The organism is uncultured Psychromonas sp., assembly GCF_947489755.1.
GTDB lineage: Bacteria > Pseudomonadota > Gammaproteobacteria > Enterobacterales > Psychromonadaceae > Psychromonas.
This window is the reverse complement of the sequence record NZ_CANLFB010000034.1, coordinates 1-41,715: the sequence shown is the minus strand read 5'-3', so window position 1 is coordinate 41,715 and position 41,715 is coordinate 1. Positions and strand designations below refer to the sequence as shown.

Genomic DNA, 41,715 nt, shown 5'->3' with positions numbered 1-41,715 from the left:
AAAGAAATGCAGCGCAATTTAAGTTAGAGGGAAGACGAGAACGAAGTTATCCGAGGTGTTTAAAATCATCTAAAAATCGATATCCTGTTGCAAAAAGTAAATATGCCGTTCACCTTAAGTGAACGGCATTAAGCATTGAGCTGGTTTTTTTATGCGTGCTGTTTTTACTTTTATTTTTAGTTAAAAATCATCAATAGCGGTGTTTTTCAAGACAGTGTGTTTGATTAAACTAATATTAAAAGGTCAGCATCTGTAATAACAAAGTAAATACAAACACGCTGACGGCGAATGCAAATCCATAGCAAATCACTTGTTGCCAATCTCGTCCACGTTTAATGCCAAGGTCATGTAACGAATGAAAGATACGGTGTAATGTGTGCCACAAAGGCAATGCGATTAGTACTAATACGATAGCCGCGCCATACCAATGGCTAACAAACGTATGTAATTTATCGTAGCTTAGATGGTCTGCATCAATTATTCCTAATGGAATCAATAGCCCTGTCACTAATACCATGACGGGGGTCAGAAAGGCCGTTAGCATGCCGCCTGCACCAAATAACCCCCAAAATACAGGTTCATGGCAACGAATATACTTTTTCTCTTGTGATTGAGTTGTTGTTTGTTGAACGTTCATGAAACCTCCTTTAAAGCATGATGATCACTAAGCAAAAGACAGTGGCGATAACGAATGTGATGTAATGGCCTGCAACAATTAACCTTCCATCTAATGGTTTGCCTTTGATGTAAAGGTCGACTGCTTTAGGGGCTAATGAGAACCAAGTAAGGGTGTGATATAAAGCAATCAATAGCACTAATAGATGAAAAATAATTGAAACAGGATGCTGTAAGGCGCTTAACCATGCATTGAATGCTTCTGCTCCTTGGCTTAAACGAAACACACCCCAAGCTAAAATAAGGCTGTAGAGTGTGATTAAAATACTGCTGCCTTCTCGAATCATGTATCGGCTATAGAATATGTTTTTTAACCACCAATCATTTTTCATTTCGCGTTGATAAGGTTTACGTTTACTCATTTTATTCACTCCAAAATAACGTCACGTTATGTTGTTTCAATAATGGGCATGTCTAATATTAGTCAGGTTTGAACATGCCAATTAAATAATCTTTGCTGCTTTCAACTTTTAACAGTTGAATTGCGGCGGCAGGGTCAACGCCCTTAGGGCAAACTACCGAGCAATAACCAACAAAAGTACATGACCAAACACCTTGTTCTTGGTTTACTATCTTCATTCGCTCCGCACTGCCTGCATCTCGACTATCACGGTTATATCGCGCTAGTAATGCTAAGGCGGCAGGGCCTGTGAAATTTTTATCTAACCCATACTGAGGACAAGCTGAATAGCAAAGGCCGCAATTAATACACATGGAAAATTTTGCGTATTTCTCCATTTGTTCAGGCGTTTGTTTATAGGTGCCTTCTGATAAGCATTTGTCATCACTCTCAGGAATAATATAAGGTTTGATTTCTTCTAGTTTTTTAATGAAATCATCCATTACCACAATAAGATCGCGCTCGATAGGGAAGTTGGCTAAAGCCTCAAGTTTTACTTTTTGTGGATAATAATCTCGTAAAAAAGCCTTACAACCTAGCTTAGGGATATTATTAACCATTAACCCGCAACTACCACAAATAGCCATTCTGCAAGACCATCTAAAGCTAACCGTGCTGTCTAAATGATCTTTAATATATTGTAGAGCCTCTAAGATCGACATATCAGGGTGGTAGGGCACTTCAAACTGTTGTGGAAACGGTTTTTCATCTTGCTCTGGACGATAACGAAGGATTTCAATTTCTATTGTTTTATCGGTCATGATTATTTCTCCTTCGTTTCAGAAGCTGCACCGTATACGCGTTCAGCGGGTTGGCTTTTGGTGATGGTGACATCGGAGTATTTTATAATGGGCGCTTTATCCGCTTGATAGTAAGCTAATGAGTGTTTTAAAAAATGCACATCATTGCGTGTATTAAATTCATCAATACGCTGATGAGAGCCGCGTGATTCTTGGCGTGCAATTGCACTATGAGCAATGGCTTCTGCGGTATCTAATAAATAACCTAACTCAATGGCATATAAGAATTCCGTATTAAAGACACTGGATTTATCGTTAATGTTAATATGCTTATAGCGTGCTTTTAATTCGGCTAACTTATCAATAGTTTTCTGCATTGAGGTTTGTGTTCGATAAATACCAACCCCTTCTTCCATACAATCGCCCATCTCTTGGCGTATATCGGCCATTTTCTCGTTGCCATTACTGTGTAATAAGGCTTCTGTCCTAGCGATTATCTTTTGTGCTTTTTCTTGCAGTGGTTTAATCGTATGATGTTCTGCTTGTTGTGCATATTCGGCAGCTTGTTGCCCTGCTAATTGACCAAAAACGGCAAGTTCTGACAACGAGTTTGAACCTAAGCGATTTGCGCCATGTAAACCGACTGAGGCACATTCACCAATCGCATATAATCCGGTTAAGCTAGTTTCAGTTTTAGCATTAGTGGTAATGCCGCCCATCGTATAATGCACGGTTGGTCGAACGGGAATGGGTTCATGGACAGGATCAACACCAACATACGCTTTAGCGAGTTCTCGGATAAAGGGTAAGCGTTCGTTGATTTTAGTTTCACCTAAGTGACGTAAATCGAGATAAACCACATCGCCTCGATCGCCAGTGATGACATTACCTTTTTGCTGTTCCTGCCAGAAGCATTGGCTTATTTTATCTCTTGGCCCTAATTCCATGTGTTTGTTTTTAGGCTGTCCAAGTGGTGTTTCTGGCCCTAGGCCGTAGTCTTGTAAATAGCGGTACCCATTTTTATTGATTAATACGCCACCTTCGCCACGGCAACCTTCGGTCATTAAAATACCTGAACCTGGTAAACCTGTTGGATGATATTGTATAAATTCCATATCTCGCAATGCGACACCATGACGATAAGCGAGTGACATGCCATCTCCCGTAACGATGCCGCCGTTCGTGTTATAGGTATATACTCGGCCTGCACCACCAGTGGCCATGATCACTGATTTTGCTTGAATGAGTTTTGCTTCACCTTCTGCAATATCAAGAATGACAACACCTTGAATCTTGTTATTTTCAACCACTAAATCAAGACAAAAGTGTTCATCAAAGCGTGTTATTTTAGGGTGTTTAAGCGAGGTTTGGAAAAGGGTGTGCAGAATATGGAAACCACTTTTATCAGCGGCAAACCAAGTGCGTTCTTTTTTCATGCCACCAAAAGCGCGAACATTAATATTGCCGTCTGCTTTACGGCTCCAAGGGCAACCCCAATGTTCTAATTGGGTTAATTGTTTCGCCGCATTTTCTACAAAATATTGCACTACATCTTGTTCACACAGCCAGTCACCGCCTGAGACAGTGTCATCAAAATGTTGATCTAACGAATCACTGTCTTGCACTACACCTGCAGCACCGCCTTCAGCTGCAACGGTATGGCTACGCATAGGGTAAACTTTGGATATAAGCGCGACGTCAAGCTGTGGATAATTTTCAGCGATTTCGATAGCGGCTCTTAAACCTGAACCGCCTGCACCGATAATCGCGACGTCTGTTTTGATTATTTGCATAATTTTCTCCAACAAAATGACAAACTGCTTAAGATTTAGTCTATCAGTTAGGAAGAGGAAAACTTTGATCGAAACAAGGTTAAAGCAAAACTTTAATGCACAATATAAATTAAGTGTTTTGCGAGTAAATAAAATACCTTAAACATGCTTAAGTTGAATCAGGATAGATTCCAGAAATCGTAAAGGTTAGGTAAACTAGACTTTTATAAAAGGAGTTCCAATGAACTGGTTACCAAGTGCTTCGCTGGCACAATTAAGTGCACGCGCGACGATGTTAAAAACAATTCGAGATTTTTTTAGCAACTTACAGGTCTTAGAAGTTGAAACGCCTTCTCTTAGCCAAGCAGCGGTAACAGATGTGCATTTGCAATGTTTTAAAACGCAGTTTGTTGGTCGTAATATTAGTGATAAGCCGTTAGTAGACGGTGGTGTGCCATTATATTTACAAACCTCTCCAGAATTTCAAATGAAGCGTTTATTAGCAGCTGGTAGCGGTTCAATTTATCAGATATCAAAAGTGTATCGAAATGAAGAGTCGGGGCGTTTTCATAACCCAGAGTTTTCTTTATTAGAGTGGTATAAAGTCGGTTTTGACCATCACCAATTAATGGACGAAATGGCTACGTTATTAATGTTGATTTTAAACTGTAATACGCCAACGCGTTGTAGTTACCAAGAGGCGTTTTTATCTATTTTGCAGGTTGACCCGTTAACCGCAAGTATCGAAGAGCTGAAGTTAGCAGGCGCACATTTACAGCTAGGTGACGTACTGGATAATGAAACAGATAAAGATACGATCTTACAACTGTTATTTTGTATCGCGATAGAATCTAAAATAGGTCAAGATGAACCTTGTTTTGTTTATGATTTTCCTGCCTCACAAGCGGCTCTAGCAAGAATTAATACAAAAGATGATCGTGTTGCTGATCGTTTTGAGGTGTATTATAAAAGTGTTGAGTTAGCGAACGGCTTTCATGAGCTCAATAACAGTGAAGAGCAGTTAAAGCGCTTCCAAGCAGACAATCAATTGCGAATCACAATGGGGCTGCCTGAAATGCCGATAGATTATAAATTTGTCGCCTGTTTAGATCATTTACCAGACTGCGCAGGTGTGGCGTTAGGATTAGATAGATTGTTAATGCTCTCTACTGAACAAAAGCACATTAATGATGTATTAAGCTTTAGTGTTGATAATGCGTAAACGTATGAGATTAACATCGTCGATAAGATAAGGGATTAAAATGGCAAGGTTATGGCTAACGGATAAAAGTTATCCTATTTGGAGCTATGTGTTACGTATTGCTTATTGGTTGATGGCGATTTATTTATCCAGTCAATTTTTGCAAGCTTATCAAGATCAAAGCTGGTTTAAAGTTGGCTTGATAGTGATCAGTATTTTGTTTGTGATCATCTTTTTAGTGTTCACTCGTTTTATCGATCGATTTTTAAAGGTCCCTGTAAAGGACTGATGCTACAATGAAAATAAGCAGTTAAGTGTTTATACCTTAACCATGTTTCGTATCACTATCTATTATTTAAAACTGAGGTGTGTATGCCAATCAAAAAAGTACAATCTGAATTTGAAAAATTATCTGATGTGTTATCTGAAGGTTTAGTTGCAGATGAATGTACCGCAGGTGAATTACAAAAAGTACATGACCAATTACAACAAGCCATTATGTCTGGTGATCCTGCTCAGTTAATTCGAGATAAGAAAATATCGCAACAATTAGTTATGTTTGAAGAAACTAACCCAGTTGTTGGTAAAGTCGTTAAAGATTTAATGAATGCATTATCTGGAATGGGTATTTAATACCAATCTGTTTTTTAAGAAGTATTTCTTGAAAGGCCGCTCTTTGAAGTTTGTTATTTAAAGCTGAATAGCTAAAAGAAGTAAATCTGAAAATATAGATATAAAAAAACCGACACTAGGTCGGTTTTTTAATATCTTAAATAAAAGGCAAATTCTTAAAAAAGAATTAAAGCGCTTTAATTTTAGCAGAAAGACGGCTTTTCTTACGAGCAGCCATATTTTTGCTGATCAGACCTTTAGTTGCGTAAGCATCTAAAACTGATTGTAATTTAACGAACTCAGCTGTAGCTAGTTCTTTGTTTGCAGCTTCGATTGCAACAACAACTTTCTTGATGAAAGTACGCATCATTGTACGACGACTTGCATTATGTTTACGGCTTTTTTCAGATAATAAAGCACGTTTTTTAGCAGACTTGATATTAGCCAAGACCTTAACTCCTAAATTCTGTATAACAAGGGATAATCAAAGGTCGTGGAATATGCCTTGTAACACGTATATTGTCAAATGGTTTCTTATTAACCAATAAAATAACTGGTAACGAACCAGGTGGATGGTTAAACTGCGCGCATTTTATACTCAACCCATTACAGATGCAAATGAAGAGTCGAATGTTTTGACGATATATTGCCTGTTAAATCTATTAAATTTAACTAAAGCGTGTATTTTATCGTTCTGAATCTCATCTTTTAGTCGGTTGAGTGTTATTTTATTTTAGTCTTTAGGAAATCCAGTGTGAGTAAAAAGCTAATAAAATCAGGCATGATCGTAAGTTCTATGACCTTAATCTCTCGTGTTTTAGGATTAGTTCGCGATATCGTTATTGCAAATTTGATGGGAGCAGGGGCGGCGGCAGATTTATTTTTCTTTGCTAATAAAATTCCTAACTTTTTACGTCGTTTGTTTGCAGAAGGGGCATTTGCGCAAGCTTTTGTTCCTGTATTAACCGAATATGAAAGAACACAGTCTCGAGATAAAGTAAAAGAACTCATTTCTGCGGTTTCAGGTACTTTAGGTACTATTATCACTGTTATCACCATTTTAGGTGTTATCGGTTCTTCGGTTATTACCGGATTATTTGGTTTTGGCTGGTTTTTAGAGTGGTGGAATGGCGGCCCTGAAGCATACAAATTTGTTTTAGCGTCAGACATGTTAAAAATTACTTTCCCTTATTTATGGTTTATTACGTTTACTGCGTTATCTGGTGCAATTCTCAATACATTAGGGAAATTCGCCGTCGCGGCGTTTACCCCAGTATTTTTAAATATTGCGATCATTTCCTGTGCTGTTTTTCTCTCGCCACAACTTGCTCAACCTGAAATCGGTTTAGCGATCGGTGTCTTTATCGGTGGTTTGATTCAATTCTTATTTCAAATTCCATTTTTGAAAAAAGAAAAGCTATTAGTGAAGCCGAGTTGGCAGTGGCATCATCCAGGTGTAGTTAAAATTCGAACTTTAATGATTCCCGCTTTATTTGGCGTGTCAGTGAGTCAAATAAACCTGTTGTTAGATACGTTTATTGCCAGCTTTTTACAAACGGGTTCAATCAGTTGGTTATATTATGCAGATCGTTTATTGGAGTTTCCGTTAGGTTTATTTGGTATTGCGATTGCGACGGTTATTTTGCCAAGCTTGTCTTCCTCTCATGTTAATAAGTCCCCTGAAGATTTCTCTAAAACCTTAGATTGGGGGATTCGCAGCGTATGTTTCTTAGGTTTTCCTGCCATGTTAGGTTTAATGGTGTTAGCTGAACCGATGTTGCGTGTTTTATTTATGCGTGGCGAGTTTGATATGCAAGATGTCAGTATGTCGGCGATGAGTTTATGGGCTTATGCCGGTGGTTTATTAAGTTTTATGCTCGTTAAAGTCCTCGCTCCAGGTTATTACTCACGCCAAGATACAAAAACACCAGTTAAATTTGGGGTGATAGCGATGGTGAGTAATATGGTGCTAAATGTTATTTTTGCTGTGCCTTTTGGTTATGTTGGATTAGCGATTGCCACGTCACTGTCTGCTACATTAAATGCTGGTTTATTATGGTTTGGCCTTTATAAAAATGGTGCTTACCAAGTACAGAAAGGCAGTGTAGCGGTGTTAATTCGAATTATTGCTTCAGGTTTAGTGATGGTTGCTGCTTTATTGTATATGACACCGAGTCTTGTGATGTGGGTAGATTTTGGTTTACTTGAATCGATTATGCAGTTAATCGCCTTGATTTTAGGCGGCGCAGCTATCTATTTGGTGAGTAACTTTATTTTTGGATTACGACTAAAGCATTTTAAGGTAAGTCGTTAGAATTAATCTTAAATCGCTAAAATGAAAGCTGATTACTTTGCAACCTTAATATATAATCAGCTCTTTTATATTTTCAACGCTATTTTTGGCAATTAATTATGACATTATCATGGAATTAATACGCGGAATTCATAATCTACAGCATCAACCACAAGGTTGCGTGTTGAGTATTGGCAATTTCGATGGCATTCACCTTGGCCATCATGCTGTTTTGTCTCGCCTGCTAAAGGAAGCTGAGCGCTTACAAGTGCCTGCAACTGTGATGACCTTTGAGCCGCAGCCCGCTGAATTGTTTGCAGGTAAAAATGCGCCTGGTCGATTAAGTCGTTTGCGAGATAAGTTCGTACAACTTGAAAAATTAGGTCTAGATAGCTTACTGTGCGTTTCTTTTACGCATAAATTTGCCAATCTTAGTGCGAATGATTTTATTGAGCAGTTATTAATTAAAAAATTAAATGTTAAATTCCTAGTGATTGGCGATGATTTTCACTTTGGTTACCAACGTTTAGGTGATTTTGCACTGCTCAAAGAAGCGGGTGAAAAATACGGCTTTGAAGTCGTTGATACAAAAAGCCTGTCGCAAGATGCTTGTCGTGTTAGTAGTACGCGGATACGCAGCGCATTAGCAAAAGGCCAATTACAACAAGCAGAGCAAATGCTAGGCAGAAAATATAGTATTGCTGGTCGTGTCGGGCATGGTAAGAAGTTGGGTCGTACAATCGGCGTGCCGACTGCTAATTTGTTTTTAAAACGTCGCGTTTCACCTGTATCGGGTGTGTTTGTTGTATCAGTACTGGGTGTTAATGAAGAAGGGACAGAGCAACAAGCTTATCGAGGCGTTGCAAATATTGGTTGTCGTCCGACTGTTAATGGTGAACGACAACAATTAGAAGTACACATATTTGATTTCGAAGGTGACTTATACGGTCGCCAGCTTGAAGTGTTACTTGAGAAAAAATTACGCGATGAAGTTCGTTTTGATTCATTCGCAGAACTAAAAATACAGATTGATAAAGATATTCAGCAAGCTAGAGCATGGCATCAGCTTAATTAATAAATCGTTAGATGGAATAAAAACCGATGAGTGATTACAAAAGTACATTAAATTTACCAAAAACTGGTTTCCCGATGCGTGCAAACTTGGCTAATCGTGAGCCTAACATGCTTAAAAATTGGTACAAACAGGATCTTTACGGAAAGATTCGTGCTGCCAAAAAAGGTAAAAAGACATTTATTCTGCATGATGGCCCTCCTTATGCAAACGGCGATATTCATATCGGTCACTCGGTTAATAAAATTCTAAAAGATATTATTGTTAAATCTAAAACATTATCTGATTTCGACGCGCCTTACATTCCAGGTTGGGATTGTCATGGTTTACCTATCGAACTTAAAGTTGAGCAAAAGCACGGTAAGCCGGGTAAAAAGCTAACGGCTGCTGAGTTCCGCGTTAAGTGTCGTGAATACGCTGCGCGTCAAGTTGATGGCCAACGTAAAGACTTTAAACGTTTAGGTGTGTTAGGTGAGTGGGATAACCCATACCTAACAATGAACTTTAAAACAGAAGCGAATATTGTTCGTGCATTAGCGAATATCATTAAAAATGATCATCTACACAAAGGTTCTAAGCCTGTTCATTGGTGTACAGATTGTGGTTCTGCATTAGCGGAAGCTGAAGTTGAGTACGAAGATAAATTATCGCCAGCGATTGATGTTGCCTTTAATGCCGTTGATAGCGATGCGCTACTTGCTTGTTTTGATAAGCAAGCTGACGACTTTGGTCAAGGTGTTATCTCAGCAGTTATCTGGACAACAACGCCTTGGACACTACCTGCTAACCGTGCCATTGCATTAGCTGCAAAAGTTGAATACTCGTTAGTAGCCGGTGGCGGACGTCGCTTTATTCTTGCAACTGACTTAGTTGCTGATTGTATGGCTCGTTACGGTATTGAAGATTTTACTACGTTAGCAATCGCAACAGGTGCAGCGTTAGAGAAACAATTATTTCAACACCCATTCTTAGATTTACAAGTACCAACGATTGTTGCAGATCACGTGACTATTGATGCAGGTACAGGTTGTGTGCACACAGCGCCAGGACATGGTCAAGACGATTACTCTGCTGGTTTAAAATACGACTTAGAAGTGGCTAACCCTGTTGGTGACAACGGTGTATTCCGTGAAGATACTGAGTTTTTTGCTGGTTTACATGTATTTAAAGCCAACGATAAAGTATTAGAAGTATTAACTGAACGTAATGCGTTAATTCATCACGTTAATATTAAGCACAGTTACCCACATTGTTGGAGACACAAAACACCCATCATCTTTCGTGCAACGCCACAATGGTTCATTTCTATGGATCAAAAAGGCTTACGTGATAGCGCACTAGCTGAAATTAAAGATGTTAAGTGGATCCCAAGCTGGGGCCAAAACCGCATTGAGAAAATGATTGAAGGCCGTCCTGACTGGTGTGTTTCTCGCCAACGTACATGGGGTGTGCCAATTACGTTGTTCGTGAATAAAGAAACAGATGAATTGCACGAAAACTCTATCGAAATGATGGAACTGATTGCACAAAAAATCGAAAAAGAAGGTATTCAAGCTTGGTTCGATTTAGAGCCAGAATCTTTATTAGGCTTTGAAGCAGAGAAATTCCGCAAAGTAACGGATACGTTAGACGTTTGGTTTGACTCTGGTACTACGCACGCATCGGTTGTTGGTGTTCGTGAAGAGTACACGAAAGAAGATGGCACACAGGCCACTGCTGACTTGTATTTAGAAGGCTCAGATCAACATCGTGGTTGGTTCCAATCTTCACTATTAACAAGCACTGCAATCAATGGTGTTGCACCTTACAAAGAAGTGTTAACGCACGGTTTTGTAGTAGATGGTGACGGTAAGAAAATGTCTAAATCACTCGGTAACGTCATGTCGCCACAAACAGTGATGAATGACCTAGGTGCTGATATTTTACGTTTATGGGTTGCTTCAACAGATTACACCGGTGAAATTACCGTGTCTGATGAAATCCTAAACCGTAGTGCCGACAGTTACCGCCGTATTCGTAATACGTCACGCTTTTTATTATCGAACTTAAATGGTTTTGATCCGCAAACAGATTTAGTGGCTCCAGAAGAGATGGTTGCTCTAGATCGTTGGATCGTGGCTAAAGCATTAACGATGCAAAATGAAGTGATTGAAGCGTACGATAACTACAATCTGCATGTTGTTTACCAAAAATTAATGCATTTCTGTTCAATTGACTTAGGTAGTTTCTACTTAGATATCATTAAAGATCGTCAGTACACGGCGAAAACAGGCAGCAATGCTCACTTAAGTTGTCAGACTGCGCTTTACCATATTGTTGAATCATTAGTGCGTTTAATGGCGCCAATTCTAAGCTTTACCGCTGACGAAATCTGGGGACGTTTACCAGGTGAGCGTAACGAATTTGTGTTTACTGAAACATGGTACGAAGGTTTATTTGGTCTAACTGAAAATGAAGTTTTAGATAACGATAAATGGACTCAAATCATTGCAGTACGTGCTGAAGTGAATAAAACACTAGAACTAGCTCGTAAAGAAACTGTGATTGGTGGTGGGTTAGAAGCTGAAGTTACTTTATATGCTTCTGAAGAAATCAGCGCATTATTAAGCACGTTAGATGATGAGTTACGTTTTGTTTTGATTACTTCACAAGCGGCTGTTAAGCCGTTAACTGACGCACCAGCTGAAGCAATTGCAATTGCAACTGAACTTAAAGGTTTATCTGTACTCGTACAAAAAACTGAAGCGGCTAAATGTGACCGTTGTTGGCATCATCGTGAAGAAGTTGGTCAAGATGAGAAACACCCTGAGTTATGTGGACGTTGTATTACCAACGTTGACGGTGAAGGTGAAACGCGTCAATTTGCTTAATTAAGCCATGACTTTGTGAATTAGTTTGTATTAAACGCCTTAGTTATGAAAATGATTTAAGGCGTTTTTTTAAACTTTTTATTGGAAATATTATGACTCAAACATCATCAGCCACTATCTTGAAACCTCGTTCAGGTTTACCTTGGTTATGGTTAACAATAGTGGTTTTGCTACTCGACCAGTTAACCAAATATTTGACGGTACAAATGTTAGAACTGTATCAATCATACGAAGTGCTATCGTTTTTTAATTTCACTTATGCTCGTAATTACGGTGCTGCTTTTAGCTTTTTAGGTGATGCTGGCGGTTGGCAAAAATACTTGTTTAGTGGCATCGCCTTCGTGGTGTCTGCTTATTTATTGTATTCCATGAAAAAAGCGAGTGCTGAAGAGCGTTGGATGAATAGCGCTTATGCATTAGTGTTATCAGGTGCAGTAGGTAATGTGTTAGATCGTTTAATCTTTGGTTATGTTGTTGATTTCTTGGATTTTGATTTAGGTTTTTATCGTTGGCCAACATTTAATATTGCAGACATTGCTATTTTTATTGGTGCTGCAATGATTATCATCGACTCATTATTTTGGGCTGAAAAGCGCGAAAAACAAAAAATAAAGGACAGCAGTAATGACAGTTAAAATGGCAAATGAAGCAGCAGTAGATAAAAGTGACGCTAAAATTATTGGTGCTGATAGTGAAGTGTTGATGCATTTTTCGATTAAATTATCTGACGGTTCAGCCGTTGATAGTACTAAAGTTGACAATAAGCCTGCCAAATTTGTCATGGGTGACGGCAGTCTAACGCCTGGTTTTGAAGAGTGTTTATTAGGTTTAGCTGAAGGTACATCTGAAACTTTCACTTTAGCGCCTGAATCTGCATTTGGTTTGCCTAACCCTGATAACTTTCATTATGTAGAACTCAGTAAATTCTCAACCGATGTCCCAGCAGAAATTGGTACTATCATCACGTTCAATCAACCCGATGGTACTGAACTTCCTGGTATTATTCGTGAAATAGTGGCCGATAGTGTGACGGTTGATTTTAACCATCCTTTAGCGGGCCAAACGGTTACGTTTGAAGTTGATGTATTAGAAGTTTTATAAAATAGTTTGTTATGTGTTTAAGGATTGCTAGATTCCCCTAGCTATCTTTAAGTTTTTTATTAACAAAAGCTGACCATTACCTTATTAATCACTATGTTATATTGAGAGTGTTATGAAAATTATTTTAGCTAACCCGCGTGGATTTTGTGCCGGTGTACATCGTGCAATCAATATTGTTGAGCGTGCATTAGAGCTATTTCCTACGCCAATTTATGTTCGACATGAAGTGGTACATAACCAATATGTAGTTGATGATTTAAAAGCGCGTGGTGCTATTTTTGTAGAGGAACTTAATGAAGTACCTGATGATAATATTGTTATTTTCAGTGCGCATGGCGTTGCCCAAAGTGTACGAGAAGAAGCTAAACGTCGAGAGTTAAAAGTGTTCGATGCAACTTGTCCGTTAGTGACCAAAGTGCATATGGAAGTAACGCGTGCTAGTCGTCGTGACCAAGAATGTGTTTTAATTGGCCATCATGGCCACCCTGAAGTCGTTGGCACAATGGGGCAATATAACAGCGAAAAAGGCGGGATTTACTTAGTTGAGTCAGCGGAAGATGTTGCATTGCTTGACGTTAAAAATGCTGAAAGTTTATGTTATAGCTCTCAAACAACTTTGTCAGTCGATGACACCGCGGATGTTATTGATGCGTTACGTTTAAAATTCCCAATGATTGAAGGCCCTCGCAAGAATGATATTTGTTATGCGACTCAGAATCGTCAAGACGCTGTTAAAGATCTTGCTGATAAAACAGATTTAGTTTTAGTGGTGGGTTCAACTAATTCATCAAACTCTAATCGTTTACGAGAAAAAGCCAATAGTGCAGGTGTTAACGCTTATTTAATTGATAATGAGTTCGATATTCAAGCGGAATGGTTTGAAAATGTAAAATGTGTTGGCGTGACAGCCGGGGCATCTGCACCTGATGTTTTAGTACAAGCCGTCATTAAAAAGCTACAAAAAATGGGTGGCAACGTTGTTGTTGAAAATCCAGGTGTAGAAGAAAATATCGTGTTTGAAGTGCCAGCTGAATTACGTATTAAATTGGTCGAATAATTAATTTATTATAAAGACCAATAACCCTATTAAAAGAGGTAGATGATTTCTACCTCGTATTTTATCTTTCTTACTTTATTTCCCTCATTACTTGTGTTTGAATATATTCTTAGTTTTTTATTTATTACCTATAAAAACAGTTACCTATAATTACATATTATTGATATCTTTATTATATATTAACGTTTTTTTTGATAACAATTTTCGTTATTTATTCATATAACTTTCTAAAAGTAGTAACCTGCCTCATTTAAATAATGTTAATTAATTTTTATAACAAAGGATGTTATGAATAGTTTCAATATTAAAGGATTGCAGCAAGGTTTTACCTTGATTGAATTACTTATTACCATTGCTATTGCTGCTATATTATTAACGGTAGTTGTTCCTTCTTTTTCCAGTCTTATTGAATCCAGTAAAGCACGCACTACGCGTGATAGTTTGATCAGTTCAATTTATGCCGCTAAACAACAAGCGCAAAGTGAACGAATAAATGTTTACCTTTGTTCATCGGCTGATGCTGCTAGCTGTGATGCAACAACAAGTTGGGGAGCAGATTGGTTGGTTTATGAGGATAATGATAGTAGTGGTAGTTTAAACAGTGGTGATGTCATTATTATTAATGGTAGTTCTAAAACTAGCTTAATTAAAAGCACTGAAAACCAGATTAAATTTACACCCACAGGCCACTCATCAGCAAATATATTTAAAGTTTGTAGTAATACTGACAATAGTATTGTTTATGAAATAAAATTGAACCGAATGGGGCGTGTTAGCCATGAAGACGCTTCAGGGGATTGTTAATAATGAATAAGAATAAAGGTTTTAGTCTCATTGAAGTGTTAATTGCTTTGATTGTTGTTGCTGTTGGAGTACTTGGTCATGCAAAAATGCAGGCAAAGTCAATGAGTTTGGTTCAACAAGGACTCTTTGCTCAGACTGCTAATACGGCCCTTTTAGATCTCGCCCAACGGATACGTTCTAACCCAGACCTAGCTGGTCGCTTTGTTTACAGTAATTTATCTAGTGGGGATGATATAACCTCTAATATCAACTGTTCAACTAATACGTGTACTGAAAGCGAATTTGCGACAGCAGAGCTAGCTGAATGGTTTGATCATCTACAAAATAATCTACCTTCACCTCGTTTTTCTATTTCAGTTGATTCCTCAGACGTTAACCTCTACAACTTAATGTTAATTTGGGATGCAGCAAAAACGGGTGTGGGTAGTGCTACTTGTGATACAACAGTATTAAACTCATATCAATGTGGGAGCATGTCCGTATGGGTTCTGTAAAAAAATCAAATAAAGGGTTTAGCTTAGTAGAATTAATGATCGCAATGATCGTGTCTTTGCTTATTTTGGCTGGTTTGTTTTATTCTGTTATGGGCGATATGCGTTCTTATGAGTCCGCTAGAAGTTCTCAAGAGTTAGTTTCAAAAGGCCGAATGGCATTACAAACACTAAGACTGTATATCCAACAAGCTGGCTTTCGAGATGTTACCGCTTTAAAAAATGAAACCGTCTTTAGTGCCGGTACTTCTTATGTTGGAGGTACTTGGGAATATGGTCAGGTAGTGCAAGGGATGACAAGCTCTGGTGAAATTGATGATGAAAAAGCTGACTCTGATATTTTAGTTGTTAGGTTCTTAGGCGCGACTGAAATTGGAATTGTATCCTGTGTTGGAGATGATTTAGATGAAAATACTAGTAATGAAGTGACACTCTATGTAAATACCAGTAATCAACTTATGTGTAAGGATAATGATGATGGTGCAGAAGTTTTAGATGAAGGTGTTGAGTTTTTAGAAGTTCTGTATGGTACTGAAGATGATTATCGTTATTTTACTGCTTCTGAAGTCACTGATTGGGCAGACGTAAATCGAGTTAAGGTAGGTTTATTGTTATCAACGGAAGTAAGTGCTCATGGTTTAACGAACAGTAATAGTTATACTATTTTTAATCAAACGATTGATGCTGCCAACGATACGAATTATAGATCTGTTGTTATGGAAACGGTACTTATTGGCAACCAAGGAGGGTAATGTAATGAATATAAATAAAAAATCAGAAAATGGAGCTGCATTAATTACTTCATTATTAATGGTGCTCGTTATTTCTATCTTAGGGGTTGCAGTTAGCCAACAAGTGATTGCATCGAGAAAAGTTAGTAGTGCGAGTTATGATCAAAATTTAAGCTTTAATAGTGCAGAGTCAACATTAGCTACTGCACATAGTGTTATTGCGGAAAATTTTTTAGATCCACCAACCCTTTTATCATTAGCTATTGATAAGAACACGACAAGTAATTGGTGGAGAACCGATGCTAATTGGAATGCAGCTATAGCGTTAAGCTCTACTATTTCAGAAGGTAGTGTGACGCCTTCTTACTTAATTGAGAATGATGGAACCGGTGGGCTTGCTGTTGGTACCGGGGAACTTTCAAAGCGCTTTTATCGTGTCACTGTAAAAGCACAAGGCAAAGGTGACTCCGTTGCTTTTTTACAAAGCTATTATGTTACTTTGGAGTAATTTCAGGATGCTTCGTCGTAATAAAATAAAAAGCATGGGATTTACGTTAATTGAATTGTTAATCACTATCGCGATTGTTGGTCTTTTAGCTTCTGTTGCTTATCCTAGTTATAAAGGGGTGTTAGAGAAGACAAGAAGACAAGAAGCAATCAGAACGTTATTAGAAGCATCACAATTAATGGAAAGTTATTACGCAATGAACTTAAATTATAGTGGTGCTATATCGGGTGGCGTTATTACCGTATTCACAACAAGTGACGATTTTAGCAAATTATATACGTTAACTGGAACGGCAGCGACAGGCTCATCATCTTTTACATTGTCAGCAACACCAATTACCACTGGTGCACAGAGCGATGATGAATGCGGTACATTAACAATTACACATACGGGTAGTACTGGTGCTGATGCATCTGATTGCTGGTAGTGAATAAGGATATTCTTGTGAAGAACATATTATTAAATGGTTTTATATTGTCATCAAGCTGTTTAGTTTCAGTTGCTTCTGTTTATGCAGGAAGCTTGGATTTAGCAACTAAACCACTTTATACCGGTACCACAGAAGCACCAATGATGATGCTGGTAATGGGGCGAGATCATACTCTTTTTTATGAAGCTTATAATGATGCATCAGATCTTGATGGTGATGGGGTTATCGATACTAAGTTTAAGCCTGATTATACTTATGAAGGTTATTTTGACTCATCACTTTGTTATGAACAAGAAAGTGATGTTTTTGTTCCCAAGCGTACGGCATCTACGTGTACAACGAGTAATGAGTGGAGTGGTAACTTTCTTAATTATCTCACCATGACGCGTATGGATGTTTTACGCAAAGTACTTTATGGCGGAACACGAAGTACTGACACTGAAGATACAACGATATTAGAACGAGTCTTTATTCCCCAAGATGCGCACAGTTGGGGTAAAGCCTATGAATCAGTAGCCATTGATGGATACGATATTGCTGATTATACGCCTTACTCTATACCTAATTCAGGCAAACAGCATTTTTTCGGTACGGTAACTTACACTGGGTTCGGTGAAGCTCCCATTTTAAGAGTTCGAAAAAACGCGAGTGGTGATATTTGGGACTGGGCTTCTACCGAAAAACCCGTTCTTGCTGCGACAGGAACGGATTATGTTGTAAGGGTTGAAGTTTGTGCTGATGGTTTTACCAATGCAGATAACTGTGATTTATACCCAAGTGGGCATTATAAACCAACAGGGTTATTGCATGATTACGGTAAAAATGACCAAATGCTATTTGGTTTATTAACTGGCAGTTACAATAAAAACTTGTCTGGTGGTGTATTAAGAAAAGCAATTGGGGCATTTTCTGAAGAGGTAAATGATGAAAAAGGAACGTTTACCTCTTCAGATGACGGCATTGTTTCAACTATTGATAAACTTCGTATACATGGTTTTAGATATCTCCAAGGAAGCACTAAAAAATATGATTATAACACTAATTGTGGCTGGGTGGTTGATGGTCCGATTTCCGATGGTGAGTGTGCTTCATGGGGGAAGCCTACGGGGGAAATGTTATATGAAACTATGCGTTATTTTTCAGGTGTTAGTTCACCAAGTGCTAGCTATGAAACATCTGGTGGCTATGATGATGAAATTGGTTTAACCGCACCTGATTGGGATGACCCATATGATGGTCGTGGAACATGTGCAAACCCTAACGTGTTGCTAATCAGTGATATAAACCCTTCTTATGATACGGATCAGTTACCTGGCGCTTATAGTGAATTTATCAGCAGTACCAATAATGATGAAAGTTATCAAGGTACAACTTTACCTAACTTTAGCGTTAGTACTTTACTTTCACTTATATCAACTGCAGAAGGTAAAACGTCAGGTGAATTCTTCATTGGACAATCGGGAACCGAAAGCGATGGTGCACCAACAGTAAAAAGTATTTCTGGGCTTGGTTATGTTCGAGGCCTAACTCCTGCAGAACCAACAAAAAAAGGTGGTTATAGTTCTGCTGCCGTTGCCTATTACGGTCATAACAATGATATACACTTGAGCAAAGATGAAGATCAAAATGTCACGACCATGGTGGTTGCCTTAGCTTCTACTTTACCGGAAATTGAAGTGACAGTGGGTGATGATATTATTAAAATTGTTCCATTTGCGAAATCAGTTGGATGGAATGGAAAAATAGATCCTAGTGAAGGGGAGTTCCAGCCTACCAATACAATCGTTGATTGGTATATTGAATCTATTACAGATACTAGCGGCGTTTTTCGTATTAACTATGAAGATGTTGAGCAAGGTGCCGATCATGATATGGATATGATCGTAAAATATAGCTATCAGGTTGTCGATAATTTATGTTCATCATACGATGAAAATCAGGATTGTAGCGAAGAAAAGCAAGGTTTAGAAGTAACCCTTGTTTCAAGTAATAACGGTGGTAGCTTGGATCAGCATGCGGGCTATATAATTTCAGGAACTACCAATGATGGTATGTATTTAGAAGTAAAAGATGAAAATGGTAAAGAGGTTGATTATTACTTAGATACGCCAGATAGTGATGATTATAGAAGTAGAAAAGAAATTGATAGTGAAATTGATAGTGATAGCGAAACAAAATATTTAACATTGACTGCTACGCGTAACTTCTTCCCAAGTGCTACTAAAGCAGCAGATTTTTTACCGTCACCACTTTGGTATGCCGCTAAGTGGGGCGGGTTTGTTGATTCAGATGACAGTGGAACTCCTAACTTAGAAAGTGAGTGGGATAGTAGTGGTGCCGATGATGGTGGAGCAGATGGTGATCCTGATAATTATTTCCCTGTAACCAATGCTGGCGAGCTAAAAGACCAAATTGCAGCTGCATTTGACTTAGCTTATGATGGTCTGTTGACCGGATCATCTCCTGTTTACTCTTCTAACTTATTAACGACCGGTACACTGGCTTATAAATCCTCATTTGAAGAGGAAACTTGGAATGGAGATATTACAGCTTATACGGTTAACTCTGATGGTGAGTATTCATCGACAGAGTCTTGGAGTGCAGCAACACAATTAAATGCAATGGATCCTGATGACCGTACTATTTTTACTCGCAATACTGACGGTAGTGTGTTTGAGTTTACTGAGCTAGGAAACAATAGTTCTTTAGTCGGGTTTGTATTATCTTCAGTGAATTCTTTATTAGATATATTATCGACTTCCTTGTCAGAGAGTCAGTTAACAGGTTTATTAGGAAGCACGAACGGCTCTTACACAGAAAAAGCAGCTTATATACAAAATGCAGTAAGTTATATTCGTGGTGAACGTGATAATGAATCTGCGACGGTTGGCAGTGGCTTCAGAGAGCGATCTAGTCTTTTAGGCGATATTATTAACTCAACTCCTTATTACGTTTCTATATCTAAAGGACATACGGTAGGAAGAGAGGTCGTTGCATTTGCTGCTAACGATGGCATGGTGCATATCGTTGATGCAGATGATGGTACAGAGATTCTCGCTTATATTCCTAGTGGTGTTTATAGTGCATTGGGTAAACTAGTTGATAGTGCTTATATCCATGAATATTCAGCTGATGGTGGTTTAGCCGCTTACTCTGACGAAAATGATCCCACTGATATTAACCTTGCTGGGACCTCTACTGAAGTAGCAAGAACAACATTAGTTGGGCGTTTAGGGTTAGGTGTTAAAGGGCTTTATGGTATCGATGTATCTGATTTAGCGACTCCAACAGCAGAAATGATGAGATGGGAAATTACGCCAGAGACAACCGGTTTCGAAGGTATTGGCTACAGTACTGTAGCCCCGACAATCGTCACATTAAAAAACGGTGAAGCAAGTGTGGTTTTTGCAAATGGTTATAACTCAACAGATAATGATGGTGCAATTTATATTGCAGACTTAACTGACGGTAGTTTAACCAAAAAATTAAGTGTTGGTACTCAAGTTGACCCGACTGGTTTAAATAGACCTAACGCGATGGCTCAACCCTTACTCGTTGATAATAACAGTGATGGTATTGCTGATTATATCTATGCTGGTGATCTTTTTGGTAATATGTGGGTATTTGATATTTCTAGTGATGATACTGATGACTGGGAAATTAAAAAAACCAATGGAGCCCCATTATTTACTGCTATCAGCCCAACGTCAGAGAACGGTGTTTACATGTCTCAACCGATTACAACAAGACCTTCTGTGGTGCGTCATCCCGATGGTGTTGGTGTATTAGTCGCATTTGGTACTGGTAAATATATAGAGTCAGATGATATCTCTACGACAGACCAGGCTACACAGAGTTTTTATGTGGTCGAAGACAATTTAGGTTCTTTAGTTGTTACTGCTGCACGTAGTTCATCTGGATTTAGTAACCTACAAAAACAATCGATTACCAAAGAAAGTAGCACCGGCCGTTTATTATCAAGTAATTCACTTGATTGGAATCAGATTAGCGGTTTCTATATTGATTTAATCAATACTGAAGACGGTAATACAGATAACTATGGGGAGAAACAAGTTGTAGGTAGTACTATTTTAGGGACTAAAGTTAGCTTTGTTACTTTAATACCTGGAACGGATCCTTGTGTTGCAGGTGGCACAGGTTGGTATATGGAGTTGAATTTATATACTGGGCAAACTTGGGATACTGGAACAGAAGTAGAGGATGACCCATCAACTACAGAGGATGAGTCTGAAGAGATACCTACCGATAGTTCTAATCAGTTTGTTGATGGGGTTGTAACAGGAATATCATCACTAGCTTCTGTAACGACAAGTACTGAAACAATTACTAATGCTGATGGTACAACAGAAGAGATTACTGTATTTGAGAGTGCCCTTGGTTTAACTTGTATTACGCTAAGTACTAATCAGCAGACCTGTTACGATGATGATCTTAATATAACGGGCCCACAAAGCTGGAGAAACTTATATTAATTAATATAAGTTTCTGAAAAGGCAGTATCGATTAATGTAATAAATTGATTGATACTGCTTTTTTGTTTATTGAGTGCTTATCTAAGTCATCGTATTAATCACAGTCTATAAGCGCTCTACTTGGTTATATATAGTAAAAAGACAGTAATTTAAGCCTCAAGTTGTCACCAACTTCATTATTCATTTCGTCATGAAAACAACAATATATTGTAAGTAATACCTTGTCATCAATAGCTTTTCTCTACATTTAAAATTGACTGAAAATGAACAGGCTTTGATGATGCGATCAGTAATATTACCTATTTTTATTAAAGCTCGTAATACAGCTGTCTATTATTTTACGTCTCTTTTTGTGCTAACCACATACAGTCCAATGATGACCAATACAAAAAACATCACATGTAACCAAAATTTCGCACCAAGCTCTGTATTAATTGACGCTAAAGAACTTATATCAGGGAATGTTTGTGTAGTGACTAATTTCACAACCCATTCGTTCGCTGGAGTCGCAATTAAAGTCGTTACCCAGCCCAGTACGAACACTTGTATTGTGCTAACGGCTATTGTTGAGTTAATGCTAAAAATAAACGCGGAGAGTATTGCGTAGGCTGTAGAAACGCTAACATGTACAAACCACGATAATATCAGCGCGACTGTTTCATTGTATCCACCCAAGTTTACATAAGCGGCTGCATGTCTTGAGGTTAATGTCGATAATCCAAAGAATGGTTGAATTAGGATAAATACGATACTTGCGACTATGCCAATAAATATTGCTTTGATAAAAATATTTTTGTTCATGTTTAAATCCAAATAATGTTAATGATGAGTTCGTATAAATGATGATTAATGTGTTTAAGTGTTTTTTATTGCTTATTGCTTATTGCTTATTGCTTTTAGTTATTTCATCGTTATATCAGCATACCGATAACAGGTCTTTATTTTAGATAAACTTTTGCATTAGAAGGCTTATCTACAATTATTTTACAGTACCCTCCAATCTATTGGCGTAATACAACCTTACTATCATTGTGTAATTGAGATCTCTCATTTATTTTTCATATCTGTATTCTTTAATGGTTTGTTGGCTGTTATGCACTTATTATCTGAATCCAAGTTAGATAAAAATGAATTATTCACCTTTCTTGATCAACATCGCTATCTGTCAGTGACATATACGACAAACTTTTAATTATAATGATTGATACAATGAAGTAGGTTAAATTCGGGATAAAAGTTTGTTTTTTATTGATTTACTAATAGTGTAATATTAGAAACCATATTCAGCCTGAAGGTAATGGCACAGAGTGATTTATTGAGATCTGTTCAGGATTTATATCATTTTACTTTGAAATCAACATTAAGAGTTTATTATGAAAAAAATAGAAGCAATCATTAAACCATTTAAAATGGACGATGTACGTGAAGCACTTGCAGATATTGATATCACAGGTATGACAGTATCAGAAGTAAAAGGCTTTGGTCGTCAAAAAGGACATACTGAGTTATACCGTGGTGCAGAGTACATGGTTGATTTCCTACCAAAGGTGAAAATTGAGTTAGTGGTAAAGAAAGAATATGTAGATCGTTGTATTGAAGCTATTATGAAAACAGCACAAACAGGTAAAATCGGCGATGGTAAAATCTTTGTTACGTCTGTTGAACGAGTTATTCGTATTCGTACAGGTGAGGAAGACGGCGAAGCTGTTTAATCTTTTATAGATTGGTTATTCTGTATAAATAAACAATAAAAAAGGAGAACTCAGTTCTCCTTTTTTATTGTTTAATGGTTATTGTTTTACCGTTAATTTACTATCGTAAAGTGATAATAACTATCAGAATAGTTTAATTACCAATTAAACAGACTAAACGATTCATTTCTTCTAACCACTCTGCTGTCAGGGTAATTTAATTTTAATACTGATAATGCATTTTTCTTGGGCTCTTCTAAACCGAGTTCATCGTAACCTTGAATCATTATTTCTAATGCATCTTTTACTGATCGAGTATCAGGATAGTTATTTAATATTATTTTACTGCGATTGATAGCTGCTATGTAAGCTTCTCGTTTAATATACCATTCTGCAACGGCTACTTCATAACGAGCAACGCGATCTTTAATGTAGACCATGCGTTGTTGTGCATCTTTAGCAAACTCACTTTTTGGGTAATATTTTAAAACGTGGTTGAAGTCTTGAAAGGCTCTTCGAGAATAACTTTGATCGCGATTGAATCGATCAACACCAAATAAGTTTTGGAAAAATTGATCATCAACGGTTAAGTTAGTTAAACCACGCATATAATAAACATAATCTAAGTCTTTATGTGTAGGGTTTAAACGAATAAACTTATCAATATTGGCTAACGCTAACGCCATTTCATTACGTTTATAGTAAGTATAAATTAAGTCTAATTGTACTTGATCTGAATGAGGTCCAAATGGGTAACGGCTATCTAATGCTTCAAGAATTTCTGAGGCTTTTTCAAAATTAGCGGACTCTAATGCTAATGATGCATCTTGATATAATCCAACGGGAGGCTTATCTGCCACCTTTGGTTTACTATTTTTTTTAGATGAACAGCCACTAATGACAATGGCGATGAAAAAACTGGTCGTTATTAGTCTAAGGATCTTATTCATAAGTGTTATAATGTCGGCCAATATTAAAAAGTACAGTATCGACTATCGTCGAAAGAAATAAAAGTAAAAAAAGATAAAATGTGACAAGATAATACTGTCAGACTAAATACTTTTTAGAAATCAATTACAATAGCACAAAATACAAAGAAGAGAGCACTATGAGCCAAGCAATAAACCTAACTGCAGAAGTTACAGATGAACAGTTAGGATTTCGATTAGACCAAGCGGTTGCCGCATTGTTCCCTGATTATTCTCGTTCACGTATAAAAGAATGGATTTTAGCGGGCCTGGTACAAATTGATGGCACAGTTTCTTTAACGCCGCGTGAAAAAGTATTTACTGGTCAAATGTTAGAAGTCAACGCGGTATTAAAAGATGAAGTAACTTTTGTTGCACAAAAAATTGAAATTAATATCGTTTATGAAGATGATGATATTTTAGTGATCAATAAGCCTGCTGGGTTAGTTGTTCACCCAGGAGCTGGTAACGCTAATGGCACATTATTAAATGCCTTGTTATACCATTATCCAAGTATTGCAGAAGTGCCGCGCGCAGGTATCGTACATCGATTAGATAAAGAAACATCTGGTTTAATGGTGGTTGCTAAAACAGTTCCTGCACAAACTCATTTAGTGACCAGCTTACAAGCTCGCCAAATGACACGAGAATACGATGCTATTGCGTCAGGTTGTTTTACTGCTGGTGGTAAAGTGGACGCGCCTATTGGTCGTGATAAAGTACATCGTACTAAAATGGCAGTGAACCCTACTTCAGGTAAAGATGCGATAACACATTATCGCATTGCTGAAAAATACCGAGCGCATACTCGTTTACGCTTACGTTTAGAAACGGGTCGTACTCACCAAATCCGCGTACACATGATGTCTATTGGACATGTATTAGCTGGTGACCCTGTATACGGTGGTCGTCCTCGTCCACCAAAAGGTGCTTCAGCTGAGTTAAGTGAAGTCTTACGTGGTTTTAGACGCCAAGCACTACATGCAACTATGTTACGTTTAGATCACCCAATCACAGGTGAAGAAATGGAATGGCATGCTGAACCACCAGAAGATTTTAAAATCTTAGCGGCAGCATTACGTGCTGATACTATTTCGCATGAAAATGAACTCGATTTATAGTCTGCTAATATGCAATTAATTAAACCTAATTGGGCAGCACCTGCCCATGTTCATGCTTATTCAACGACACGCTTAGGCGGTGTTAGTGAAGGTGAGTTTGAAGGGTTAAATTTAGGGACACATGTTAATGATAATCCTCAACATGTGTTTCAAAACCGCTTGTTATTATCCACTCAATTTAATGATGCGCCTGATTTTTGCTGGTTAACTCAGACTCATAGCCATGAGTTAATTAAGTTATCTGAATCTACTTCTCAAAATTTAGCTGCAGATGCGAGTTGGATTGATACAAACCAACGAACTTGTGTGGTGATGACAGCAGATTGTTTACCTGTATTAGTTACCGATAAACAAGGACGTTTTGTGGTTGCGATTCACGCTGGTTGGCGTGGTTTGTGTGACGGGATTATTGAAAAAAGTATTCACAAAATCTGCGATGAATTAACGATTAAAAGCGAACAATTATTAGTGTGGTTAGGCCCCTGTATTGGCCCTACTGCATTTGAAGTCGGTGACGAAGTGCGTGAAGAATTTATGGCTCATGATCTGAGAGCAAGTGATGCTTTTGTTGCTACTAATGGAAAGTGGTTAGCAAATTTACATTTATTAGCCAAACTAAGGTTAGCAGACTTTAAAGGGGTGACGATTACCGAAAATGAGTCATGTACTTTTAACGATCCCTCATTATTTTATTCTTACCGCAGAGATGGACAAACGGGACGTTTAGCCACTTTTATTTGGTTAGATTAACGTTTTATTGTTGTCAGCCCCCGTGTCAGTCTGTTGTGATTTGATGATGTTTTTGAGGTTATTAACTAAAAAAGTTAATAACCTTTGCTACAACGCTTTAAATTTTTTCTATTAAGCCTACTATTACCGACGATACTTTTACTGTCTTTTTATGATCTATTATTTTAAATGTTAATCGTCATTTTTGTTCGAAATTTATTCAATATATTCTACTAATGACCTTGATATCTATTCCTAAAACCCCATCTCTATTAGTGTAATCATTTCGGGAGAAATTCGTATGCGTTTAGATAAATTAACTAGTAAATTTCAATTAGCGTTGGCTGATGCACAATCTATTGCATTAGGTCGAGATCATCAATATATCGAAGCGACACATGTATTGCTGGCCATGCTTAATCAAGATGGTGGCGCGATGCGTGGCATCTTGTCTGATCTTGAAATTAATATAAATCTACTGCGTTCGCAGCTATCAACTATGTTAGATAGGCTGCCAAAAGTATCTGGTATCGGTGGTGAAATTCAAGTTTCTAGCCAGCTCGGTAATACTTTTAATCTTTGTGATAAATTCGCTCAAAAAGCCAAAGATAAATTCATTTCTTCAGAGATATTTTTAGTGGCGGTTTGTGAAGATAAAGGTGAATTAGGACAGGCTCTTAATAAGCTTGGATTAACTAAAGCTAAAGTGGAAAGCTCTCTTAAGAAAATTCGCCAAGGACAAACGGTTACCGATCCAAACGGCGATGGTCCTGAGCAAGCATTAGACAAATATACTATCGATCTTACTGAGCGTGCAGCAGCAGGTAAGCTTGATCCTGTTATTGGTCGAGATGACGAAGTGCGTCGTATTGTGCAAGTGTTACAACGTCGTACTAAAAACAACCCTGTCATTATTGGCGAGCCTGGTGTGGGTAAAACGGCAATTGTTGAGGGGTTAGCACAACGTATTATTAATGGTGAAGTACCAGAAGGCTTAAAAGGTAAACGTGTTTTATCTTTAGATATGGGGTCGTTAATTGCTGGTGCTAAATACAGAGGTGAATTCGAAGAGCGTTTGAAAGCTGTTTTGGCTGAACTTAATAAAGAAGAAGGGCAAGTCATACTGTTTATTGATGAGCTCCATACCATGGTTGGCGCTGGTAAAGGCGATGGCGCAATGGATGCGAGTAATATGCTCAAACCAGCTCTTGCGCGTGGTGAGTTGCATTGCGTTGGTGCTACTACCTTAGATGAATACCGCCAATATATTGAAAAAGATGCCGCATTAGAGCGTCGTTTTCAAAAAGTAATTGTAGATGAGCCGACAGTTGAAGACACTATTGCGATATTACGTGGTTTGAAAGAGCGTTATGAATTACATCATAAAGTGCAAATAACAGACCCTGCGATTGTTGCTGCGGCAACGTTATCACATCGTTATATTTCAGACCGTCAGTTACCTGATAAAGCCATTGACTTAATTGACGAGGCTGCATCAAGTATCCGTTTACAAATAGACTCTAAACCTGAAAGCCTAGATAAATTGGGTCGTAAAATCATTCAATTAACTGTAGAGCAAAAGTCGTTACAAAACTCTTCAGATGAAGCAAGTATCAAACGTTTAAGTGATTTAGAGCAAACATTAAAATCGAAAGGCACTGAATATAAAGAATTAGATGAAATTTGGAAAACTGAAAAAGCGGCGCTCACTGGCACACAAAATATTAAACAAGCGTTAGAACAGGCGCGTTTAGATCTAGAAGTGGCGAGTCGTGCATCTGATTTAACACGTATGTCAGAATTGCAATATGGCCGCATTCCAGATTTAGAAAAACAGTTAGATCTCGCTTCTCAAGCTGAAATGCAAGAGATGACATTGTTAAAACATTCAGTGACAGAAAATGAAATAGCCGACATTCTTGCTCATTGGACTGGTATTCCTGTGTCTAAAATGCTCGAAGGAGAGCGTGATAAGTTATTGAAAATGGAAAAATATTTACATTCTCAAGTGGTTGGACAAAATGAAGCGATTGAAGCGGTATCAAATGCTATCCGCCGTAGTCGAGCTGGCTTAAGCGACCCTGACCGTCCTATTGGTTCATTTCTATTTTTAGGTCCGACGGGGGTTGGTAAAACAGAGTCTTGTAAAGCACTGGCTAATTTCCTGTTTGATAGTGTCGATAATATGGTGCGTATCGATATGTCCGAATTTATGGAAAAACATGCGGTTTCTCGTTTAGTTGGCGCACCTCCTGGATATGTTGGTTATGAAGAAGGTGGCTATTTAACGGAAGCAGTTCGTCGTAAACCTTATTCTGTTATTTTGTTAGATGAAATAGAAAAAGCACATCCTGATGTCTTTAATATTTTATTACAGGTGTTAGATGATGGACGGTTAACAGATGGGAAAGGGCGCACGGTTGATTTTCGTAATACGGTGATTATTATGACCTCTAATATAGGTTCTGAAATCATCCAAGAGGCATTTCCTCACTCTTCTTATGATGAAGTGAAAAATACATTGTTAGGTATTTTAGCAAAACAATTTAAGCCTGAATTTTTGAATCGTATTGATGAAACAGTGGTTTTCCATCCTTTAAGTGAAAAACACATTAAATCAATTGCGACGATTCAACTTCACGCATTGCAAGCTCGTCTAAAAGAAAGAGGCTACTTACTTACTTTTAACGATGCTTCAATAGAATTATTAGTGGAAGCGGGTTATGACCCTTTATATGGCGCTCGCCCATTAAAAAGGGCAGTGCAACAATTATTAGAAAATGCATTAGCACAGAAAATATTATCTGGAGAGTTAAGTCTGGGTAGCAATATTTTAGTTGATGTAGAAGACGGAAAAATTGTCTTTGTTCAATAGTGACTGATCATTGTTAGTTAATTATCAATAACTGTTAGTTAATCATCAATCATAAGGCTGCTTCTGCAGCCTTTTTTATGCTTTATTACTTATACTTTATTACTTATATTTTATTTTGGTAAGCTTTCTTAGTTAACTTCGCTATAGATACCGTTAACCACTGTTGCTGTCACTTTAAAGTTTTCGTTAAAAATACATAAATCGGCGATTTTATTAGGAGTAATACTACCTAGTTTATGATCAACCGAGATTGCTTTGGCAGGGTAAAGTGTTGCCATTCTTATCGCTTCATTTAATGGTATTCCAACAAATTTTACACATTGCTCAATAGACTCGATCATGGTTACTGCTGAGCCACCTAATGTGCCATCTTCACCGACACATTTTCCATTTTTGTAATAAACAGTGGTGCCAACAAAATCGAATTGATTGTCAAATTGAGAGGCTTTAGCACCAGCGGGGGCCGTTGCATCCGTCACTAATATTAATTTATCACCCATGATTTTTTTAGACAGGCGTACATTGACATAATCGACATGAAAACCATCGACAATAATACCTGCGTATAGATTATTATCGTAAACTGCCCCGACAATACCAGGCTCTCTACCTGTGATTGAAGACATTGCATTAAATAAGTGAGTCGCTGATGAAACACCGTATCTAATGGCTGTTGTTGCTTGTTGATAAGTGCCGTTACTGTGTCCGATGGAAACCACGATGCCAGCAGCACTTAATTGTTGGATGACACTATTCGGTGTTTTTTCTGGCGCGATGGTAATCTGACAAACAATATCTGCATTAGCGCAGATCAAATCAATGACATCGTTATTTGGTTCCCGTATGAATTCTGCTCGATGAATGCCTTTTTTTTCTTTATTAATGAAAGGACCTTCAAGATGTAAGCCTAATACTTCATTTTTATGAGTGTCCATATAACCACGCACAACATTTAAGGCTAGCTTCATTCTTACATCGCTGTCAGTGATAAAGGTCGGTAAAAAGCTAGTGGTGCCTGAACGCAAATTAGCCGCTTGCATAATCGAGAGTGTTTGTTGTGTTTCTGAGCCGTTAAACATCACTCCGCCACACCCGTTAAGTTGTAAATCAATAAAGCCGGGTGATAAATTTTGACCTCGCAAGTCAATACAGGGAGTATCTGGATTTAATTCGGTAATGGGAATGATTGATTTGATTAATTCATTATCAATGATAACTGCATGCTCAACAAGAATCGTTTCTGTCGTGTAGATAATACAGTTGGTAAGTGCATACATTCTGGGTTATTCCTTTATATGGTGATATGAGGTTTAGCTGAAGACTCTGTGTTTTTTATAAAACGCTATTTATGTGAATTTATAAACCTTGAATATGTTCGCTTTCTAATTCTTGAAAATACTTAAGCGTTTTAACTTTAAGCTCCATAGTGGATTCAGCATCGCATACGATAATCGCCTTTTGGTGTAATTGTAATGCTGTTACCGTCCATAGATGGTTAATACATCCTTCAACTGCGGCTTGCAAGGCTAGTGCTTTATGGCGACCAGTGACAAGCGTCAATACTTCATCTGCATCTAACAGTGTTCCGACACCAATTGTTAAAGCGAGTTTGGGTACTTGGTTAACATCATTATCAAAAAAACGAGAGTTAGCCAGTCGAGTTTCATGCGTTAAGGTTTTTACACGTGTTCTAGAAGCTAGCGATGAACCTGGTTCATTAAAGGCTATATGTCCATCACTTCCTACACCGCCCATGAATAAATGAATATGTCCGTAGCTTTTTATCTTATTTTCATAACGTTCGCATTCGGCTGATAGATCGTCGGCTAATCCATTTAACAGATTAATATTGTTTGCTTGAATATCAATATGATTAAAGAAGTTATGATGCATAAAGCTGTGATAGCTTTCTGGATGTAAAGGGTCAATACCAACATATTCGTCCATATTAAAGGTAACAACATGCTTAAAACTTACTTTACCAGCTTGATAATGCTTAATTAATGCTTGATAAGTAGCTAATGGAGAGCTTCCTGTAGGCAACCCTAAAATAAAAGGATGAGCTTCTGTTGGAGAGAATTGATTAATGCTATCAATAATATATTGGGCAGCCCATCGACCAACATCAGATGCACATTTAAGTGGAATTAAACGCATTGTTCCTCCAAGTATTCATAATAAAACTTAATTAACATGGTAAGTTAAGTTGTTTGTTATTACTAGAAAGGGATATATTACTTGCTGATTTTAAAGTGATCTAAGTCACGCAATGTGTGGTTGAACTTTGCGCGTTTTCATAAACCATTTACAGTCAAAGTATAAGCCAATTATGAACATCGTCACTTTGACGTTTGTTTTTATTATAAAGGTTTAATGGAATATTTCGAATGCGAATTAAGAGTCGCATGTTAAAGGAGAGCTGGTATGAATATTTTAGGCTATATGCAGAAAGTGGGTAGAGCATTAATGGTGCCTGTCGCCGTTTTGCCTGCTGCTGCTATTTTAATGGGTATTGGTTACTGGATAGATCCTAATGGTTGGGGAGGTGACTCTCAACTCGCTGCTTTTTTAATTAAAGCGGGTGCGGCTGTCATTGACAACATGGCGCTGTTATTTGCAGTAGGTGTTGCTTACGGGATGTCTAAAGATAAAGACGGTGCGGCTGCACTATCTGGTTTAGTGGGGTGGTTAGTGGTGACTACTTTATTATCTCCTGGTGCTGTAGAGCAAATCACTGGTGTCGCAGCAGATGCATCTTTTGGTAAAATTGAAAATCAATTCGTTGGAATTATTGTCGGTATTATTTCTGCTGAATTATATAACAAATTCTCAGACGTTGAATTGCATAATACATTAGCGTTCTTTTCTGGCCGTCGTTTAGTGCCTATTGTGGTGTCTATTGTCATGATTGCGGTGTCATTTATTTTGATGGCAGTGTGGCCAATTATTTTCTCTGGTTTACAACACTTTGGTGAAACAATCGCAGGCTTAGGTGACATTGGTGCTGGGGTTTATGCGTTCTTTAATCGCTTGTTAATTCCAGTGGGCCTTCACCATGCATTAAATTCTGTTTTTTGGTTTGATGTAGCAGGTATTAATGATATCCCTAACTTTTTAGCGGGTCAGGATACGATTACTAAATTTGCCGCCGAAGGTAAAACGGCGATCGGCACTGTTGGTATGTATCAAGCTGGTTTCTTTCCGATCATGATGTTTGGTTTGCCTGGGGCTGCGTTAGCTATTTACACAACCGCAAAATCTGAGAATAAACAAAAAGTCGCTTCAATTATGCTAGCCGCTTCTTTAGCTTCGTTCTTTACGGGGGTGACAGAGCCTTTAGAATTCTCATTTATGTTTGTTGCGCCATTATTGTATGTTGTACATGCTATTTTGACCGGTGTTTCAGTGTTTATTGCCGCTAATATGGAATGGATTGCTGGCTTTGGGTTCTCTGCTGGTTTAGTTGACATGGTGCTTTCTTCGCAAAATCCATTAGCCAAACAATGGTATATGTTGCTAGCGCAAGGTGTTGCTTTCTTTGCAATCTATTACTTTGTTTTCTTAGCTTTAATTAAAGGCCTTAATCTTAAAACGCCTGGACGTGAAGATAGCGAAGATGATGCAATCAATGTTGTTACTGAGAGTAGTGACGATAGCGATAGTTTAGCCAATGCTTATGTTGTGGCATTAGGTGGCATACAAAATATTGAAGTCATTGATGCTTGTATTACTCGTTTACGTCTGACGCTAAAAGACCGCAGTATTATTAAAGAATCTGATCTTAAAGGCTTAGGGGCAATGGGGGTTGTTAAATTAGGGGAAAATAATCTTCAAGTTATCATTGGACCACAAGCTGAAAGTATTGCAAATAGAATGAAACTAGCTGAGTAATAGTTAATTTTTTTATTTTATAAGGCACTCATTGAGTGCCTTTTTTGTTTCTTGAATTCAATAAGCATTGCTAATCTCAATTTAATTCATTTTTTACCTTAAATTTCATCATTGGGTATGATTTTTAAGGTGTAATTTAAGACTAGCTACTGTTTATTTTACTGAGCTTATAACAAACGGGCGGTTATTTTTAATAGCAAAATAGGGTTGCTATTTAATCTAATTAATATAATTCGCATATATCCTTACTATACCTTGCATTTGCTATTATTTCACTTGAGCTTAGCGCTAGAATATACGATGATTGCCCCTTTATGAATCATGTATCTTAGAGGTTACAATGTCTGAACTGGAAACACGCCCAAGTAATTTTATTCGCACTATTATTGAAAACGATCTTGAGAGTGGAAAACACCAGACAATCCATACACGCTTTCCACCTGAGCCGAATGGTTATTTACATATTGGTCATGCTAAATCTATCTGCTTAAACTTTGGTTTAGCACGTGATTACCCAAATGCTGCCTGTAACCTACGTTTTGATGATACAAACCCGGTTAAAGAAGATGCTGACTATGTTGCTGCGATTGAAAAAGATGTAACGTGGTTAGGTTTTGAGTGGCAAGGTGATGTCCGTTATTCATCGAACTACTTTGAACAGCTTTTTGATTATGCTGTTGAGCTTATTGAGAATAATAAAGCGTATGTCTGTGAGTTAAATGCAGAACAAACTCGTGAATACCGTGGTACGTTAACGTCGGCAGGTAAAGACAGCCCATTCCGTGACCGTTCAATTGCAGAAAACTTAGATCTATTTAATCGTATGCGAGCAGGTGAGTTTGAAGAAGGTTCGATGATGCTACGTGCTAAAATCGACATGGCCTCGCCTAACATGAAAATGCGTGATCCGGTTCTTTACCGTATTCGCTTTGCACATCATCACCAAACGGGTGATAAATGGTGCATTTACCCAATGTACGATTTTACACACTGTATTTCGGATGCGATTGAAGGCATTACACACAGCCTATGTACATTAGAGTTTGAAGATCATCGTCCATTATATGATTGGGTTTTAGCGAATATCAGCATTGAGTGTAAACCACGTCAAATTGAGTTTTCTCGTTTAAATTTACAATACACATTAACGTCTAAGCGTAAGCTAAATGCATTAATTGAAGAAAATATTGTAACAGGTTGGAATGACCCTCGTATGCCGACTATTTCAGGTATGCGTCGTCGTGGTTATCCTGCTGCTTCACTACGTGAATTTTCAAAACGTATTGGTGTAACAAAACAAGAAAATACGGTTGAGTTTGCTTCATTAGAAGCTTGTGTTCGTGAAGACTTAGAAGCTAACGGCGCACGTGCGATGGCAGTACTTGATCCAATCAAAGTAACTATTACAAACTATGAAGAAGGCAAGTTAGAGCAATTAAATGCACCTGCTCATCCTAAAGATGAAAGCATGGGCACACGAATTGTTCCGTTTTCTCGTGAGTTATATATTGATGCTGCTGATTTCCGTGAAGAAGCAAATAAAAAGTATAAGCGTTTAGTACTTGGTAAAGAAGTACGTTTACGTAATGCTTACATGATCAAAGCGGAAGAGGTGATTAAGGATGATGCAGGGAACATTACTGAAATCCTTTGTTCATATGATCCGACAACATTGGGTAAAAATCCTGAAGATGGTCGTAAGCCAAAAGGGGTTATTCATTGGGTAAGTGCGGCATCAAACCATCCTGCAGAATTCCGTATTTATGATCGTTTATTTACGGTAGAGAACCCTGCTGCAGTTGAAGATATTCATACTGTTATTTACCCTGATTCATTAGTGATTAAACAAGGTTTTGTAGAAAATAGTTTAATCGATGCTAAAGCTGAAGTGGCGTATCAATTTGAGCGAGAAGGTTACTTCTGTGCAGATAGTAAAGATTCAAGCACATCTAAGTTAGTCTTTAATCGTACTGTTGCATTACGTGACTCTTGGGCTGGTTAATTTAAACTAATCTTAATTCTGAAAAAGGTTTACTGAAAAGTAAGCCTTTTTTTATGCCTCTCAATTAATAGGCTTATCAATTAATTTTTTGCTGGTGGCTAAGTTCATGCGGCTGGTGGTTAGGGTTATACAAATAAGCAGTTACTGGTATCTTTTTTATTCTCTCTTGATGCGCTGCTGTATCAAATGGACTTTTTAAAAGCCAAACTATCAGTGACTTTCAAGTAATTGAGCTAATGTTATAGTCTCTAACCCTCCCATTTTATTTAATTGAGCCAACAGTAATTCCGCACAAGCTAATGCATCTGTTAATGCGTTATGTGCATTATAAATAGGTAAGTTATAGCGTTCTCGACAGGCGTTCAAGCGTAAGCTACCTGTATTTAAAACCTGATGTTTACGAAATTGTCTTTTTTTATCGATAAGTAATGTATCGATGGCGAATAAAGGAAATGATTTATTACCTGTCTTGCGTAATGATTGCTGTAAAAATTGTAAATCTAACTGCGCATGATGTGCAACTAATACTTTGTGTTGGCATTGTGCAAAGAGCCAGTCTAATGCCTCTTGTTGTGTTAAAGCATTGTTTAAGTCTTTATCTAATACGCCATGAATAACAGCGCTTTGACCAACACTGCCTTGAATTTTTATAAACTTATGTTGTGCAAATTTAGGTTGTATTTGACCATTGATGATAGGAATAATACCTATGCTGACCATTTGATCTTTTTTAGGATTTAATCCTGTCATTTCAATATCTAATGCGAGTAAATCAGTTTTTGAAATAGGTTGATTAAAGTTCGTTAACAGGTATTGATAATGGGTTTGTAAGTGTTCAGGCCTCCCTAACTTATTATTGTTAATAAGTCGTTTTAATTTGTTATGTAACCACCATTGTTGCAACATTAAAATTGTCTTAAAAATTTGTGTTTAACGGTACCTTGCGCTTCATGAATGACTTTAAAGGCATCTTTTAATTGGTGTCTGACTAATGATGAAAGGCTATCAGGCAAAATATAATTAGAGACGGGTTGCGTGTTATTAAATTGCTGTCCTTGATTCGTAAGACGTTTATGAGCAATAAACTCCCAAGCGTCCAGTAAGTTCATGGCAATATCCTTATCAATGGCTGACAACGCAATTAATGCTTCAATACGCTTGATTGTATTCACTTCTTCTATTCCTACAGATAAAGCATAGATCCTGACAATATCATTAATGAGTGCATTACCTTTATGTTTTAAATCGATTCCTTTTACTTCACTACCATCTCGTTCCAGTACAAAACTACGGAAGAAACCAAGTGGAGGGGTTGATTGCAATGCATTTTGGCTAAGCGCAGCAATGAATATATCGTTGTTTTTTGTATTCTTTAATACAGTGGTTTGTAATTGCTTAAATAAACTGAGATCCCCAAATACAGGTCTCATATCAAAAAAGATCGTCGCATTTAATAAAGCACTGGGATCGGGTGTTTTAATCCATTTAGAAAATGCTTGTAACCATTGTTGCAATGTTAATTGCCACTTTGGGTTTTGTGCCATGATATTACCAGGGCAAAATGGGAAGCCACATTCATTCAGGGCACTACAAACATATTCTGATAATTGTTTGAAATAGTCTTTTTCTATTTTAGTCGCTTCTCTTTCTAGTATTAGTGCATTGTCTTGATCGGATCCTGCCATTTGATCTTGGCGACCTTGAGAACCAAAAGCGAGCCAACAGAATGTCATTGGTGCTGGTCCTAACTGTTCTTGCCTTAATGCGATTAAACGACGTGTTAATGAATCTGTTACAGAGGTGAGTACTCGACCTATCTCCATTGCTTTAGCATCACTGCTAATCAGGTTAAATAATAGGTCGGGTATTTTTTGGCTGACTTGAATCAATGACTCTAAATTATTTTGACGATCTATTTGGCCAATTAACAATAAAGGTTGAGAGCTTTGACTGCGGATTAAGTCAGTACTGGTAATGATGGCAATGGGTTTATTATCTTTTACGACCGGTAAATGATGAATATTATTTTCACTCATTGTTAACATGGCTTCAAAAATCAACGCTTCAGGCTTAATTGTTGTAGGGTGTTCAGTCATTGCTTGCTCGACTAATAAGGTACCTGTTAAACCTTTTGCCAATACACGGTTACGTAAGTCTCGGTCGGTTAAAATACCGCATAGTTCTCCATCATTCACGACAATCAATGATGAAAGGCGCTTCTCTGACATTAATAATGCAGCTTGATGGATAGTTGCATCACGTGTGATAGTGGTGAGCTCTCGTGACATGATATTAGTGATACGTGCAGTACTAATATGATTATGTTTAAGTGAGCTTTGATTACGTAGGCGTTTAGCAAAAGCTTGATTAAAGAAACGATCAAAAGAATGACAATTGGCTCGTAGTTGGTCGAACATCACTGCAGGTAAATGATAAACCAAGCCATCTTCTAAAATATGGACTTGATTAACGACTTTCTCACCTGAAAGCATACCGCTAAACCCAAAGTATTGACCTTCACCAATACGGTCAATCAACTTACCTTCTTGCGTACTCACTTCAAAAGCACCACTACGGACTATATAAAGTTGTGGTTCATTATTATCTACATGTACTAACTTCTGTTCTTGACTGTAATAGGCAATGGTTAATACCTTGCAGCATTGTTTAAGTGTTTGTTCTTGCAATGAATCGAAAGGTGCTAACTTGCGCATGAAATCAAAGATTGGCTGTAATTCACTATTATCCATATTTACCTAATTATCTAATGTTGTGGTAGATAGTTAACTTATAAAAGGACTTAATAAAAAAGTATTTTATGAAACTGTACCTTTTAAAAAAGGGCATGATAAAAGTCATGTTATAGATGTTTGACTGACGAATAATGGCACCATGTATAGTGTTTTGAAGGGCACTTATAAATCGCTATCTATATAAGAAAAAATAAAACAGATGAAAAAAAAGCGCCGAAGCGCTTTTAAATTTCAATTGATGTTAATGATCTTGTGCTTCACCTGCTCCTTTAGGGAAACGAATTGATTCGACCATATCAACCACGACTTGCGGTGTTGGTGCTGTCATTCTGCAGACTAGAATCGCGACTACAAAGTTAATCACCATACCTAACATACCTATGCCTTCTGGCGATACGCCAAATAACCAGTTCTCAGATACATTTGCAGCAGGATTTACAAATTTAAAGTAAACAATGTAAATAGTTGTAAATGATAAACCTGCTAGCATGCCTGCGATAGCGCCTTCTTTATTCATTTTCGTTGAGAAGATACCCATCGTAATAGCTGGGAATAAAGAGGAGGCGGCAAGGCCAAAGGCGATGGCCACGACGGCGGCTACAAAACCTGGTGGATTAATACCAAAGTAACCTGCCATGATGATACCGGCACCTGATGCCATACGTGCATACATTAACTCCTTATTATCAGAGATATTGGGCATTAAGTTCTTTTTCAATAAATCATGAGAAACAGAAGTTGAAATAACTAATAGTAGACCTGCCGATGTTGATAACGCCGCTGCCAGACCACCTGCAGCCATTAACGCAATCACCCATGCTGGTAAATTTGCCATCTCTGGTGTTGCCAATACGATAATATCACGGTCAACATTCATCTCATTTCTTTCATCATTTGAGTAGAACATTTTACCGTCGCTATTCTTATCGTCCCATTTGATTAAGCCTGTTTTTTCCCAGTTTTCAATCCATAGTGGCGCTTCGACATGTGGTACACCTTGGCTTTCTGGACCGTTGATTGACTGAATCATGTTTACACGTGAAAAAGAAGCAAGTGCAGGAATAGTGGTGTACATAATGGCTATAAACAATAGTGTCCAACCAGCAGAACTACGTGCATCTCTTACTCTTGGTACGGTAAAGAAACGAACGATTACATGTGGTAAACCGGCCGTACCAAACATTAATGCGCCTGTAATAAACAGTACATCAATCATGTCTTTAGAGCCTTCAGTATACTGAGCAAACCCTAATTCTGTAGAAAGACCATCCAATTTATCCAGTAAATAAATACTTGAACTATTGCCCGTTGCATCCAATAATTCTGCACCGAACCCTAATTGAGGGAATATATGGCCTGTCATCATGATTGAAAGAAAAACAGCAGGTACCATGAAAGCAAAAATCATCACACAGTATTGCGCTACTTGAGTATAAGTAATCCCTTTCATGCCACCTAAAACAGCATAGAAAAATACGACACACATACCAATATAAACGCCGGTATCAACTTCTACTTCAAGGAAGCGAGAGAATACAACACCTACTCCACGCATTTGACCTGCGATATAGGTAAAGCTGATGAAGATTGCACAGATAACTGCAACAGTACGTGCTGATTGAGAATAGTAACGATCACCAATAAAATCTGGCACGGTAAATTTACCAAATTTACGAAGATAAGGAACCATTAAGAGTGCAAGCAGTACATAGCCGCCGGTCCATCCCATAATGTATACGCTACCATCATAACCAACGAAAGAAACAATCCCCGCAAGTGATATAAATGAAGCCGCTGACATCCAGTCCGCTGCAGTTGCCATACCATTTAAAATGGGTGGGACACCACCGCCTGCTACATAAAACTCTTTTGTTGAACCTGCTCGTGTTTTAATTGCAATGCCGATATAAACAGCAAATGTAACCCCAACTACCAAATAGGTTAATGTTTGAACATCCATTTTTTTACTCCTTATTATTCGTCAACACCATATTTTTTGTCGAGGGTATTTGATTTTTTTACATAGACAAAAATCAATATTAAAAAGACGTAAATGGAACCTTGTTGAGCGAACCAAAATCCTAATTTAAATCCCATAAAACTGAATTCATTTAATATATCAACGAGTAATATGCCGCACCCAAATGAAACAAAAGCCCAAATAACCAATAATTTGATTACCAGTTTGAGGTTTTCGTTCCAATATCCCTTTGCTTTATCTGAATCTTCAAAGCTCACTGCCACTCTCCTTAATTTTACTAATGAGAAAGAAACTAAAGTTAATTGCGCTATTTTGTATTTTAATTGACCATCAATTAAACAAAAAATAAGCATTCACTTTTAATCACTTATTAGTTTTACTGAGAAAGTTATTTATCTTCTAAGTAAATGTGTTGTTAATACTATGTTAATTTATTTACTTTGCTACGGAGAGACAAAGAGCTAGATCATGTTTTACTGAATAAAAAGTGAGCATCTCATCACATTAGTTATCTGTAATATTATTTTTGTGAACAAAGATTGTTTTATGGATAATTTTTTATTAAGGCGATCAACACGTAATTAGCAGTTTCTATCAAATCATTTAAAGTTAACTCAAGTGACTTTTTATGCATTATTTATGACTTGAAATTCATAACTATACAATTAGTAATAGAACAATTAGGCTCTTATTAATAATAAATATAAAATAAGTTTACGTGCTAGGATTTAAGTCATAGCAATTAGTGATTAATAAAATAAAAAATCATATAACAATACTGCCAATATAGATTTTAGATGGATAAATAAGATATGGAATTTGAAACAATGTTAAATGAGTTAGCGACTAAAGATGGTTCAGATCTTTATCTTGCGACTGGCGCTCCACCTTCTGCTAAATTCCAAGGCTCACTTATGCCCTTAAGTGATGTGTGTTTTAAGCCGGGTGAAGTTGGCGAAATTGCTAATACAATAATGGATGACGAACAAAAAGAGGAATTCGCGCATACATTAGAGATGAATTTAGCTATTTCATTAGCAGGAGTCGGTCGTTTTCGTGTCAATATATTCAAACAACGAAATGATATATCGATCGTTGCACGTAACATAAAAATTGAAATTCCGAAGTTTGAAGATTTGAGACTGCCTGAAATCTTAAAAGAAGTGATCATGTCTAAAAATGGGTTAGTTTTGTTTGTTGGTGCGACAGGCTCTGGTAAATCAACATCATTGGCTGCATTAATAGATTATCGTAATACTAATTCTTCAGGCCATATTATTACTATTGAAGATCCCGTCGAGTTTGTACATCGACATAAAAAAAGTATTATTAACCAAAGAGAAGTAGGGGTTGATACGCGTAGCTTCCATGCCGCATTAAAAAATACGTTACGCCAGGCTCCTGATGTTATTTTAATTGGTGAAATACGTGATAAAGAAACAATGGAACATGCTTTAGCTTTCTCTGAAACAGGCCATTTAGTACTTTCTACGTTACATGCTAATAACGCGAATCAAGCAATAGATCGTATTATTAACTTTTTCCCTGAAGAGCGACGTTTACAATTATTAATTGATTTAGGCAATAATCTTAGATCTTTTGTCTCACAACGTTTGGTGCGAACCATTGATGGCAAAAGATGTGCTGCTATTGAAGTGATGATGGGCACATTAACTATCCGAGATATGATCAAACGGGGTCAATTTGAGAAATTAAAAGAAATAATGGAAAAGTCTAAAGAATTAGGGATGCAGACTTTTGATGGCGCATTATTTGAATTAGTGAATGAAGGTTTAGTTACTAAAGAAGAGGCGATTAAAAACTCTGACTCGCCAACTAACTTAGCACTTAAATTTAAGTTAGATAAAGGCAATGGTAGAGAGGCGGAAGAGGATAATACAAAAGCAGTGAGTAACTTAAGCCTTGAAGAGGAACGCCCAAGTATGCCTGATATAAACGACCTCACTTTTTCATAATCTATCATTATTTATCTATCTAAAAATAAGCGCTTCGGCGCTTTTTTATTATAAAAAATTTAATAAAAAACCGATGAAATACTTACTAGCAATTTATAATCGATTTTAGACTTATTCAATTAAGTAAATAAGTGCTGATCGTTATTTTAAAATATAGAGAATATAGAGAATATAGAAATGTAATAGTTAGATGATAATTTTAAGAGCAATTTATTAGGAGATTAAAAAATTTAGATAGGATGAAAATAACTTTATACACTGTTGGCGGAGTGGACGGGACTCGAACCCGCGACCCCCGGCGTGACAGGCCGGTATTCTAACCAACTGAACTACCACTCCTCCGAGTGTATAACAGTTTTAACACTTTATTTTATATCGTAGTGATAACGATTTAACACACTGTTGGCGGAGTGGACGGGACTCGAACCCGCGACCCCCGGCGTGACAGGCCGGTATTCTAACCAACTGAACTACCACT

The 41,715-nt window shown here is 37.6% G+C and carries 35 protein-coding genes and 1 tRNA gene; 22 read left to right on the top strand and 14 right to left on the bottom strand.

What is annotated here, in order from left to right:
- Positions 1–235: 235 nt before the first annotated feature.
- Genes frdD through frdA form a run of 4 tightly spaced genes read right to left on the bottom strand, consistent with a single transcriptional unit; the run spans position 236 to position 3,608 of the window.
- On the bottom strand, positions 236–637 hold the full coding sequence (frdD, locus tag Q0794_RS15580) for a fumarate reductase subunit FrdD (protein ID WP_298943433.1): 402 nt from the start codon (positions 635–637) through the stop codon (positions 236–238).
- A gap of 10 nt (positions 638–647) precedes the next feature.
- The gene (locus tag Q0794_RS15575; RefSeq protein WP_298943432.1) at positions 648–1,037 is read right to left on the bottom strand and encodes a fumarate reductase subunit C; all 390 of its coding nucleotides are present in this window, start codon (positions 1,035–1,037) and stop codon (positions 648–650) included.
- Positions 1,038–1,095: 58 nt separating this feature from the next.
- Positions 1,096–1,836 (bottom strand): succinate dehydrogenase/fumarate reductase iron-sulfur subunit, encoded by a 741-nt coding sequence (locus Q0794_RS15570; protein ID WP_298943430.1) that lies wholly within the window; start codon positions 1,834–1,836, stop codon positions 1,096–1,098.
- A gap of 2 nt (positions 1,837–1,838) precedes the next feature.
- On the bottom strand, positions 1,839–3,608 hold the full coding sequence (gene frdA, locus Q0794_RS15565) for a fumarate reductase (quinol) flavoprotein subunit (protein ID WP_298943428.1): 1,770 nt from the start codon (positions 3,606–3,608) through the stop codon (positions 1,839–1,841).
- Between the two features lie 220 nt (positions 3,609–3,828).
- On the opposite strand from frdA, the gene epmA reads away from it, so the two are divergent.
- From epmA to Q0794_RS15550, 3 genes are all read left to right on the top strand, one after another.
- Positions 3,829–4,809 (top strand): elongation factor P--(R)-beta-lysine ligase, encoded by a 981-nt coding sequence (epmA, locus tag Q0794_RS15560; RefSeq protein ID WP_298943426.1) that lies wholly within the window; start codon positions 3,829–3,831, stop codon positions 4,807–4,809.
- Positions 4,810–4,849: 40 nt separating this feature from the next.
- Positions 4,850–5,077 (top strand): hypothetical protein, encoded by a 228-nt coding sequence (locus tag Q0794_RS15555; protein ID WP_298943424.1) that lies wholly within the window; start codon positions 4,850–4,852, stop codon positions 5,075–5,077.
- 83 nt (positions 5,078–5,160) lie between these two features.
- Complete coding sequence (locus tag Q0794_RS15550) at positions 5,161–5,421, top strand: DUF4404 family protein (protein WP_298943422.1); 261 nt, start codon at positions 5,161–5,163, stop codon at positions 5,419–5,421.
- 166 nt (positions 5,422–5,587) lie between these two features.
- Here the strand turns inward: Q0794_RS15550 and rpsT are convergent, their stop codons facing one another.
- On the bottom strand, positions 5,588–5,848 hold the full coding sequence (gene rpsT, locus Q0794_RS15545) for a 30S ribosomal protein S20 (protein ID WP_028867309.1): 261 nt from the start codon (positions 5,846–5,848) through the stop codon (positions 5,588–5,590).
- A 306-nt stretch (positions 5,849–6,154) separates the two neighbouring features.
- Here rpsT and murJ point away from each other — a divergent pair, with 306 nt between their 5' ends.
- The 12 genes from murJ to Q0794_RS15485 all read left to right on the top strand — a co-directional run bounded on the left by murJ (position 6,155) and on the right by Q0794_RS15485 (position 21,250).
- Positions 6,155–7,714, top strand: a complete 1,560-nt coding sequence (gene murJ, locus Q0794_RS15540; protein ID WP_298943420.1) for a murein biosynthesis integral membrane protein MurJ — start codon at positions 6,155–6,157, stop codon at positions 7,712–7,714.
- Between the two features lie 109 nt (positions 7,715–7,823).
- A complete protein-coding gene (ribF, locus tag Q0794_RS15535) occupies positions 7,824–8,768 on the top strand; it encodes a bifunctional riboflavin kinase/FAD synthetase (protein ID WP_298943418.1) in 945 nt (314 codons plus the stop codon).
- Positions 8,769–8,794: 26 nt separating this feature from the next.
- Positions 8,795–11,635: an isoleucine--tRNA ligase gene (gene ileS / locus Q0794_RS15530; RefSeq protein WP_298943416.1), complete on the top strand. Its 2,841-nt coding sequence runs from the start codon at positions 8,795–8,797 to the stop codon at positions 11,633–11,635.
- A gap of 92 nt (positions 11,636–11,727) precedes the next feature.
- On the top strand, positions 11,728–12,270 hold the full coding sequence (gene lspA, locus Q0794_RS15525; protein WP_298943415.1) for a signal peptidase II: 543 nt from the start codon (positions 11,728–11,730) through the stop codon (positions 12,268–12,270).
- Between the two features lies 1 nt (position 12,271).
- Positions 12,272–12,736, top strand: coding sequence for an FKBP-type peptidyl-prolyl cis-trans isomerase (gene fkpB, locus Q0794_RS15520; protein ID WP_298943435.1), 465 nt, complete (start codon positions 12,272–12,274; stop codon positions 12,734–12,736).
- A 112-nt stretch (positions 12,737–12,848) separates the two neighbouring features.
- On the top strand, positions 12,849–13,793 hold the full coding sequence (gene ispH / locus Q0794_RS15515) for a 4-hydroxy-3-methylbut-2-enyl diphosphate reductase (protein WP_298943413.1): 945 nt from the start codon (positions 12,849–12,851) through the stop codon (positions 13,791–13,793).
- A 288-nt stretch (positions 13,794–14,081) separates the two neighbouring features.
- Positions 14,082–14,597: a GspH/FimT family pseudopilin gene (locus Q0794_RS15510; RefSeq protein ID WP_298943411.1), complete on the top strand. Its 516-nt coding sequence runs from the start codon at positions 14,082–14,084 to the stop codon at positions 14,595–14,597.
- Between the two features lie 2 nt (positions 14,598–14,599).
- On the top strand, positions 14,600–15,091 hold the full coding sequence (gene pilV / locus Q0794_RS15505; protein WP_298943410.1) for a type IV pilus modification protein PilV: 492 nt from the start codon (positions 14,600–14,602) through the stop codon (positions 15,089–15,091).
- Positions 15,079–15,840 carry a PilW family protein gene (locus Q0794_RS15500; protein ID WP_298943408.1) on the top strand — a complete coding sequence of 254 codons (762 nt, stop codon included), beginning with the start codon at positions 15,079–15,081 and terminating at the stop codon, positions 15,838–15,840. The genes pilV and Q0794_RS15500 overlap by 13 nt, the downstream gene beginning before the upstream one ends.
- Positions 15,841–15,844: 4 nt before the next feature.
- Positions 15,845–16,327 (top strand): PilX N-terminal domain-containing pilus assembly protein, encoded by a 483-nt coding sequence (locus Q0794_RS15495; RefSeq protein WP_298943407.1) that lies wholly within the window; start codon positions 15,845–15,847, stop codon positions 16,325–16,327.
- 7 nt (positions 16,328–16,334) lie between these two features.
- On the top strand, positions 16,335–16,754 hold the full coding sequence (locus Q0794_RS15490; RefSeq protein WP_298943405.1) for a type IV pilin protein: 420 nt from the start codon (positions 16,335–16,337) through the stop codon (positions 16,752–16,754).
- Between the two features lie 17 nt (positions 16,755–16,771).
- Positions 16,772–21,250, top strand: coding sequence for a PilC/PilY family type IV pilus protein (locus Q0794_RS15485; RefSeq protein WP_298943403.1), 4,479 nt, complete (start codon positions 16,772–16,774; stop codon positions 21,248–21,250).
- 333 nt (positions 21,251–21,583) lie between these two features.
- Here the strand turns inward: Q0794_RS15485 and Q0794_RS15480 are convergent, their stop codons facing one another.
- Entirely contained in the window at positions 21,584–22,051 is a 468-nt protein-coding gene (locus Q0794_RS15480; RefSeq protein ID WP_298943401.1) for a hypothetical protein, read from the bottom strand.
- 572 nt (positions 22,052–22,623) lie between these two features.
- On the opposite strand from Q0794_RS15480, the gene glnB reads away from it, so the two are divergent.
- On the top strand, positions 22,624–22,962 hold the full coding sequence (gene glnB / locus Q0794_RS15475; protein ID WP_025564863.1) for a nitrogen regulatory protein P-II: 339 nt from the start codon (positions 22,624–22,626) through the stop codon (positions 22,960–22,962).
- A 137-nt stretch (positions 22,963–23,099) separates the two neighbouring features.
- Here glnB and Q0794_RS15470 read toward each other — a convergent pair whose 3' ends face one another.
- The gene (locus Q0794_RS15470; protein ID WP_298943400.1) at positions 23,100–23,891 is read right to left on the bottom strand and encodes an outer membrane protein assembly factor BamD; all 792 of its coding nucleotides are present in this window, start codon (positions 23,889–23,891) and stop codon (positions 23,100–23,102) included.
- Positions 23,892–24,049: 158 nt separating this feature from the next.
- On the opposite strand from Q0794_RS15470, the gene rluD reads away from it, so the two are divergent.
- From rluD to clpB, 3 genes are all read left to right on the top strand, one after another.
- On the top strand, positions 24,050–25,030 hold the full coding sequence (gene rluD, locus Q0794_RS15465) for a 23S rRNA pseudouridine(1911/1915/1917) synthase RluD (protein ID WP_298943398.1): 981 nt from the start codon (positions 24,050–24,052) through the stop codon (positions 25,028–25,030).
- A gap of 9 nt (positions 25,031–25,039) precedes the next feature.
- Positions 25,040–25,780 carry a peptidoglycan editing factor PgeF gene (pgeF, locus tag Q0794_RS15460; protein ID WP_298943397.1) on the top strand — a complete coding sequence of 247 codons (741 nt, stop codon included), beginning with the start codon at positions 25,040–25,042 and terminating at the stop codon, positions 25,778–25,780.
- A 280-nt stretch (positions 25,781–26,060) separates the two neighbouring features.
- The gene (clpB, locus tag Q0794_RS15455; protein WP_298943395.1) at positions 26,061–28,634 is read left to right on the top strand and encodes an ATP-dependent chaperone ClpB; all 2,574 of its coding nucleotides are present in this window, start codon (positions 26,061–26,063) and stop codon (positions 28,632–28,634) included.
- Between the two features lie 128 nt (positions 28,635–28,762).
- Here the strand turns inward: clpB and nagA are convergent, their stop codons facing one another.
- On the bottom strand, positions 28,763–29,911 hold the full coding sequence (gene nagA / locus Q0794_RS15450; RefSeq protein WP_298943393.1) for an N-acetylglucosamine-6-phosphate deacetylase: 1,149 nt from the start codon (positions 29,909–29,911) through the stop codon (positions 28,763–28,765).
- A 79-nt stretch (positions 29,912–29,990) separates the two neighbouring features.
- The gene (nagB, locus tag Q0794_RS15445; RefSeq protein ID WP_298943391.1) at positions 29,991–30,791 is read right to left on the bottom strand and encodes a glucosamine-6-phosphate deaminase; all 801 of its coding nucleotides are present in this window, start codon (positions 30,789–30,791) and stop codon (positions 29,991–29,993) included.
- Between the two features lie 267 nt (positions 30,792–31,058).
- Here nagB and nagE point away from each other — a divergent pair, with 267 nt between their 5' ends.
- Positions 31,059–32,525 carry an N-acetylglucosamine-specific PTS transporter subunit IIBC gene (nagE, locus tag Q0794_RS15440; RefSeq protein ID WP_298943389.1) on the top strand — a complete coding sequence of 489 codons (1,467 nt, stop codon included), beginning with the start codon at positions 31,059–31,061 and terminating at the stop codon, positions 32,523–32,525.
- Between the two features lie 340 nt (positions 32,526–32,865).
- On the top strand, positions 32,866–34,527 hold the full coding sequence (glnS, locus tag Q0794_RS15435; protein WP_298943387.1) for a glutamine--tRNA ligase: 1,662 nt from the start codon (positions 32,866–32,868) through the stop codon (positions 34,525–34,527).
- Positions 34,528–34,737: 210 nt separating this feature from the next.
- Here the strand turns inward: glnS and Q0794_RS15430 are convergent, their stop codons facing one another.
- From Q0794_RS15430 to Q0794_RS15415, 4 genes are all read right to left on the bottom strand, one after another.
- Entirely contained in the window at positions 34,738–35,433 is a 696-nt protein-coding gene (locus tag Q0794_RS15430; protein WP_298943385.1) for an exonuclease domain-containing protein, read from the bottom strand.
- A complete protein-coding gene (locus Q0794_RS15425) occupies positions 35,433–37,277 on the bottom strand; it encodes a DUF294 nucleotidyltransferase-like domain-containing protein (RefSeq protein ID WP_298943384.1) in 1,845 nt (614 codons plus the stop codon). The genes Q0794_RS15430 and Q0794_RS15425 overlap by 1 nt, the downstream gene beginning before the upstream one ends.
- 244 nt (positions 37,278–37,521) lie before the next feature.
- A complete protein-coding gene (locus Q0794_RS15420; RefSeq protein WP_298943382.1) occupies positions 37,522–39,240 on the bottom strand; it encodes a sodium:solute symporter family protein in 1,719 nt (572 codons plus the stop codon).
- Between the two features lie 14 nt (positions 39,241–39,254).
- Positions 39,255–39,518 carry a DUF4212 domain-containing protein gene (locus Q0794_RS15415; protein ID WP_025564851.1) on the bottom strand — a complete coding sequence of 88 codons (264 nt, stop codon included), beginning with the start codon at positions 39,516–39,518 and terminating at the stop codon, positions 39,255–39,257.
- A 555-nt stretch (positions 39,519–40,073) separates the two neighbouring features.
- Here Q0794_RS15415 and Q0794_RS15410 point away from each other — a divergent pair.
- A complete protein-coding gene (locus tag Q0794_RS15410) occupies positions 40,074–41,237 on the top strand; it encodes a PilT/PilU family type 4a pilus ATPase (protein WP_298943378.1) in 1,164 nt (387 codons plus the stop codon).
- A gap of 262 nt (positions 41,238–41,499) precedes the next feature.
- Here the strand turns inward: Q0794_RS15410 and Q0794_RS15405 are convergent.
- Positions 41,500–41,576 (bottom strand) — tRNA-Asp (locus Q0794_RS15405).
- Positions 41,577–41,715: the final 139 nt, after the last annotated feature.

What these genes read in the sequence shown, in the direction of transcription:
- Q0794_RS15490 (WP_298943405.1), top strand. Translation starts at nt 16,335, where the DNA reads ATGCTTCGTCGTAATAAAATAAAAAGCATGGGATTTACGTTAATTGAA.
- pilV (WP_298943410.1), top strand. Translation starts at nt 14,600, where the DNA reads ATGAATAAGAATAAAGGTTTTAGTCTCATTGAAGTGTTAATTGCTTTG.
- Q0794_RS15570 (WP_298943430.1), bottom strand. Translation starts at nt 1,836, where the DNA reads ATGACCGATAAAACAATAGAAATTGAAATCCTTCGTTATCGTCCAGAG.
- epmA (WP_298943426.1), top strand. Translation starts at nt 3,829, where the DNA reads ATGAACTGGTTACCAAGTGCTTCGCTGGCACAATTAAGTGCACGCGCG.
- nagB (WP_298943391.1), bottom strand. Translation starts at nt 30,791, where the DNA reads ATGCGTTTAATTCCACTTAAATGTGCATCTGATGTTGGTCGATGGGCT.
- Q0794_RS15555 (WP_298943424.1), top strand. Translation starts at nt 4,850, where the DNA reads ATGGCAAGGTTATGGCTAACGGATAAAAGTTATCCTATTTGGAGCTAT.
- Q0794_RS15470 (WP_298943400.1), bottom strand. Translation starts at nt 23,891, where the DNA reads ATGAATAAGATCCTTAGACTAATAACGACCAGTTTTTTCATCGCCATT.
- frdA (WP_298943428.1), bottom strand. Translation starts at nt 3,608, where the DNA reads ATGCAAATAATCAAAACAGACGTCGCGATTATCGGTGCAGGCGGTTCA.
- pgeF (WP_298943397.1), top strand. Translation starts at nt 25,040, where the DNA reads ATGCAATTAATTAAACCTAATTGGGCAGCACCTGCCCATGTTCATGCT.
- ileS (WP_298943416.1), top strand. Translation starts at nt 8,795, where the DNA reads ATGAGTGATTACAAAAGTACATTAAATTTACCAAAAACTGGTTTCCCG.
- Q0794_RS15500 (WP_298943408.1), top strand. Translation starts at nt 15,079, where the DNA reads ATGGGTTCTGTAAAAAAATCAAATAAAGGGTTTAGCTTAGTAGAATTA.
- fkpB (WP_298943435.1), top strand. Translation starts at nt 12,272, where the DNA reads ATGGCAAATGAAGCAGCAGTAGATAAAAGTGACGCTAAAATTATTGGT.
- frdD (WP_298943433.1), bottom strand. Translation starts at nt 637, where the DNA reads ATGAACGTTCAACAAACAACAACTCAATCACAAGAGAAAAAGTATATT.
- ispH (WP_298943413.1), top strand. Translation starts at nt 12,849, where the DNA reads ATGAAAATTATTTTAGCTAACCCGCGTGGATTTTGTGCCGGTGTACAT.
- nagA (WP_298943393.1), bottom strand. Translation starts at nt 29,911, where the DNA reads ATGTATGCACTTACCAACTGTATTATCTACACGACAGAAACGATTCTT.
- Q0794_RS15425 (WP_298943384.1), bottom strand. Translation starts at nt 37,277, where the DNA reads ATGGATAATAGTGAATTACAGCCAATCTTTGATTTCATGCGCAAGTTA.
- glnS (WP_298943387.1), top strand. Translation starts at nt 32,866, where the DNA reads ATGTCTGAACTGGAAACACGCCCAAGTAATTTTATTCGCACTATTATT.
- lspA (WP_298943415.1), top strand. Translation starts at nt 11,728, where the DNA reads ATGACTCAAACATCATCAGCCACTATCTTGAAACCTCGTTCAGGTTTA.
- Q0794_RS15430 (WP_298943385.1), bottom strand. Translation starts at nt 35,433, where the DNA reads ATGTTGCAACAATGGTGGTTACATAACAAATTAAAACGACTTATTAAC.
- glnB (WP_025564863.1), top strand. Translation starts at nt 22,624, where the DNA reads ATGAAAAAAATAGAAGCAATCATTAAACCATTTAAAATGGACGATGTA.
- Q0794_RS15495 (WP_298943407.1), top strand. Translation starts at nt 15,845, where the DNA reads ATGAATATAAATAAAAAATCAGAAAATGGAGCTGCATTAATTACTTCA.
- Q0794_RS15550 (WP_298943422.1), top strand. Translation starts at nt 5,161, where the DNA reads ATGCCAATCAAAAAAGTACAATCTGAATTTGAAAAATTATCTGATGTG.
- Q0794_RS15480 (WP_298943401.1), bottom strand. Translation starts at nt 22,051, where the DNA reads ATGAACAAAAATATTTTTATCAAAGCAATATTTATTGGCATAGTCGCA.
- Q0794_RS15510 (WP_298943411.1), top strand. Translation starts at nt 14,082, where the DNA reads ATGAATAGTTTCAATATTAAAGGATTGCAGCAAGGTTTTACCTTGATT.
- Q0794_RS15575 (WP_298943432.1), bottom strand. Translation starts at nt 1,037, where the DNA reads ATGAGTAAACGTAAACCTTATCAACGCGAAATGAAAAATGATTGGTGG.
- nagE (WP_298943389.1), top strand. Translation starts at nt 31,059, where the DNA reads ATGAATATTTTAGGCTATATGCAGAAAGTGGGTAGAGCATTAATGGTG.
- Q0794_RS15410 (WP_298943378.1), top strand. Translation starts at nt 40,074, where the DNA reads ATGGAATTTGAAACAATGTTAAATGAGTTAGCGACTAAAGATGGTTCA.
- Q0794_RS15420 (WP_298943382.1), bottom strand. Translation starts at nt 39,240, where the DNA reads ATGGATGTTCAAACATTAACCTATTTGGTAGTTGGGGTTACATTTGCT.
- clpB (WP_298943395.1), top strand. Translation starts at nt 26,061, where the DNA reads ATGCGTTTAGATAAATTAACTAGTAAATTTCAATTAGCGTTGGCTGAT.
- rluD (WP_298943398.1), top strand. Translation starts at nt 24,050, where the DNA reads ATGAGCCAAGCAATAAACCTAACTGCAGAAGTTACAGATGAACAGTTA.
- ribF (WP_298943418.1), top strand. Translation starts at nt 7,824, where the DNA reads ATGGAATTAATACGCGGAATTCATAATCTACAGCATCAACCACAAGGT.